At 61.0% G+C, this 51,930-nt stretch carries 46 protein-coding genes; 20 read left to right on the top strand and 26 right to left on the bottom strand.

Translation table 11 applies throughout. From position 1 onward, the window contains the following. From KTN04_RS13125 to gspE, 12 genes are all read right to left on the bottom strand, one after another. The coding region (locus KTN04_RS13125) for a prealbumin-like fold domain-containing protein (protein WP_217335689.1) at nt 1-2,828 on the bottom strand (2,828 nt) is incomplete at its 3' end. Between the two features lie 521 nt (nt 2,829-3,349). Then, entirely contained in the window at nt 3,350-5,530 is a 2,181-nt protein-coding gene (gene gspD, locus KTN04_RS13120; RefSeq protein WP_217335688.1) for a type II secretion system secretin GspD, read from the bottom strand. Then, nucleotides 5,523-6,062, bottom strand: a complete 540-nt coding sequence (locus KTN04_RS13115; protein WP_217335687.1) for a hypothetical protein — start codon at nt 6,060-6,062, stop codon at nt 5,523-5,525. The genes gspD and KTN04_RS13115 overlap by 8 nt, the downstream gene beginning before the upstream one ends. After that, nucleotides 6,059-6,628 (bottom strand): type II secretion system protein GspM, encoded by a 570-nt coding sequence (gspM, locus tag KTN04_RS13110; protein WP_217335686.1) that lies wholly within the window; start codon nt 6,626-6,628, stop codon nt 6,059-6,061. The genes KTN04_RS13115 and gspM overlap by 4 nt, the downstream gene beginning before the upstream one ends. Further along, on the bottom strand, nt 6,625-7,701 hold the full coding sequence (locus KTN04_RS13105) for a PilN domain-containing protein (protein WP_217335685.1): 1,077 nt from the start codon (nt 7,699-7,701) through the stop codon (nt 6,625-6,627). Before KTN04_RS13105 ends, gspM begins: the two co-directional genes overlap by 4 nt. Beyond that, nucleotides 7,698-8,666 (bottom strand): type II secretion system minor pseudopilin, encoded by a 969-nt coding sequence (locus KTN04_RS13100; protein WP_217335684.1) that lies wholly within the window; start codon nt 8,664-8,666, stop codon nt 7,698-7,700. The genes KTN04_RS13105 and KTN04_RS13100 overlap by 4 nt, the downstream gene beginning before the upstream one ends. Then, on the bottom strand, nt 8,641-9,318 hold the full coding sequence (locus KTN04_RS13095) for a prepilin-type N-terminal cleavage/methylation domain-containing protein (protein WP_217335683.1): 678 nt from the start codon (nt 9,316-9,318) through the stop codon (nt 8,641-8,643). Before KTN04_RS13095 ends, KTN04_RS13100 begins: the two co-directional genes overlap by 26 nt. Then, entirely contained in the window at nt 9,315-9,731 is a 417-nt protein-coding gene (locus KTN04_RS13090; protein WP_217335682.1) for a type IV pilus modification PilV family protein, read from the bottom strand. Before KTN04_RS13090 ends, KTN04_RS13095 begins: the two co-directional genes overlap by 4 nt. Then, the gene (locus tag KTN04_RS13085) at nt 9,724-10,188 is read right to left on the bottom strand and encodes a GspH/FimT family protein (protein ID WP_217335681.1); all 465 of its coding nucleotides are present in this window, start codon (nt 10,186-10,188) and stop codon (nt 9,724-9,726) included. The genes KTN04_RS13090 and KTN04_RS13085 overlap by 8 nt, the downstream gene beginning before the upstream one ends. Continuing rightward, a complete protein-coding gene (gene gspG / locus KTN04_RS13080) occupies nt 10,166-10,594 on the bottom strand; it encodes a type II secretion system major pseudopilin GspG (protein WP_217335680.1) in 429 nt (142 codons plus the stop codon). Before gspG ends, KTN04_RS13085 begins: the two co-directional genes overlap by 23 nt. 15 nt (nt 10,595-10,609) lie before the next feature. Further along, nucleotides 10,610-11,806, bottom strand: a complete 1,197-nt coding sequence (locus tag KTN04_RS13075; RefSeq protein ID WP_217335679.1) for a type II secretion system F family protein — start codon at nt 11,804-11,806, stop codon at nt 10,610-10,612. Then, nucleotides 11,807-13,519 carry a type II secretion system ATPase GspE gene (gene gspE / locus KTN04_RS13070; protein ID WP_217335678.1) on the bottom strand — a complete coding sequence of 571 codons (1,713 nt, stop codon included), beginning with the start codon at nt 13,517-13,519 and terminating at the stop codon, nt 11,807-11,809. A 406-nt stretch (nt 13,520-13,925) separates the two neighbouring features. Between gspE and KTN04_RS13065 the strand changes: the two genes are divergently transcribed. Then, nucleotides 13,926-14,915 (top strand): porin, encoded by a 990-nt coding sequence (locus KTN04_RS13065; protein WP_217335677.1) that lies wholly within the window; start codon nt 13,926-13,928, stop codon nt 14,913-14,915. A gap of 104 nt (nt 14,916-15,019) precedes the next feature. On the opposite strand, the gene KTN04_RS13060 is transcribed toward KTN04_RS13065, so the two are convergent. From KTN04_RS13060 to KTN04_RS13000, 13 genes are all read right to left on the bottom strand, one after another. After that, nucleotides 15,020-16,768, bottom strand: coding sequence for a SulP family inorganic anion transporter (locus KTN04_RS13060; protein ID WP_217335676.1), 1,749 nt, complete (start codon nt 16,766-16,768; stop codon nt 15,020-15,022). A 182-nt stretch (nt 16,769-16,950) separates the two neighbouring features. Next, nucleotides 16,951-17,982 carry a TAXI family TRAP transporter solute-binding subunit gene (locus KTN04_RS13055; protein WP_217335675.1) on the bottom strand — a complete coding sequence of 344 codons (1,032 nt, stop codon included), beginning with the start codon at nt 17,980-17,982 and terminating at the stop codon, nt 16,951-16,953. Nucleotides 17,983-18,017: 35 nt separating this feature from the next. Next, the gene (locus KTN04_RS13050; RefSeq protein WP_217335674.1) at nt 18,018-19,907 is read right to left on the bottom strand and encodes a TRAP transporter permease; all 1,890 of its coding nucleotides are present in this window, start codon (nt 19,905-19,907) and stop codon (nt 18,018-18,020) included. Between the two features lie 38 nt (nt 19,908-19,945). After that, complete coding sequence (locus KTN04_RS13045) at nt 19,946-21,520, bottom strand: alkaline phosphatase family protein (protein ID WP_217335673.1); 1,575 nt, start codon at nt 21,518-21,520, stop codon at nt 19,946-19,948. 162 nt (nt 21,521-21,682) lie between these two features. Beyond that, entirely contained in the window at nt 21,683-22,126 is a 444-nt protein-coding gene (locus KTN04_RS13040; protein ID WP_217335672.1) for a helix-turn-helix domain-containing protein, read from the bottom strand. Between the two features lie 63 nt (nt 22,127-22,189). After that, nucleotides 22,190-22,678 (bottom strand): universal stress protein, encoded by a 489-nt coding sequence (locus KTN04_RS13035; protein WP_217335671.1) that lies wholly within the window; start codon nt 22,676-22,678, stop codon nt 22,190-22,192. A 46-nt stretch (nt 22,679-22,724) separates the two neighbouring features. Next, nucleotides 22,725-24,053, bottom strand: coding sequence for a TRAP transporter large permease (locus tag KTN04_RS13030; protein ID WP_217335670.1), 1,329 nt, complete (start codon nt 24,051-24,053; stop codon nt 22,725-22,727). Between the two features lie 27 nt (nt 24,054-24,080). Continuing rightward, nucleotides 24,081-24,596 (bottom strand): TRAP transporter small permease, encoded by a 516-nt coding sequence (locus tag KTN04_RS13025; RefSeq protein ID WP_217335669.1) that lies wholly within the window; start codon nt 24,594-24,596, stop codon nt 24,081-24,083. 3 nt (nt 24,597-24,599) lie between these two features. Continuing rightward, nucleotides 24,600-25,637 (bottom strand): TRAP transporter substrate-binding protein, encoded by a 1,038-nt coding sequence (locus KTN04_RS13020; protein ID WP_217335668.1) that lies wholly within the window; start codon nt 25,635-25,637, stop codon nt 24,600-24,602. Between the two features lie 213 nt (nt 25,638-25,850). Next, nucleotides 25,851-27,179, bottom strand: a complete 1,329-nt coding sequence (locus tag KTN04_RS13015) for a TRAP transporter large permease (RefSeq protein WP_217335667.1) — start codon at nt 27,177-27,179, stop codon at nt 25,851-25,853. A 26-nt stretch (nt 27,180-27,205) separates the two neighbouring features. Continuing rightward, a complete protein-coding gene (locus KTN04_RS13010) occupies nt 27,206-27,721 on the bottom strand; it encodes a TRAP transporter small permease (protein WP_217335666.1) in 516 nt (171 codons plus the stop codon). Nucleotides 27,722-27,724: 3 nt separating this feature from the next. After that, entirely contained in the window at nt 27,725-28,759 is a 1,035-nt protein-coding gene (locus KTN04_RS13005) for a TRAP transporter substrate-binding protein (RefSeq protein ID WP_217335665.1), read from the bottom strand. Nucleotides 28,760-28,888: 129 nt separating this feature from the next. Next, a complete protein-coding gene (locus KTN04_RS13000; RefSeq protein WP_217335664.1) occupies nt 28,889-29,275 on the bottom strand; it encodes a 5-carboxymethyl-2-hydroxymuconate Delta-isomerase in 387 nt (128 codons plus the stop codon). A gap of 320 nt (nt 29,276-29,595) precedes the next feature. On the opposite strand from KTN04_RS13000, the gene hpaH reads away from it, so the two are divergent. The 12 genes from hpaH to hpaD (KTN04_RS12940) all read left to right on the top strand — a co-directional run bounded on the left by hpaH (nt 29,596) and on the right by hpaD (KTN04_RS12940) (nt 41,994). Then, nucleotides 29,596-30,399, top strand: coding sequence for a 2-oxo-hept-4-ene-1,7-dioate hydratase (gene hpaH, locus KTN04_RS12995; RefSeq protein ID WP_217335663.1), 804 nt, complete (start codon nt 29,596-29,598; stop codon nt 30,397-30,399). A gap of 54 nt (nt 30,400-30,453) precedes the next feature. Then, nucleotides 30,454-31,260, top strand: a complete 807-nt coding sequence (gene hpaI, locus KTN04_RS12990) for a 4-hydroxy-2-oxoheptanedioate aldolase (RefSeq protein ID WP_217335662.1) — start codon at nt 30,454-30,456, stop codon at nt 31,258-31,260. A 30-nt stretch (nt 31,261-31,290) separates the two neighbouring features. Then, a complete protein-coding gene (locus tag KTN04_RS12985) occupies nt 31,291-31,959 on the top strand; it encodes a fumarylacetoacetate hydrolase family protein (RefSeq protein ID WP_217335661.1) in 669 nt (222 codons plus the stop codon). Nucleotides 31,960-31,962: 3 nt separating this feature from the next. Further along, nucleotides 31,963-32,745 carry a fumarylacetoacetate hydrolase family protein gene (locus KTN04_RS12980; RefSeq protein ID WP_217335660.1) on the top strand — a complete coding sequence of 261 codons (783 nt, stop codon included), beginning with the start codon at nt 31,963-31,965 and terminating at the stop codon, nt 32,743-32,745. Nucleotides 32,746-32,810: 65 nt separating this feature from the next. After that, nucleotides 32,811-34,346: a 5-carboxymethyl-2-hydroxymuconate semialdehyde dehydrogenase gene (gene hpaE / locus KTN04_RS12975; protein WP_217335659.1), complete on the top strand. Its 1,536-nt coding sequence runs from the start codon at nt 32,811-32,813 to the stop codon at nt 34,344-34,346. A gap of 84 nt (nt 34,347-34,430) precedes the next feature. Continuing rightward, nucleotides 34,431-35,357, top strand: a complete 927-nt coding sequence (hpaA, locus tag KTN04_RS12970; RefSeq protein ID WP_217335658.1) for a 4-hydroxyphenylacetate catabolism regulatory protein HpaA — start codon at nt 34,431-34,433, stop codon at nt 35,355-35,357. 20 nt (nt 35,358-35,377) lie between these two features. Beyond that, a complete protein-coding gene (locus tag KTN04_RS12965) occupies nt 35,378-36,706 on the top strand; it encodes a hypothetical protein (RefSeq protein WP_217335657.1) in 1,329 nt (442 codons plus the stop codon). A gap of 41 nt (nt 36,707-36,747) precedes the next feature. After that, nucleotides 36,748-37,170 carry a homoprotocatechuate degradation operon regulator HpaR gene (gene hpaR / locus KTN04_RS12960; RefSeq protein WP_217335656.1) on the top strand — a complete coding sequence of 141 codons (423 nt, stop codon included), beginning with the start codon at nt 36,748-36,750 and terminating at the stop codon, nt 37,168-37,170. A 204-nt stretch (nt 37,171-37,374) separates the two neighbouring features. Continuing rightward, nucleotides 37,375-38,226: a 3,4-dihydroxyphenylacetate 2,3-dioxygenase gene (hpaD, locus tag KTN04_RS12955; RefSeq protein ID WP_217335655.1), complete on the top strand. Its 852-nt coding sequence runs from the start codon at nt 37,375-37,377 to the stop codon at nt 38,224-38,226. A 91-nt stretch (nt 38,227-38,317) separates the two neighbouring features. Further along, nucleotides 38,318-39,748, top strand: coding sequence for an aldehyde dehydrogenase family protein (locus KTN04_RS12950; protein ID WP_217335654.1), 1,431 nt, complete (start codon nt 38,318-38,320; stop codon nt 39,746-39,748). A gap of 57 nt (nt 39,749-39,805) precedes the next feature. Then, nucleotides 39,806-41,011 (top strand): multidrug effflux MFS transporter, encoded by a 1,206-nt coding sequence (locus KTN04_RS12945; RefSeq protein WP_217335653.1) that lies wholly within the window; start codon nt 39,806-39,808, stop codon nt 41,009-41,011. 56 nt (nt 41,012-41,067) lie between these two features. Further along, a complete protein-coding gene (gene hpaD / locus KTN04_RS12940) occupies nt 41,068-41,994 on the top strand; it encodes a 3,4-dihydroxyphenylacetate 2,3-dioxygenase (RefSeq protein WP_217335652.1) in 927 nt (308 codons plus the stop codon). Between the two features lie 51 nt (nt 41,995-42,045). Here the strand turns inward: hpaD (KTN04_RS12940) and KTN04_RS12935 are convergent, their stop codons facing one another. After that, entirely contained in the window at nt 42,046-42,654 is a 609-nt protein-coding gene (locus KTN04_RS12935) for an alpha-ketoglutarate-dependent dioxygenase AlkB family protein (RefSeq protein ID WP_217335651.1), read from the bottom strand. Between the two features lie 182 nt (nt 42,655-42,836). Here KTN04_RS12935 and KTN04_RS12930 point away from each other — a divergent pair, with 182 nt between their 5' ends. The 7 genes from KTN04_RS12930 to KTN04_RS12900 all read left to right on the top strand — a co-directional run bounded on the left by KTN04_RS12930 (nt 42,837) and on the right by KTN04_RS12900 (nt 51,839). After that, nucleotides 42,837-44,024 carry a Bcr/CflA family multidrug efflux MFS transporter gene (locus tag KTN04_RS12930; protein ID WP_217335650.1) on the top strand — a complete coding sequence of 396 codons (1,188 nt, stop codon included), beginning with the start codon at nt 42,837-42,839 and terminating at the stop codon, nt 44,022-44,024. A 221-nt stretch (nt 44,025-44,245) separates the two neighbouring features. After that, entirely contained in the window at nt 44,246-45,415 is a 1,170-nt protein-coding gene (locus KTN04_RS12925; RefSeq protein ID WP_217335649.1) for a p-hydroxyphenylacetate 3-hydroxylase oxygenase component, read from the top strand. Nucleotides 45,416-45,577: 162 nt separating this feature from the next. Beyond that, a complete protein-coding gene (locus tag KTN04_RS12920; protein ID WP_217335648.1) occupies nt 45,578-46,516 on the top strand; it encodes a p-hydroxyphenylacetate 3-hydroxylase reductase component in 939 nt (312 codons plus the stop codon). A gap of 283 nt (nt 46,517-46,799) precedes the next feature. Then, nucleotides 46,800-47,555: a helix-turn-helix domain-containing protein gene (locus tag KTN04_RS12915; RefSeq protein WP_217335647.1), complete on the top strand. Its 756-nt coding sequence runs from the start codon at nt 46,800-46,802 to the stop codon at nt 47,553-47,555. Between the two features lie 220 nt (nt 47,556-47,775). Further along, nucleotides 47,776-50,064 (top strand): putative bifunctional diguanylate cyclase/phosphodiesterase, encoded by a 2,289-nt coding sequence (locus KTN04_RS12910; protein ID WP_217335646.1) that lies wholly within the window; start codon nt 47,776-47,778, stop codon nt 50,062-50,064. 138 nt (nt 50,065-50,202) lie between these two features. Next, a complete protein-coding gene (locus tag KTN04_RS12905; RefSeq protein WP_217335645.1) occupies nt 50,203-51,093 on the top strand; it encodes a DMT family transporter in 891 nt (296 codons plus the stop codon). Nucleotides 51,094-51,173: 80 nt separating this feature from the next. Beyond that, nucleotides 51,174-51,839 carry an SLC13 family permease gene (locus KTN04_RS12900; protein ID WP_254262547.1) on the top strand — a complete coding sequence of 222 codons (666 nt, stop codon included), beginning with the start codon at nt 51,174-51,176 and terminating at the stop codon, nt 51,837-51,839. The last annotated feature ends 91 nt before the right edge of the window (nt 51,840-51,930 follow it).

The following is a 51,930-nucleotide window of genomic DNA, read 5'->3' as shown; positions in this document are numbered from 1 at the left end:
AACGGACCCGAGAAGTCGGACAGGAAGTCGAACAGCTGCGGATCGCCTGCCGGATCAGTCACCTTGTCGACGATGATGTAACCGCGCTTGGTGTTTTCATAGTAACAAGAGACGGTTTCGCCATCATCGATGCTGACGCTGACTTCAGCCGTGGCCTGGTTCACCTCGGTCAGACTGCCGTCAATGGAGACCGCATCGACACAGTACAGATCGGTCAGATCCCAACCGGCCGGTACCAGCTCATTGGCCTTGTAGATGCCCGCTTCCAGGTTGTTGAACGTCGCCAGCGGACTGGTGGTCGGCGTATTTTCACTCAACGTGGTCAGGCTGAACGGCGGCAGAGTGCCATCGCTGCTGTCGTAGTTGAATGTACCTACATCACCAATGGTGGTTTTGTAGATGATCAGATTACCCGGTGCCGCCAGCTTGGTGTTGGTGAAGATACACTCAACGGTTTCACCGGCTGCCAGCTCGATATTGGCGGTAAAGCCACCGGTCAGGCTGTCACCACTCGGGTCAAGACAGGTAATGTCGGTCAGGCTGAACAGATCCAGGAACGGGTCCGCCTCGGTGACATCGTAACTGCCCGGAGACAGATCAGTGAACTCGCGCGAGACGGAGTCGCCAGACAGTGCAGCAGCACCGAAGCTCCAGGTCTGCGCATCCAGCAGGGCGTCAAATGCCGGTACGCCGCTGTTGAAGTCGAAGTCGCCACTGAGGTTCAGCGCGTTGTTGCCTTCGATCACCTTGGTCACGATGATGGTGGCCAGTTTGGTGTTCTCGAAGGTGCACTGGAACTCGTAATTGGCACTTTCAGGCAGGTTGACGGTAAAGGTACAGTTGGCGTTTTCGACACTGTTGGTTTCACCGCCACTGACATCGGTCAGCTCCCAGCCTTCGCGCGGCAGTTCGGTGATGGTGTATTCACCCTCTTCGAACAGTTCAACCGGGAAGACCGCATTACCGGCGCCGTCGGACACGGCTTGTACGCCGCCGTTCAGGCCCGGGCCGCTCAGCAGGAACTCGAAGCCGGACGGATCATGCCCTGCCGGCACGGTGACCTTGATGGCCTTGGCGGATGCAGGCTCGGCCTCGTTGGCAAAGTAGACATCACCGCCACAGATCGGCAGCAAGATGCTGGTCTGTTTCTCGTCATCGAGCAGGAAGCCGTCACTGCCACCCACCTCCACAACGCGGTAGGTTTCGTTCGGATCAAGGTTGCCGATCACGACAGACTTGTCGGTTTCGCCGGGACCGAAGCTGATTTCGACGCCTTCAGCCACCATTTCATCGATGTCATCGACACGATAGACATCAAAGTAGAAGGTGGCACTTTCGCCTTCATCCAGATCCAGATCGATGGTTTTGTGGATGGTCAGTTCCACCAGCGGATAATCCGCAAAGGTGACACTGGCATTCTTGCTGACAGCGAAGCCATCCGAAGCCTGCAGTGTGGCAATATCCGGCAGCTCGCCGCTGCCGTCGCGCGGCTGGTCAAGATAGATGGTTTTCTCGAACTCGACAAAACCGTTGCCGCTTTGCTCGGTAGACGACCAGTGGACCGGTCCGACTGTCATGCTGCCCAGGCTGTAGCCATCAGTGAAATCACCGCTGCCGTTGACGGAGTCAACCGAGAACAGGTAGCCGTCGCCGCTGATCGGACCCTCCACGTCGCTGATCACTGCAGTAGCATCGATCTCGTTGCCACTGGGCTGTACATCGGCACTGGCGTAGGCCTCGGTCTGCCCCGGCACCTCGATGGTACCCACCTTGTAGGTGGCGGTTGCCTTGTCATTCAGGCCGAAGACACCTTCATCCACATCGGGAATGCTGTGTGTCAGCAGCTTGACGGTTGAACCGGCCGGTACCACCACATCCGTAGCCAAGGCAGTGCCCAAAAGCACTTCACCCGCGCCCAGATTGCCGTAGATCATGTCTTCGACACTGACGGTCACATCCAGGTGTGCCGGGTTGTAGGCATAGATGTTGGTCACCACGGTCACCTTGCCGGGATCGCCGGGCAGACGTTCCCACTCGATGCGGATGGTGGTGGTTTCGGTCATCGGATCGTCACGTTCGCAGCTGTTCTGGAATGACAGGTCAGACGGGTTGGTGGTTTTGGTCAGATTCCACAGGTACACAGTATCTTGCTGTGCATTCATGTCCTTGTTCAGTTCCTGCGGCAGAATATCGGCCACCGGCAGCTGAATACGTTTCTGACCAATGTTGGAGTTCTCGAACACCTCGTTCCAGAGGTTGGACTGCAGAGAAGAACCGCTGAACTCGCTGGCCCCCAGTGACAGCCGCTGTGCATAGTCATAGACACAGGTCTCATCGGCGGCCATGGTGGCTTCGATCTCACGGTAGATGGTCTCGAAGGCACCACCGGCACCGTCCCCGGGCGGGGTGATGCTGACCGGCCCTGATACCACGGCGTTACAGGTGGCATCGGACAGCGCCGTATTCAGCGTCAGTGCGGTGATGTCATCCCAACCGGTGGTACTGTCGCTGTTCGGCGTATAGTCACCGGCCACGATGAAATCAAAGGTTTGAGGCCCATTGCCGTTATGCAGGGTCACCCGGTGCGGAACGTAGTCGAGCTCGTTCCACTGCTTGCCCAGGTTACCGGTGACATAGCCCTCGTCGGTACAGGTAAAGGTTGTCTGGTCATAGGTCGCGCCTGTTTCCAGACGGCAGCCTTCCAGCGTAAAGCCGATCTGCACCGGGAAAGCCGCCTGAGCACCCCATGACATCAGCAGTGCCATCACTGCCAGGGGTAACCAGAGCAACTTGCGCCAGGTGCCGGCTTGGTAATATTGGGACGACATGTCCCACCTCCTTCGGTTCGGGTGTTGTTGTTATGTACCCTTGCCGCATTGGTTCCATCTCCCCTTGTGTCCGGTTGCTGATCACGGCTTCGGCTATCTGCCTTGACTCTTCAGCACCGGTCTACCGCATGCCACGGGGGCTGCTGTATTACTCACAATGGCTTGATGAATGGTTGAGTATCGAGGCCAGGCCTCCCCCTCTTTCCTCTGCTGCGGACACATCCCCATTCGCACCGAAGCAGAAACACGCATACGCCAAAGCCGTATGGTGACCTTTTGGTTACAAATACCGTGCCAAACAAAAAATATATTTATAAACAAAGACTTATTTGTTCTTCATGCAACTATAAGGGCCGGTATTATCAGGTTTGAGCGTGCAGAGTCAGGACAGGACGGGGTAACCGCATGAAAGCAAAGGGTTAAGCAACAGAATGGAGGGGTGTAAGGGAAGCTGAACAGGGTTGCAACAATAGAACAGGCCCGACGATTGCCGGGCCCGGGTCAAACAGGGAGCCGTGTCGTCAGCGCCGATCCAGCGCACGTCCGGGCAGCTCAAGACCGCGCAGCTTATTCTGGTATTCACGCGTGACCTCGCGCGCATCCTCGGTATCGGTCACGGCGGTTGGCGTGATCATCACCACCAGCTCCGTGCGGTTGACACTCTTGCCGCGGCTGCCAAAGGCCCAGCCTACTACCGGCATGTGCCGCAGATAGGGAACACCATCACCGCCATTGGTCTTGTTCTCCTTGATCAGGCCGCCCAGCACCAGGGTTTCACCGCTTTGCACGGCGACACTGGTGTTGATGCGCCGCTGGATGATGGTGGGCGAATCGATCCCCGAACTGGTGGTTTCGTCGGCTACATCGTTCACCTCCTGGGTGATGTCGAGTACGACCATGCCGCCGGCGTTCACTCGGGGGGTCACTTCCAGCAGCACCCCGGTATCCCGATATTGAATGGTGCTGGTGGTATTGAGGGCATCGCTGGCGGTATTGGTGGTGGCCGAGGTCCGAATCGGCACCTGATCCCCGACCCGAATTTCCGCCGTATGGTTATCCAGCACCATCAGCGAGGGCGAGGACACCACATTCAGCCGCGAGTCCGATGCCAGCACATTGAGCAGCGCACGGGTCTGTCCTGACTTGAACACTTCAAAGCTGGCTGTACCCAGCAGCTCCGAGGCACTGGGAAAACTGCTGCTGCCGATGGTGCCCACACCCTTGCTGGAGCCGCCCAGATGGCTTTTGAAAAACCAGTTGAGGCCGTAGCGCAGCTCGTCTTCCAGGCTGACCTCGACAATGGTTGCTTCTACCAGTACCTGCAGCGGCAGCACATCCAGTTTCTGCACCGCACGGTACACCTTGTCGTAATCGGTGGGTGAAGCCATGATCAGCAGGGCGTTGTTTTCGGTATCAGCAATGATGTCCACGTCGCCGACATCCAGATTGGCCGGAGCCGCGCCGGCCTGCGCACGGGTCAGGGCGGCAGTCGTTGCCGTGCCCTCTTCCGTCGTCTCATCGACCGGTGCAGGGCGAGCCTCTCCGCCCGCTTCCCGGCGCTGACGCTGGTTGTCAAAGAGTTCCGACAGCATTTCAGACAACGTTTCGGCACGCCCGTTCTGCACGTAATACACATACATGCCCAGCCCCTGTGCCCCCTCAGTACGGTCCAGACGCCGAATCCAGGTCGCCGCATCACTGAGGTACTTTTTCTGTGGCGTGATCACCAGCAGCGCGTTGAGACGCTCGATCGGCAGGAAGCTCACCACCCCCGCCAGCGGACCCTCGGCCGCATCACCGAAGATCACCTCCAGTTCCGCCATCAGCTGTTCCGGGTCGACCGACTGCAGCCGAAACAGTCCCACCGACATGCCCCGCAGCTGGTCCACATCGAAGGCACGGATGGTGTCCTTGAGGTTGATCAATTCTGCCTGGGTACCGGCCAGAGTCAGCATGTTGCGCCGCACATCCGCTTCCATGAGCCCCTGACGCGGTTTCATCGGCTCCAGAATCTTGACCATTTCCTGCGCACCGATGAACTGCAGCGGCACCACCAGCATCTGATAGCCGCGATCGGCGCTGAGATTCGCCTTGAGGCTGACCGTACCGCCGTTGATGCTGTCGATAGGCAGTACCTCGTAGAAATCGCCCTGATCGATCAGCGCCGCCCCGTTGACCTGCAGCAGTTTCTCCAACGTCGGAATCAGTGCATCCCGATTGATGGGACGTACCGTCTGCATGTTGGCAACACCGCGTACCCGGTCATCCAGAATATAATTGACCTGCAGGATATCTCCCAGGATCGTGCGTACGATCTCGCCGATCTCGGCATCCTGAAAATTGAAGGTGATATCACCGCTGATGGGCTCGCCGGGCACACGACTGCTGACATCGATGAAAGTACCGGTACCGGTGTAATATTCGGCCCGGGGGCGATCACTGCCCGGGGGCTGGGTAGCTTCATCACTGAAACGCCCTTCAGCACGGCCGTCCTGACCGGTGCGACGGCCGCGTAGAGACACGCCGACAGGCACATCCACGGCAGTGTCCCCGGCACGCCAGGGGCTATCGAGCGCATTGGGATTACGGGTGTCCTGCAGGCTACAGGCCCCGAGCCCCAGACTCATGGCCAATACCAGCAGTAGCGGCAGTGGCCGTCCCACCTGAGTGCTGTCACCAGCAGCATGGACACGATTATTCATTGGGCACCTCCTTGGGTTGCGGCGCATCCGGCTGCGATGCGGCAGCGCCGGTGCCATTGTCGGAACGGTTGGCGGGAGCCGTAGCGCGTGGCTCGCGCAACGGAATTTCCACCTGTTGCTCACCGGCCTGCAGCACAACACTGCCGGCCCGAATCTCAGCCAGCACCCAGCCTTCATCCAGGTGCATGCCCGGCTCCAGCACGCGATGAGACGTGCCGTTGCGTTGCCTCAGCAACGCACGCGGCGCCTGCCCGGCCAGCAGAATACCGGTCAGGCGCCAGCGCTCGCGTACGACCGCTGCCGTGGCAGCAGCCGTACTTTCTGCCTGCGCTTCATGTGGCTGACGGTCGGCGACGAACAGCGGTCGCTCCAGGAGGGCGTCAAACTGCTGTAGCGGCGGCAGTACCGGTATTGCCGGCAGGTCCACTTCAGCAACCGCAGACGACGGCGCGGCAAGTCCAAAAGCCATGCTCAGCACCAGCCATGGCGGCAACCGACCGGAGCGACTGAAAATTCTGTGCAGTGCGATCATGGCACAGCCTCCTCCGGGGTATAGCCGGTCAGGTTGAGGCGAACATCCAGATGATCACGGCGTTCGGGCTGACGCTGCGCCCGCGGGTTCGACAGCACCACCAGCGTATCAATGAACAGCAATGGCTGACCGCCTTCCAGCTGATACAGCAACCCTACCAGCTCGGCCAGACTGCCTCTGAGCTGCGCCTGAATGGCTACCGGCTGCAGGGTGCCGGACTCCTCGGTATTGATGATTTGCGTGCTGATGACCTGCATCCCTTCCTGGCCCGCCCGGGCATGCAGCAGCTGCTGTAGACGTGCCGCGGCCAGTGCTGGCGTACTCTCATCCAACGTCAAGGGCTCCAGCGAGGCCTGCGCCTCAAGCTGCTCCAGGCGCTGCTGCTGTTCAGGCAGTGCGCTGATCAGACGCTCGTACACCGCTTGTCGCGTCTCGAGCTGATCCACGTCCGTCGCCAGCGCGGCCCACTGGTGCCATAACGGCAGCAGCAACAGCCGTACCAGCACCAGTATCACGATCAGCAGGAGCGCCAGCGCCAGCCAGCGGCTGCGCGTTGTGCGGTTCATGGCGTCACCTCCAGGCGCACCTGGGCCTGCAGGCTGAAACGCTCCTTGCCGGAGCGCGGATTGACGGTGACCGGCGAGGTAAAACTGACCGCCTGCAGCCAGGGCGAAGCTTCCAGCAACCCGATCAGTTCCGATGCCTGACTCGACTCGCCCTGCAGCTGCAGATCGCTGCCCTCCAGCTCCAGCCGGCTGACCCAGGTATGGTCCGGCAGGCGACGTGTCAGCTCATCCAGCAGCAACAGCCGGGCCGGTTGGGCCTGGCGGCGCTGAGACAGGAAACGCCACCCCTGTTCCAGGCGATCCGCCGCAACCTGCACCGCACGCGCCTGTTCCGCCTGCTGCTGCAGAGGCTGCAGGCGGGCCTGCAGTTGATCACGGTGATGCTGCTGCCACTGAAACAGCGCCAACAGCAGCAGTGCCATAGCACCCAGCACAAGCAGCGGCCAGCGCCAGCGGGCCCGTCGATGCGGTCTTACCCGTTCCGGCAGCAGGTTCAGAGTCTGGCGCAGGTGCAGATCGCGCTCCGGCTCGGCCAGCGCGGTTTCCGGCAGCAGCCACTGCGGCGACAAGCCAGCATCGGCCAGCGCCTTGAGCATGGCATCACGCCGCGCCGCCGGCAGCACAAACAACTCCACATCGATTCGCCGTTCAGCGCGGTCACGGCGCACAACCCTATAGCCAAAACTGGCATCCTCCGCACTAAAGGGCGTATGCCGATCCAGCTCAAACGCCAACACATCCGCCAAACGGGGTTCTGCCGCAGCCGGCAGCTGGATCACCTTGTGCAGCAGTTGCGCACTGGGCAACAACACCAGCAGCCGGATCTGGCCCCGGTCACGGGTCCGCCAGGTGCGCACCACGGGGTCCGTTGCCAGCTGTTCAGGCGCAATGGGCACAGCGCCGGCCTGAACCGGAACAAAGCCGGTGCCCGACCAGATCAGGCGCCGCTCCCGCGCCTGCCACTGCTGGCGCCAGCGTTCGGGAATGGCCGCATCCAGTTCGGTTACCCACCAGTTCCAGAACAGGCGCAGCTGCCCGACCCAGGAGGCGATGCCACCGTTGATCATCTTCATGGCTGGACATCCTCCTCTTTTGGCTGTTCGGTATGGGCTGACATGAGGGCATCCAGCGCATTGAAGCTTGCCAGGGCGGGCAGACTTTCAAGCTGCAGCTGTGCACCCCGACGGGTCAGGGCCACCGCCCGGTAGCTCGTGATGCGGCCCGCTCGTCGGGCCTGAATATCGACGCGGTAGTGCACGCCGCCACGCCGGTCACTGACATAGGGCGAAGCGTCGAACGGCAGTTCGGGTTGCGGCAGGCCCTCCTGCCAGGCCTCACGGCGCTGGCGGATGTAACCGCGGACCACCCCGTCACTGGCGCCGGGCAAGGCCATCAGCACCGCATGGGGCGCCACCTGCGGATTGACCGTGCGGCTCCGCGTGGCCAGCGTCAGGCTGGGCAACAGTGCCTGATACAGCGCCGGTGTCATGCCCAATACCCCCTGCAGCTCGCTGAGCCGCTCGAAGGGCCGGTTGCCCGGGCCGGTGATGCGTCCGGCCTGTTCATAGGCTTCGGCCTCGGCGCCGTTGAGGCGGACCAGGTCATCGCTGTCCCGCCAGTCTTCGATGGCCGCCACCAGCGCCGCACGCTGGCGACTGTCGGCCAGCCAGGGCTGCAGCAAGGCGTCCAGCAGTTCGCTCGGCGCCGCATTCAGGTCCAGCTTGCCGCTTTCATCCTGCAGCCGTACCGTCACGTCGGTGTCATCCAGTTGCATCTGCCGTGCCCCCCCATCGGCCAGCCACCCGGCCTGTCCTGGCTGCTGCAGGCTCCACAGCGCCCAGCTGATGCCCGCGTCCGCCGCCAGTCGGGCCTGTGTCCCCTGTTCGGCGTTGAATACCTGGCGACTGAAACTGCGACTGCCCAGCGACAGGTTGGTCGCCATCAGCCCCAACAGCACCAGCACCCAGAGCACCGTCACCAGAACGATGCCGCGGGACCGGCGCGGCCGGTGCTTACGGCTGACGGCGCCGCAACGCATGGCTGTATTCGTCCAGCGCAACGGCCAACGTCGGCCAGGCCGGTGCTGTCGACTCGCCGCTCAATGCCACTTCAACCCGGCGCGGCAGGCGGGGCTCATTACGCCACTCCGACCGCAGCAGCGCGTCCGCTGCATCATTCGGTGCCTGATACCCCAGCACCGGCTGGCGGGATGCCAATGCCATCAGTTCATGGCGTTCCGACACGACCGGCTCCGCGCCGGATGCGGCCGACTCGGCCTCGAATAGCCGCGTCCAGTCCACCGGTTCACCAGCGCGATAGGCTCTGGCCAGCAACACCAGGCGATGGCCATCCGCCTGCTCATCCTGCTGCAGGCGGTACCAGTACAGCGCCGTCCGAGCATCACCGGCACGCCCTGGCGCCACGAACGTGAGCCGGTCCGGCTCACCCTGAAACGCCAGCAGCACCTCGCCCTCGGTACTGCGTACCCGCAGGTTCTGCGCCTGTGCCAGCAGCCCGCGCAGCACCTGCTGCAGCTGGTATTGCTCGGCCTGCTGTTGCTGATAACGCTCGCCGGCTTCCCAGCCGCGTCCGCCCACGCTCAGTCCGCCCAGCACCAGCAGCATCAGCAGCCCCATCAGTACCAGTGCAATCAGCAGCTCGATCAGGGTAAAGCCGGCCGTCGCTTTCATGGCCGTATCCCCAGTCGCAGAGTCGTCAGCCGTACCTCAGGGCCGGCCTCGCGATAGATCCGCACATCGATACGCCAGGGCTGAATGCGGCTTTCCAGCACGGCGTCCCGCTGCTGTTCGAATTCGAAGGGTGTGACCTCGACTATCCAGCGATAGCCGGTGTCGGATTCCAACCGCCCCTCCTCGCGTCCCGGCTGCAACTCGGGCCGAGCCAGTACGCGATCCAGCTGTGACTGCGCCAGCAGCAGTGCCTGCTGGCGCTCACCAGCCCGTTGACTGATCGACAGCGCCTGCGCATTCAGGCGCATGACCACGCCCAATACAGCCGCCAGCACGACAAAGGCCACCAGCACTTCCAGCAGGGTAAAGCCGGATTGCCGCCGGCCGGATCGGTTACGGTAGCCTTCAGCCATCGATGCTGACCCTCCCGGTAAAGGGGTTCACCTGAACCCGGTAGCCCGGATGGCCCGCGCGCATCAGCTGCAGCTGCCCCCCGTTGCTGCTGCCATCCGGGTAGAACACCAGCTGCGGCTCGGCGGTTGCCGGAGCCCCCGGCAAGGTGCCCGCCTCCAGACCGACCTCCACGTCCTCCGGCCAGGGCAACGCCAGCGGCGCGGCCGCCCGGTAGCGGCGTGCCTGATGGTCCAGACCCAGCGTGCGCACTTCCGCCATGTTCAACGCCTCGCTTCTCAATTCGCGCAGCACCGCCGCACTCTGGCGGGCAAAGGCCTTGAGTTCGCTGCCAGGTATCAGGCGGGCCAGATTGGGACCGGTAAGGGTCAGCATGAGGGCGGCGACCACCAGCACTACCAGCAGCTCCAGCAACGTAAAGCCGGGGGCCGGCGTGTTATTCCCAGCTGACCAGGTCACGGTTTTCACCCTCGCCGCCCGGACGGGCATCCGCCCCCAGCGAGGACAGATCAAAGGCTCCATGCTCGCCGGGGTACACATAGATATAGGGGTTGCCCCAGGGGTCCTGGCGCACCACGTTTTTCTTCAGGTAAGGGCCGTTCCAGTTGTTGACGCCACTGGGACGCTTGACCAGGGCATCCAGTCCTTGCTGCTCACTGGGGTAACGCCCCACTTCCAGCCGGTACAGATCCAGTGCCGCACTGAGTTCGGCGATCTGCAGCGCCGCGGTCTGGCTCTTGGAGCTGCCGACATGACGCAAGACCTGTGGTCCGACCAGGCTGGCCAGCAGGCCCAGGATCACCAGTACCACCAGCAGCTCCAGCAGCGTAAAGCCGCTATCGACTCGCATTGTTCTGTGCTTCATGACGCACCCTTATCATTACAGTGGCAGTTGGTTTATCGACATGATCGCCACCAGAATCGACATGATCATGCCGGCAATCAGCACCCCGAGGCCGACTATCAGAATCGGCTCCAGCAGGGTCAGCAGGCGCTGCAGGCTCACCTCGACCTCACGGTCATAGCGATCGGCCACGTTCAACAGCGCCTGATCGAGCTGACCCGCCTCCTCCCCCACCTGGATCATCTGCACCGCCAGCAGCGGAAATAGGCCGCTGTGCTGCAGCTGCTCGCCCAGCCGACGCCCTTCGCGCACCTGGCGGGTCACATCATCTACCGTGGCCCTGAAGGCTTCGTTGCCCAGGCTGTCCCGCGCCAGCTGCAGTGCCGCCACCAGTGCCACACCGCCCTTGAGCAGCGTCCCCAGGCTGCGGCTGAAACGGGCGGTTTCGATGCGGGCCAGCAGCCCGCCCAGCAGCGGCCAGAGCAACACGCGACGGTGCCAGGCGAGCCGCACGTCGGGCTCGCGCAGCTGACGCTTCGCCAGCAGATAGCCGAGCACCAGCAGCAGCAGTACCCAGGGACCGAAGTTGCGCACCCCGTCGGCAATGGCGATCACCACCCGTGTCGCCAGCGGCAAGGCCTCCCCCATGTCGGCGAACAGCTGCTCGAACTGGGGAATGACGTAGGTCAGAATGATGGCCAGTGACAGCAGCGCGACCACCAGCAGAATGACCGGGTAGATCAGCGCCGACAGCAGCTTCTCGCGCAGCGCCCGGCTGCGCTCCAGATAGATGGCGGCCTCCCGAAGTCCGGCGGTGAGGTTGCCGGCACTCTCGGCGGCACGCATCATGCTCAGGTAGAAGGGTGAAAACAGGCGGCCCTGCTGCTGCAGGGCCGTCGACAGGGGCTGACCGCGCTGAACGCTGTCCTGAATACGCTTGAGCAGCCGCTGTTGCTCGCTGTCGCTGGCGGTTCGGAGCATGATTTGCAGCGCGCGGTCCAGCGCAATGCCGGCCTGCATCAGCTCGGCCAGCTCGCGCGAAAAGTTCTGCACCTGCAGCCCCGGGCGTCCCCGGACGCGCCAGGCGGAGGCCTCGGGCGCCGGGTCCACACTCAACGGAATCAGGCCACTGTCCTGCAGCTGACGAACCACGGCTGCCGGACTGGCCGCCTCCACCTCTCCGCGGCGCTCGTCTCCCTCCGGGGTGATGGCGGTGTACAGATACGTCGCCATTCAATCACCCTCCTGGGTCACGCGCAGGACCTCTTCCACCGTGGTCAGCCCCGCAAGGACCTTGCGACAGCCATCCTCGTACATGCTGGTCATACCCGACTGGCGAGCCGACGCCTGAATCCGCCCGGCATCGGCATGATCCAGAATCAGACGCCGAATCTCGTCGTTGACCGGCAGCAGCTCATGAATCACCAGCCGCCCCCTGAAGCCGCTGTCGGCACACTGCTCACAGCCCCGTGCGCGCCAGAGCTGCACATCCGCCTGCGGTTCCAGCCCCAGTTCACGCAGCAGTTCAGGCAGAGGCGTGAACGGCTCGCGGCAGTGCCGGCACAAGCGCCGAACCAGGCGTTGGGCCAGCACCGCGTGCAGGGTTGAGGTCAGCAGGTAGTCTTCCACGCCCATTTCCAGCAGACGGGTAACACTGCTGGCCGCATCGTTGGTATGCAGCGTCGACAGCACCAGGTGACCGGTCAGGGCAGACTGCACACAGATGCGAGCGGTTTCCAGGTCACGCATCTCCCCCACCATGATCACATCCGGGTCCTGACGCACGATGGCACGCAGGGCGCCGGCAAAGGTCAGCCCGATGCTGCTTTTGACCTGAATCTGGTTGATCCCCTCAAGCTGATACTCAACCGGGTCTTCAACGGTGATCATTTTGCGTTGCGGGGTATTGAGCTGATGCAGCGCCGTGTACAGGGTGGTGGTCTTACCGCTGCCGGTGGGACCGGTGACCAGAATCATGCCGTTGGGCAGCGCCAGCAGACGATCCAACTGCTGACGGGCCTGTTCGGTAAAGCCCAGCCCGGCAAACTCAAAATTGATACTGTCCCGGTTGAGCAGACGCAGCACCACGCTTTCCCCGTGCATGGTGGGCACCGTGGAGACGCGCATGTCCAGATCCTGCCCCTGCACCCGCATCTCGATGCGGCCGTCCTGCGGCAGGCGGCGCTCGGCAATGTTCAGCCGCGCCATGATCTTGATGCGCGAGATCACCGCAGCGGACAGCTGCACCGGCGGCGCTTCCTCTTCCTGCAGCACGCCATCGATGCGATAGCGCACCTTGAGGCGGTTTTCGAACGGTTCGATGTGAATATCCGAGGCCCGCGCCTCGGCAGCGCGCTGGATGATCAGGTTGACCAGGCGGATGACCGGCGCACCGCTGGCCATGTCCATCAGCTCTTCAACGCTTTCCTCGGGCGCATCCGCCGGTGCCACATCCGCCAGAATATCGCCCATCTGGCTCTGCCCTTCACCGTGCAGGCGCTCCAGTGCCTTGAGAATCGCAGCACCGCTGGCCACTTGTGGCGTAACCTCCAGGTTGCGCGCCATGGCAACGGCGTCCAGCAGATAGGTGTTGAACGGATCGGCCATGGCCAGAGGCAGGCGGCCGTTCTCCGGCTGCAGCGGCAGTACCAGTTGCTCGCGCATGAAGCGCTCGGTCAGGCCCGGTTCGCTGTCGCAGCGACTGTACAGCTGCTCAACGGACAACAGCGGTTGTTGCAGATGGTCGGACAGCGCCCGAGCCATGTCCTGATCCGATACCAACCCGAGGCGGACCAGCAGGCCGGGCCAGGAAGCCGGTTCGGACTGCGTCTGGCGCATCTGACCGGCACGTTCCAGGTCAACCGCGCTGACAAGCCCGGCGTTGACCAGGCTCTGGGCGAAAACCTCCTCAGGTTCCAGTGACTGCGAAGGTGATGTATCACTCATTTCATCCCTCCTCGCCTGCCCGTGCAGACTCAGAGCATGAAACCGGTACAACCTGCCTGTTCTGTACCCCCCGAACGAATGCACACTGCGGATCAGGTGATCCGTTCATCTAATACTATAGACACTAATCGAACCGGCGTTTGTGCCGGAAGTGCATATTTCACGCAACAGGCAGTAGAAGCTCGAACGAAGTGACCGGTTCAGGACGCACCCGCACTCCTGGCCGCCTCACACGTGAAACATGACCTGCCCGGCCGTCACCGCGCTGAAACAGACATGCTCCCTGACGCGGAACCTGGCGGACTGTCAGCCCCCGAGCGTTTCACCCAAGGAAACGCCCTGCATCGGAGACAGAGTTCCCCCCTTACCCTTGGAGCCACACTCAACACCTCACAAGGGCATAATAATGACAACGACAACATCAACCGCTGTACTGGCTTCTGCTCTCACGCTCGCCATCTCGGGCGCCGTTCAGGCCGCTCCGGCCATCGAGGCCCCGATGCCCGATTTCACCCTGTTCGCCAGTCTGGGTGCACTGGATATCGACGACAGGGATTTCGACCCTGAAGCCTTCGAGCTGGAATTCGGCGTCAACGGCCTGATCAAGGCCGATGCATTCAAGATGCGTTACCAGTTTGTGGCCGATGTGTCCGATGCGGTCAACAACCGTGATACCGGCGGCACCGAGGGCGAAGACGACATCCACGTCAAGGAAGCCAAGCTGATTTTCCCGACCCACTACGGCGTATTCGTGCTGGCCCCCCGCTCCAGCAGCGGCGTTCAGCGCGACATGTACGCCAATATCAACCTGTTCGAATACAACGAAACTCACCACGGTCGCATCACCCCGACGGGCAATCCGATCTTCAACCAGGCCGATGAAGGCCAGGATGTGCTGGCCTACGCCACGCCTCGGTGGAACAACCTGCGTATGGTGTTCTCAACTCTCTCCCTGAGCGAAGACAACAGCGAAGATCTGGATGTCAAAACCGCTCGCCTGATCTACGACAACACGGCGTTGAACCTGGGCATCAGCCGGGTACTGACCGAGAAAACCGTGGTCGGCGCAGGTGACGATTACGCGCGGACGGCCCTGACCGCCGGCTATGACGTCGGCCAGTTGCACCTGGGTGCCACCTACGAGATCAACGAAGACACCTTCAATAACAACGACTTCGATTCCTACGGCGTGGCCGCGCGCTATCAGTTCCAGGCCGGCCTGTCGGCCGCGCTGGGCTATTACGACAAGGATGCGGATAACGACGACGCCGACAACACCGGCGTGGTCGTCCAGCTGAAAAAGCAGGTGCACCCGAACGTATCCCTCTGGGCCGAGACCGGACAGTACGACAACAGCGCCGACAACATTGCACTGGGCGTCAATCTGACGTTCTGATCCCCAACCCGGTGCCGTCTACCCCTTCGGGCGGCACCGGATCCCCGGCTCCCCTTCTTCACACAACGCCCACTCGGCGGCCAGGCCCTAGTGCACGCATACGACTAGACATCCGCCGGCGGCGGACAATCCCCAAAGATCCGTTTGGTACAGCTGGCACAGCGGTCCTGATCCAGCCTTGGAATCAGCTCGGCAATGGCCGAGCGTGGGGTATCGTGAAAGCGCTGCTCGCCCAGCAGCGTGAGCGCGCCGGTGCGCTTGAGTTCATCCATGACCGTACCCTTGAGCGAGCTGAACAGGATATCGCCGCTCATCATGTGCAACCGGTTGATCTCCTGATGCAGCATCTCCACCCCGGCCACGTCGATAAAGTTGATGCCCTTGCCGATCAGCAGAATATGGTTCACTCCACTGCCGGGGGCCGTCAGGCGACGGATCTCCTGCTGTACATGATCCACGGCACCGAAGAACAGCGAGCCGTCGACACGGATGATCTTCAGCTGCGGACACTCTTGCAGGTCATAGCGCTCGATGTTGCGGATATGGCGGCGTTCGCTCTGCTGCAGCGGGGCTACCTGGGTCACCCGCGGCTGGGAGGTACGGCGCAGGTATAGCGCCAACGACAGCATGACGCCGATGTAGATGGCGAACTCCAGCTCGACCAGCAGAGTCGAGAACAGCGTTACCAGCAGGATCGCCGCTTCCGAGCGGCTGTTGGACAGGATGTGACGGATGCTGCCGAAGTCGATCAGGTTCCAGGCGATCAACAGGATGGAACCGGCCATCACCGCCAGCGGCAGGCGGGCGGTAATCTGCGGTGCCACCAGCACCACCACCGCCAGCATCAGCGCGGCAAACACCGCCGCCAGCGGCGTGCGTGCGCCGGCATCGTAGTTGGCACCGGAGCGAGTGAAGGAGCCGGTACTGGCGTAGCAGGCAAAGAAACTGCCGACCACGTTGGACAACCCCTGTCCCAGAAACTCCTGGTTACCGTCGATCTGTTGGTGCGAGCGCACGGCGATGGCGCGGGCGATGGACACCGCTTCGATCAGGCCCAGCAGCGCCACCGCCAGCGCCCCCGGTGCCAGCGCCTTGAGGGTGGCAAAGGAGAACTCCGGCAGCACCGGCGTCGGCAGTTGACCGGGCAAGGCGCCCACATAGGCCACGGCCTCACCGGTCGGATCGAGAAAGTAACAGGCCAGGCTGCCCGCCGCCATGCCGATCAGCAGATGCGGCAATTTGCGATTCAGCTTGCGCGCCAGCACCGCCACAACCAGGGTCACCAGTCCGGCTTCCAGCGCCACCGCATTGAAGCCGGCACGCTGCCCGAACAGATGCTCCAGCGTGGCCAGCATCGACAAGCCCCCCGGCACCTCCACCCCCAGCAGATGCTTGAACTGACTGACGGCGATCAGAATCGCCGCTCCGGCGGTAAAGCCGATCACCACCGTATGGGAGATGAAGTTGACCAGACTGCCCATGCGGAACAGCCCCAGCGCCAGCTGGATCAGGCCGGTCAGCAACGTCAGACTGATCACCAGACCGACATACTGTTCGACGGAAAAATCCCCCAAACCGCTGATCACGCTCAGCACCACGATGGACAGCGCCGCCGTCGGTCCCGAGATCAGATGCCAGGAGGAGCCGAACAGCGCAGCGATCACCGCCGATACCATAGCGGTATACAGGCCATACACCGGCGGCAGACCGGCAATGAAGGCATAGGCCACCGCCTGGGGCAGCACCAGTACCATGCCGGTCAGGCCGGCCATCAGGTCGGCCTTGAGGTTGTCGCGGGTGACCCGGTCACGCCAGCGCAGAAAGGGAAACAGCTTGTAAGTGCTGATCGACATCAGAGAATATCCGCACAGATCGGTATCAGAAAGGGCCCTATACTGGCAGCTTAGCGGGCCGGAGACAAAAACGAGAGACGACCCGCGAAAGAACCGCGGGCCAAAATGATAATGCGACCGGTACTGACTGGCCGTCTGCCACCAGAAAGGGGGTATGGCGAGCCAGTACCGGAGCGTCGTGCTTACTTCACGTCAGGCACGTCCAGACCGATTTCCTGGAAGTAGCGCGCCGATCCCGGGTGCATCGGCATGTTCATGTCGGCGAATACACCCTCCAGGCTCAGGTTGCGCAACCAGGGTGTGCTGGCTTTCTGTGCTTCCAGACCATCCCAGTAGGCCTTGGTCATCTTGTAGATGGTTTCTTCGTCCAGATCCTTGTGGGTCGCAATGCCCACATTGATGCCGATGGTGTACACCGGATCGGTGTTGACCTGGTTTTCACCGTACACACCCGGCTCCAGCGGCTTGATGCTGTAGCCCGGGGTGCCGAGCAGTTTTTGCAGCTCCGGGTTGGTTTGCAGCGTTTCCATGTCCACACCGATGAAACGCACCCGGTTGGTCAGCGCAATCTGGCTGATCACCGGGCTGGGGGCCACGGTGGCGTTGAAGTAGACATCAATGTTGTGATCCTGAAACGCCTGGGACGCGGACTCATGGCCCAGCTTCACCGAGGTGTAGTCCTTGCCGGGTTCATAACCGGTGGCGGCCCGGATCATGGTTTCGACGGTACGACGCGACACGCCCCCCGGAGGACCGGCAAATACGCGCTTGCCCTTGAGGTCCTTCAGGCTCTGAATGTTGTCCTCGGCATAGGTGACGCCCTGATAGAGGCCCATCGGGAACATGAATACGGCACGCAGGTTCTGCGACAGCTCAGGCGCCTGTTTGATCTTGCCGAACATGCCGCCGCCGGTCTTCATGTAACTGTGAATCGACGGTGACATCATGAAGAACTCGCCGCGCCCCTTGGATGTGTCCAGGGCGTGCTTGGGCGCCACGCCGGTGGCGTTAACGATGATGGAATACTCCGGCAGTTCCTTGTTGACGGTGTTGGCGAAGTGGGTCATCACCATGTAGGGGCTGCTGCCCGGTCCCAGGGTGGACATGCGGAAACTTTCCGCAGCCTGTACCTGGACGGCGCCTGCGCTGAGCAGAGCGCCGACACAGAGGGACGTGGTCAGTTGTTTGAAGGTACGTATCTTGAAAGTGAGCATGATGGATTCCTTGGGTTGATTCTTATAGTTGTGAGTCAGGGTTGTTTGCAGAAAAGACGCTGCCAGGTCGTGCCGGCCTGGCCCTTACGCTCCAGCAGGAGCACCGGCAGCAGTGCCAGCGCCAGCAGCTGAACCCACCACAGCGGCGCGATGACGGCAAAGCCGGCCAGCAGGTACAGGCCCTGCTTGAGTCCGCGGGCGGAAAAAGCAGCCGCCACCAGCAGGATCGCCGCCGTGGTGGTCAGCAGCGCCATCGCCAGACCGCCCCAGCTAAAGCTGTCATTGATCAGCAGCATCGAGGGCTGATAGACGAAGGCAAAGGGGATCAGGAAGCCGATCACCGCCAGGCGCAGGGAGGTAACACTCACCCGCAGCGGGTTGGCCTGGGCGATCGGTGCAGCGGCAAAGGCTGCCAGAGCGACCGGCGGGGTCACGGCGGACAGGACCGCATAGTAGACCACGAACAGGTGCGCCGCGATCAATTCCACGCCCAGCGCCTGTACGGCCGGCCCCATGACCAGAATGATCACCAGGTAGGCCGGGACCGTCGGCATGCCCATGCCCAGCACCAGACAGCCACCGGCCATCAGCAGCAGGGACACAAAGAGGCTGTCACCGGCCACCATCTGGATCGCCTCGGAGAAGCGCAGGCCCAGGCCGGTGGCGTTCATCACCGCGATAATGATGCCCACCGCCGCCACGGCAACCATGATAGTGGCGGCGGACTTGGCCCCGTTGACCACCATCTGCCACAGCTGGGCCGGCTTTTTCAGCAGGCCGGGATCCACCGCCACGCCCAATGCGGCTGCGGCAATCAGCGCCCAGAAACCGGCCTGTGCCGGGCTGCTGCCCTGCACCATCAGCACGATGATCAGGCCCAGCGGTACCACGAAGGCCAGCCCCTTGAGTTTTTCCAGGCGGGTCAGCGGCTCCACCGCGTCCTTGCCCTGGGCCTTCATGCCCAGACGCTTGGCTTCGGTGGAGATGAAGGTAAACAGGCTGGCGTAGTAAAAGATCGCCGGGATCAACGCCGCCAGGGTGATGTTCAAATAGCTGATACCGGTCACATCGGCCATGATGAACGCTACCGCGCCCATGATCGGCGGCATCAGCTGACCGCCACTGGAAGCAGCCGCTTCCACCGCACCGGCAAAACGACCGGAGAAGCCGCTCTTCTTGATCATCGGAATGGTGATCACCCCGGTGCCGACCACGTTGGCCACCGAGCTGCCGGAGATGGTGCCGAACAGGCCACTGGCCAGCACCGCCGCGTGGGCATCGCCGCCGGGCAGATGACGGGTAAGGCGGAAAGACAGCTTGAGCAGCACCACGCCGACCCCCAGCGCATCCAGCAGCGCCCCGAAGAGGATGAAGATCAGGATAGTGGAGGTCACCACGCCCAGGGTACTGCCGAACACGCCGTCAAAGCTGTACCAGACGGTGGTCAGCATCTGCGCCAGATCCATGCCCGCATGGGCCAGACCACCCGGCAGCTCGCGACCGAAGAGTGCGTAACAGGCGGCCAGTCCGCACACCAGCAGCAGGGTCAGGCCGATCATCCGGCGCATCAGCTCGCCCAGCACCGCCAGGCCTGCCAAAGCCATCAGGATATCGGGCATCTCTAGCTCGTAGAGCCCGGTCTCCAACTCTTCAGCAACCCAAAAGTAACGGTAGGCCGCTGCCAGCACGGCCAGCAACAGCCCCAGATCGATCAGCCGTGCCCACCAATGTCGCTCTTGGCGGGTCATGCTGGCATAGAGCAGGATCACGCACGACAGGGTAAAGGTGCCCAACCGCAGGAGGGTGTCATCAAAAATACCCCAGCCGGCGGTATAGAAGATCGATGCCACCATCATCAAAAAGAGGGGGGCGCCGAGCAGCTTGGCCGGGTGAGCCTTGATCCAGGCTAGTGTGTTCGTCAGCATAGTTTTTCGCCTTTCTTATAGTGTGTCCCGTCCGCGCCTTACCAGAGGCCGAACAGATAACCGCGCGCGTGGGCCTTCCCGGTCATGTTGGCCACGGTTGCGTTACTGATGGTGACGCGGGTCTTGCGCTGCCGATACCAGTCATACAGCGCGCGCTGCAGTCGCTGGCGCTGATCAGCATGGGCCTCGTCCTGCCCCAGGTCCTGCTGTTCCTGCGGGTCCTGCTCCAGATCGAACAGCTGCGGACGAAAATGCTCGTAATGCACATACTTCCAGCGGCCGTCGGTGATCATGATGGCGCGGGTCTGATCCGGTGCCAGATCCAGCGCGAAACGGGCCTTGCGCCAGGCATAGTCCGCCTCGCTGATGGCGAATTCGCGCCACTGTGCGACTTCGCCGGAGGTCAACAGCGGCAGCAGTGAGCGTCCTTCAAGAATGTGGTCCGGCACATCGCCGCCCGCCAGCTCGACAAAGGTGGGCACCAGGTCGATCGCTTCGACCAGGCGGTCGTCGCAACGGCCGCGGGTGGCATCGGCCTGGGGACGCGGATCGTGAATGATCATCGGAATGCGGGCACTGGCTTCATGGAAGAGTTCCTTCTCGCCCAGCCAGTGATCGCCCAGGTAATCGCCATGATCGGCGGTGAGCACCACCAGGGTGTTGTCGTACTGGCCGATCTCCTTGAGGAAGGCGAACAGGCGTGCCAGATGGTCATCCAGCTGGGTGATCAGGCCCATGTAGGCGGGAATGACGCGCTGGCGCACCTCCTCGCGGGAGAAGTTCATCGACTCGTCGTGGCCCATGAAGGCTTCGATCACCGGGTGCAGGTTGGCTTTTTCCTGCTCGCTGGCGTTGACCGGCAGCACATCCTCGGGACCGTATATGTCGTGATAAGGCGCCGGGGCAATGTAGGGCCAGTGGGGCTTGATGTAACTCAGATGCAGGCACCAGGGTGTATCGGCGGATTCACGAATGAATTCCATGGCGCGGTTGGTGGTGTAAGCCGTTTCAGAATGGGCTTCCGGAATGCGTGCCGGCAGATGGCAATTGCGCATGTACCAGCCAGACAGCACCTCGCCGTTTTCGCCCTCGCCGGAGTTGGCCCATTCATGCCAGGGATTGTGACCTTCGTAGCCCTGCGCACGCAGGTAGTTGTTGTAGGCCAGATCCGGCGACACCGTCTGGTCCGGGTGCAGACCATCGTCACGCGCGTAAGGCTCGAAGCCGCATTCACTCAGCAACACACCGCGGGAAGACTCGGGGTCTACGCCCAGGCGCTGCATCCCTTCCACATCCTTTTTCATGTGGGTCTTGCCCACCAGCCCCACGCGATAGCCCAGCGGGCGCAGGTAGTCACCGATGGTCTTTTCCGACAGCTTCAGCGGCACGTTGTTGTAGGTCGCGCCGTGGGAAAAGGCATAGCGACCGGTGTAGAAGGACATGCGTGACGGGCCGCAGACCGGCGCCTGAGTGTAGGCCCTGGTGAAGTTGACGCCGTGGGCGGCCAGCGCATCGATGGTTGGGGTCTTGATCGTCGGATGGCCGGTGCAGCCCAGATAATCGGCACGCAGCTGGTCGGCCATGATGAACAGAATGTTGGGTTGTGTTGCCATGTGACTGCCTTTGATCGGGTGTTCGGTCGCCCGGCATCACTGCCGGTCTGGTCGACGGTTATTATTGGTCTGCCGTCAGACTAATCGAGAACGACCCGAGCGAAACAAGACATTTCACCAGATGAAACAGGCGGCATAGTGCAAGCGGCACGACGCTCATGCCTATGCCTGAAGCTGAGCTGCCAGCCGGTCGGCAGCGGCCCTCAGCAACGGGTAGTAATGCTGCTGCAGTTCCGGCCCGGCAATGGCATCCTGGGGCCAGGACAGCGCCAACGTGGCCTGCACTTCATCCCCTTTAAATACAGGAACCGCCGGGGCGGCCAGCTCCGCCAGCTGCTCGCCGGGGGCCTGCTCCGGCATCTGCTGGCTGACCGTGAACGACAGCCGGTAGCGGGAATCGCCCAGCGCGCGATAGACCCAGCCGGCTTCCTGCAGAGTTCTCAGTATGCGCAGCAGGGTCGCCTTACTGATGCCGGTTTGCTGGTGCAGCAGGGACAGCGACACGGGGGCATGATGGCGAATGGCTTCGACAACGCGAAGGCCGCGGGCAAGGGATTCGATGGATTTGACCATGGACAGCTCGATGGATAACAACAACGGCCGCATGTCCCTGGCCTGAAAAAAGCGGGGCTGCCCCCGGTTATCCCGAGGGCAGCGAATAACGGCTACTCAGCCCAGCGGTACGATCAGTACCGGACGCTTGGAATGCGTCAGTGTCTTGGTGGCGGTAGAGCCTATCAAGGCTTGTTCCAGCGCGTTGTGCTTGCGTGTTCCCATGACAATGACATCGGCGTTGATCTCGTCAGCGACTTCCAGAATCTTGCGCCAGGGGGTGCCTTCTTCGACACGGGCGTCAATGTTCTTCAGGCTCAGCACTTCGTGCTCTTCAAGCTCGTCGGCACAAAAGCGTTCGATGCGCTCGCGGATCTTGACGCTGAGGGCTTCAACCCCCTTTTTCAGCATCTCGTCGATCTCTTCCTTCTCCATCATGTTCCCCAGCACGCTGCGGGTCGTGCCGGACAGAGATTCGATGACATGCATGTAAGTGATCTGGGACTCGGCGTAGTGACCGCACAGGCTGACGGCAGCACGGAAAGCGGGACGCGAACCCTTCTCGAGATCGGACACATACAGGATTTTCTTTACATCATGAAACATACAACCACTCCTCTATCCGCGCGGGACAGGCAAGGCCGTACCGCGCTCAGCGGTACAGCAGCTCCGGCAAAAACAATGCAATCTGGGCCACGAAGACGATCATCGCCAGACGCACAATATCGGCGCACCAGAACGGGGTTACACCCTTGAAGATGGTCCCGGTCTTGACGTCTCTCAATACTGCACTGAGAACGAACACGTTCATACCCACCGGCGGCGTAATCAGGCTGATCTCGGTCACGACCACGACAACTATGCCGAACCAGACCAGATCAAAGTCCAGGCTGGCGACCAGCGGGTAGAACACCGGCACGGTCAGCAGCATCATCGACAGGCTCTCGAACACCATGCCCAGCACGATGTAAATGCCCAGAATCGCCAGAATGACCACGATCGGTGCCACGTCCAGCGCTTGCACAAACTCCAACAGCATATCCGGCAGACCGGCACGGTTGATGAAGTCGGAGAAGATCAATGCCCCGATTACCACCGCAAACAGCATCGCCGAGGTACGCGCCGTATCAGTCAGGGTTTCGAACAGATTACGCAACGTCATGCGGACACGGAACAGGGTGATCAGGAAGGCACCACCGGCACCGATGCCAGCCGCTTCAGTCGGGGTAAAGATACCCAAATAAATACCGCCCATCACGATCGTGAACAGCAGCAGCACACCCCATACCCCTTTCAGCGCCTGCAGGCGCTCGGGCCATTCAGTCTTTTCACCGGCCGGTCCCGCACTGGGGTCGCGCCAGACCACGTAGCGCACTGCTACCAGGTACAGCAGGATGCCGAGAATGCCCGGAATGAAACCGGCGGCGAACAGTTCACGGATGGACGACTCGGTCAGCAGACCGTAGATCACCAGAATTACGCTGGGCGGAATCAGGATCCCGAGGGTACCGCCGGCCGCGATGGACGCGGTCGCCAGCGCATCGGAATAGCCGTACTTGCGCATCGGCGGCATCGCCACCTTGGACATGGTGGCCGAAGTCGCCAGACTGGAGCCGCAGATGGCGGAGAAACCACCGCAGGCTACCACGGTCGCCATCGACAGACCGCCCTTGCGATGGCCCAGAAAGGCATTAGAAACCGCATACAACTCATGTGAAAGACCCGAGCGCGTCACCAGGTTACCCATGAGAATGAACAGCGGGATCACCGACAGGCTGTATTCCTGCACAGTATCAATCACGCGATTGGATGCCATCGACAAGGCACCCGTCCAGCGGAAGTTGGCAATATTACTCAGTTCCAGGCCCTGCAGAAACGCAAAGCCGAAAAAGCCGACGATCCCCATGGCGAATGCGATCGGCATCCGGACCACGATGATCAGAAACAGAAGAACGGCAAAGCCGATCAGAATGACAGACATAAGCGAGGTACCTGCATCCGGTTCAAGTTAGTGTTTATCCTGGAACAGGATCCGGTAGACGCCATAGGTGATCATGCCAAAGGCCGTGGCCCAGCTCATGATCGCGATGTACTGTACTACGTAGCCACTGGGCATGCCGAGAAATTCGGTCACAACGCCACGGCGAATGGAACGCTCGCCCAGCTCGAAGATGCGCAGAGCCAGAAAGTACAGCGACGAGGACATCACCAGTGCCGCAAACAGCGACAACGCCTTGACGATTTTGCCGCCCAGAAAGCGATCCAGCAGGTCAACCACGATATGACCACCGCGCCAGGTGATCACCGGCATGGCCGCGAACACCATCACCGCCAGACCGATTTCGGTCATTTCAGTACCGCCATGCAGCGGGCTGTTGAACAGATAGCGACCCACGACATCAACGCAGGTCAGTGCCATCAGGAAGAAAAGGACTGAAGCGGACACCAGTTCGAGAAAAAAGGCCAGCCAACGGACCGGCCCCTTCTCGTCATAGTGCGCTGTGAACCAGGCACTGAATGACATGGATTACTCCTGCGCTTCGTACTCACGAGCGATGGTGCGCAGCTCGTCCAGAGCAGCACGGGCATCGACATCACGATCAGATACGCTCTCGATCCAGGCCTCATCCATGCCGTCGGCCAGCTTCAGAAAGTCCTGGTTGAACGTGGCATCAGCGCCGTGCTCAACAATGTTCACACCGGTTTCACGGGCAAACGCCAGGCCATCTTCATCCGCTTTCTGCCAGGCCTTGCCGGCCAGTGCAGACAGCTTTTCACCGGATACGCGACGGATGGCTTCAGCATCCTTCGGGTCCAAATCTTCCATGAAGTCCGGGTTGATGAACATGGAGAAGCTGCCCAGGTACATACCGCCCGGAATCAGGTTCAGGGTATCAGTGACTTCAGCCAGACGCTGGGCCTTCTGCTCGCCCAGCGGCAACAGTGCACCATCGATAACGCCCTGCTGCATCATCTCGTATACCTTGGTTGCCGGTGCGGATACCGGCGCCATGCCGGTGCGCTCGCCGATTTCAGCCTGAACGCCACCGCCGATGCGGATCTTCATACCCTTGAGGTCAGCAATGCTGTCGACCGGCTTGGTGGTCATCAGCTGACCCGGACCGTGGGTAAACATGCCCAGCAGTTCCAGACCAACGAATTCGTTGGCGTCATTGAAGTATTTCTGCTGGGTCTTCCACAGCGCCACGGATGCGGCTTCGGCACCCACACCCAGGCCTGGCTGCTCAACGGCCAGCGGCAGCTTGAAGCGGCCCGGCACATAGCCGTGATAGCTGAAACCGGCATCGATAACGCCGTCTTCAACCAGCTGGAAATAGGTTTTGGGGTGACCGACATCATATTCGATCTTGACTTCGACACGGCCTTCGGTGGCCTCTTCCACCCACTTGGCCCAGGTCGGCCATACCACGGCGTTCTGTGCCGCGGTCGGCGGCAGCCAGGTGCCGACGATCAGGGTTGTGTCAGCCGCCAGTGCAGTGGTGGAAAGGGACAGGCCTGCCGCGAGGGCAGCCGCGCCAGTGGCAATCTTTATTGTTTTAATCATGGTGTTGCTCCTGCGTTGGTATAATTATTTTTTGCGATACCTAAAAAATTCATCACTGATTAATAGTGTATCACTTTGTCGCGTCAAGCAAGCAGCGCAATGGCTATACCCCACTAATGTATACCATTGCACGAGTTTGGTCTTCATTCTTTTACCGGTGATTCAGGCCGCCCGCATGTGACACAATTCATCATACAGACGGCCTGAAACAGCTTAGCGGTAAAGCAGCTCCGGCAGGAAAAGTGCAATCTGAGAGACAAACACGATCATCGCCAGGCGCACGATATCGGCACACCAGAACGGGGTCACTCCCTTGAAGATAGTGCCGGTTTTCACATCCCTCAATACCGCACTGAGTACGAACACGTTCATACCCACCGGCGGTGTGATTAGACTGATCTCAGTCACGACTACCACCACGATGCCAAACCAGACCAGGTCGAAGTCCAGGCTGGCGACCAGCGGGTAGAACACCGGCACGGTCAGCAGCATCATCGACAGGCTCTCGAACACCATACCCAATACGATGTAGATGCCTAGAATCGCCAGGATGACCACGATCGGCGCCACGTCCAGTGCCGTCACAAACTCCAGCAGCATATCCGGCAGACCGGCACGGTTGATGAAGTCGGAGAAGATCAGCGCACCGATCACCACCGCGAACAGCATTGCCGAGGTGCGTGCCGTGTCGGTCAGGGTTTCGAACAGTGTGCGCAAGGTAATACGGCCACGGAACAGGGTGATCAAGAAAGCACCGCCAGCACCGATACCGGCCGCTTCGGTCGGGGTAAAGATACCCAGATAAATGCCGCCCATCACGATCGTGAACAGCAACAACACGCCCCAAACGCCGCGCAGTGCAACCAGGCGCTCACTCCAGGGCGTCTTTTCTCCGGCCGGACCGGCACTGGGATCACGCCAGACAACGTAGCGCACCGCCACCAGATACAACAGAATGCCAAGGAAGCCCGGAATGAAACCGGCGGCAAACAGTTCACGGATGGACGACTCGGTCAGCAGACCGTAGATCACCAGAATCACGCTCGGCGGAATCAGGATTCCCAGGGTACCACCGGCCGCGATGGACGCAGTCGCCAGCGCATCGGAATAGCCGTACTTGCGCATCGGCGGCATCGCCACCTTGGACATGGTGGCCGAAGTCGCCAGACTGGAGCCACAGATGGCGGAGAAACCGCCGCAGGCTACGACGGTCGCCATCGACAAACCGCCCTTGCGGTGGCCGAGGAAGGCGTGGGAAACCCGATAAAGTTCATGGGACAGCCCGGAGCGCGTCACCAGGTTGCCCATAAGAATGAACAACGGAATCACCGACAGGCTGTATTCCTGCACGGTATCGATGACACGGTTGGACGCCATTGACAGCGCCCCGGTCCAGCGGAAATCCGCCATATTGCTGAATTCCAGCCCTTGCAGGCTCGCAAAGCCAAAGAAGCCGACCAGCCCCATGGCGAATGCAATCGGCATCCGGACCACAATGATCAGGAACAGGAGAACGGCAAAGCCGATCAGTACAACTGACATAACAAGGTACCTGTGTCCGGTTGAGGTTAGGCTTTATCCTGAAACAGGATGCGATAGACGCCGTAGGTAATCATGCCGAACGCGGTGGCCCAGCTCATGATCGCGATGTACTGCACCACGTAGCCACTGGGCATGCCGAGAAACTCGGTCACGACGCCACGGCGAATGGAACGCTCGCCCAGCTCGAAGATGCGCAGTGCCAGGAAGTACAGCGACGAGGACATCACCAGCGCCGCAAACAGCGACAACGCCTTGACGACCTTACCGCCCAGGAAGCGATCCAGCAGGTCAACCACGATATGGCCGCCGCGCCAGGTGATCACCGGCATCGCGGCAAACACCATCACCGCCAGCCCGATTTCGGTCAGCTCAGTACCGCCGTGCAGCGGGCTATTGAACAGGTAACGACCCAGAACATCGACACAGGTCAACGCCATGAGAGTAAACAGAACACTTGCCGACATCACTTCGAGCAGGAAGGCCAGCCAACGGGCCGGCCCCTTCTCGTCATAGTGTTCTTTCAGCCAGACACTGAATGACATGGATTACTCCTGCGCTTCGTACTCGCGAGCGATGGTGCGCAGCTCGTCCAGAGCAGCACGGGCATCGACATCACGGTCGGAAACACTTTCAATCCAGGCGTCATCCATACCCTTGATCAGCTCACGGAACTCAAGCGTAATCGGGTCATTCGCACCCAGCTGCTTGATGGTCACGCCAGCCGCCTTGGCTGCTTCCAGACCTTCCACATCGGCCTGATCCCAGGCACGACCGGCCAGCGCAGACAGTTTTTCACCGGATACGCGACGGATGGCTTCGGCATCCTTCGGATCCAGGTCTTCCATGAAGTACGGGTCGATGAACATGGAAAAGCTGCCCAAGTACATGCCACCCGGGAACAGGGTCAGGTTCGGTGCCACTTCATGCAGGCGCAGGGATTTCTGCTCGGTGACCGGCATCATCACGCCGTCGATAACGCCCTGCTGCATCATTTCGTATACCTTGGAGCCTGGTGCCGCCACACCGGTCAGCTCCATGCGCTCGGCCAGTTCGGTCTGCACGCCGCCACCGATGCGGATCTTCTTGCCCTTGAGATCTTCCAGATCTTCAATCGGCTCGATGGTGTGCAGCTGACCCGGACCGTGCGTCAGCGTTGCCAGCAGCTCCAAACCTTCGTATTCGTTGGCATCCGCAAAGTACTTCTGTTGCACTTTCCACAGGGCAACGGATGCGGCTTCCGCGCTTACGTCAAGGCCCGGCAACTCAACCGCCACCGGCAATTTGAAGCGACCCGGACCGTAGCCATGGTAGCTCCAGCCGGCATTGATGACGCCATCTTCCACCAGCTGAAAATAGGTTTTCGGGTGACCGACATCCTGTTCGATCTTCACTTTGACACGGCCTTCAGTGGCTTCTTCCACCCACTCGGCCCAGGTCGGCCAGACGATGGCATTCATCGGGTTGCCCGGCGGCTGCCAGGTACCCACGATCAGCGTGGTTTCAGCCGATGCAGCTGCAGAAGCGGTCAGGCCTGCGGTCAGTGCCGCAGCCCCGGCCAGGGTCTTGAAAAATGTCTTCACGGTTTGTCTCCCGATCTTGTACGTCTGTTGCTACGGTCGTGTTTTATGCCGTTATGCTCGGCTTAGACGGCCGGCTCCGCATGCTTGGGGGCAGCAGCGCCGGCTCGTTGAACTCCTGTCAGGAGCTTTTTACTTGCCTGCAAACAGGGGATGAATGTTGTTCTTGTTGAACTTGAGTACCGGGTCCAGCTCGGTCATCTCGAACGAGATCTGTACATAGCTTTCATCGGTAATCGGCTTCATCCAGTCACAGAGGATCTTGAATACCTGCTCGGCCACCTCTTGCTTCAACGCCATATCACGGCCATGGCCGATCTTCAGGTTGAGGTTAAGGAAAGCAAACTCCTCTCGACCATCCGCCACGCGAAAGTCATTGCAACGGATGGCGCGGCTGCGCACCCCACCCAGCGGGAAGTGTCCCGTGGATACCACATACTCATGCAGGTCCTTGAAAAGCGCTTGAAAATCAAGACGATCGTGCAAGTTCCCTGAGTATTCGACAATAAAATGAGGCATCTCAGTTCTCCCCTAAACGGTTGGATGGCACCCTTGATCCGGTCGTGCCGGAGGGCTCTGGCCAAAATGCAAACAAACGAAATCTAATTAACATGTTAACTGTTGTCAACAAGATTGCACTTGCAACATTTTCCTGCTTGGGCAACAGGAATGCAGCTATAACTGTAGTGAGTTATTGAGGTATTGACTTAGTTAAGATGTTAACTAAAATGAATTTCAGATGATCTGTGCCCTCGCCCCTGAGGCGCCACCGGCGGCCGATGAGCGTTTTACGCGCACAGTAGAGACCCTCAACGGACAACAAGAAGGTACTGTCGAGCATGTTGAACCAAGAGCAGATCAAGGCCTGTGCCGATCGCCTGTACGAAGCCGAAGTGAACCGCAAGCAGATTCCGGCACTGACACTGGAATTCCCAGACATGGACATGGCGGACGCCTATGCCGTGCAGAAAGCCTGGGTTGACCGCAAGATCGAAGACGGCCGTAAGGTTATCGGCTACAAGATCGGCCTGACCTCTCGCGCCATGCAGATGGCGTCTAACATTGACCAGCCGGACTACGGCGTGCTGCTGGACGACATGCTGTTTGACGACGGCGCCACCATCAAGGCGTCCGACTTTCTGGACCCGCGCATCGAAGTGGAACTGGCCTTCGTGCTGAAAAAGCCGCTGTTCGGTGAAAACGTCACCATCTTCGACGTCATCGACGCCACCGACTACGTGATTCCCTCACTGGAACTGATCGCCGCACGCTGCCTGCGCACCGATCCGGAAACCGGTTACACCCGCAAGGTGTACGACACCATCTCCGACAACGCGGCCAACGCCGGCATCGTTATGGGCGGCCGTCCAATCAAGCCGATGGATATCGACCTGCGCTGGGCCGGCTGCATGCTGTACCTGAACGGCCAGATCGAGGAAACCGGCCTGGCCGGTGGCGTACTGGGCAACCCGCTCAAGGGCATCACTTGGGTGTGCAAGCGCTTCGCACCGCACGGTGTCGGTCTGGAACCGGGCCAGGTGATCCTGTCCGGCTCCTTTACCCGTCCGGTACCGGTCAAGGCCGGTGACACTGTGCACGCCGACTTCGGTTCCCTGGGTGGCGTCACCCTGAACTTCGCATAAGCCCGGCATGCCAAGGGTCGGCGCGTCGGCGCCGGCCATGAACAGGAGATGAGCATGGAATTGCCAAAGAACCGTTTCAAACAGGGCCTGGCCACCGGCGAGACCCAGTATGGCCTCTGGCTCGGCCTGCCGGACAACAGCGCGGCCGAGATTGCCGCGGTGGCCGGCTTTGACTGGCTGCTGATCGATGGCGAACACGCACCTTTTGATCTGCGCACCATCATGAGCCACCTGCAGGCGATCGCCCCCTACGACACCGCGCCCATCGTGCGTTGCGTGGAAGGCAACACCGCGCTGATCAAGCAGCTGCTGGATATCGGCGTGCAGACCCTGCTGGTGCCGATGGTGGAAACCGCCGAACAGGCCGCTCAGCTGGTACAGGCCGTACGCTACCCGCCGCAGGGCATCCGTGGCCTGGGCACCTCCCTGGCCCGTGCCGCGCGCTGGAATCAGGTGCCGGGTTATCTGAAAAAGGCCAACGACGAAATCTGCCTGATCGTGCAGGTGGAAACCGCCAGTGCCATGGAAAACCTGGACGCGATTCTGGAAGTGGACGGCGTTGACGGCGTGTTCATCGGTCCGTCCGACCTGTCCGCCTCCATGGGTTACATCGGCGATGCCGGCAACCCGGTGGTGGTCGAGACCATCAACGCCGGCCTGAACAAGATCCGCGATGCCGGCAAGTATGCCGGTCTGCTCTGCCTGGACCCAGCGCTGGCCGAGAACTATGTCCAGCAGGGTGCCAACTTCGTCGGCGTCGGTGTCGACACCATGATTCTGGCCAACGAAACCCGCAAGCTGGCGCAGCGCTTCAAACAGGGCGCTCCGGTTGAAGACGAAAAACCTCAGGCCGGCTACTGATCGCCGGTCATCAACACGAGAAGGTTAACAATGACTGCAAAGACTCTGGTTAACAGCAAGCTGGTCTGCGTCGCGCTGAACGACAAGGCACAGCTGGCTGCCCTGGAGGGGACGTTCAACGAAGCCCCTTACAAGAAACCGCCGACTCAGCCGGTGCTGTACTACAAGCCGCGCAACACCTGGAGCGTTGACGGCGCTGAAGTCGAGTGGGCCAAAGATTTCGACGGCAACGATGTTGCCGAAATGGTTGTGGGCGCCAGCCTGGGTGTGGTCATCGGCAAGGAAACCTGCCGCGTGTCTGCCGAAGATGCACTGGATTACGTCGGTGGCTACACCATCGTCAGCGACTTTTCCCTGCCGGAAGCGAGCTACTACCGCCCGGACATCAAGGGCAAGTGCCTGGACACCTCCGCACCGGTGGGTCCGGAAATCGTTGCCGCTGACAAGATCACCGACCTGAACGCCCTGACCGTGACCGTCAGCGTCAACGGCGAACAGAAGAGCCGCCTGGCCCTGGCCGACCTGGAGCGCGGCGTTGCCGAACTGATCAGCATCATTTCGCGCATCATGACCCTGCAGGCCGGTGAAATTATCGCCGTCGGCTTCGCCGGTGACCGCGTAGCCGTGGTCAAGGGCGACAAGGTTGAAGCAAGCATCGAGGGTGTCGGCACCCTGACAAACACGCTGGGAGGTGCCTGAGCCATGAGACACGCACGTATCGTATTTGACGGCCGCGAGCTGGACATCGACATCGACGCCAACGACCGCATCACCACCTCCGAAGGTGAAGTGCTGGACGTGGCACTGGATTCCGATCAGATCACCTGGCTGCCGCCGGTGAAAGCGCCGGGCACCATTTTCGCGCTGGGCATCAACTATGCCGATCACGCCACCGAACTGGCGTTCGAGCCGCCGAAAGAGCCGCTGATCTTCATCAAGCACGCCAACACCCTGACCGGCCACAAGCAGGTCAGCTACCGTCCCGACGGTATCGAATACCAGCACTACGAGTGCGAACTGGTCGCCGTGATCGGCAAGACCGGCAAGAACATCAAGCGTGAAGACGCGCTGGATTACGTCGCCGGCTACACCGTCTGCAACGACTTTGCCATCCGCGACTACCTGGAAAACTACTACCGTCCGAATCTGCGCGTGAAGAGCCGCGATTCCCTGCTGCCGATGGGTCCCTGGATCGTCGACACGGCGGACATCCCCAACGCCAACGCGCTGAAACTGACCACCACGGTCAACGGCAAGCTGACTCAGGATGGCTCCACCAAGGACATGATCTTTGACGTGCCCTTCGTGATCGAATACCTGAGCAAGGTCATGACCCTGAACCCGGGCGACATGATCTGCACCGGCACACCGCACGGCATCGTTGACTGCCAGCCGGGTGACACCATCGTGTGCAGCATCGAAGATGTGTGCGCGCTGGAGACCCGCATGGTCAGCGAGCAGGAATACTACGGCGACAAATACTGAGATTGACCCGTCCCGGCAGCCGACACAGGGTCGGCACCGGGATCAAAGGCAACGGGAGACACACCATGAGCGATACTCTGGCAACCAACCTGGAACGCGCACAGCAGTACCTGGAGCGCTTCAAGAACAACACCACCGGCCACTACATCAACGGTGAATTCACCCTGGGCAACGGCGGCCGTGAATACGACAACGTTACCCCGACCGACAACAGCAGCATCGGCAAGGTCATGGCCGGCTCCGTCGCCGACATGGACGCGGCCTGCGAAGCGGCTGAAAACGCCTTCGAAGCCTGGGCCAACACCCCGGGTGCCGAACGCAAGCGCCTGCTGCACAAGTTCGCCGACCGTCTGGTTGAGCGTGCCGACGAAATCGCGCTGGTCGAGTCCATGGACTGCGGTCAGGCGATCCGCTTCATGAAGCAGGCGGCCCTGCGTGGTGCCGCCAACTTCCGCTTCTTCGCCGACAAGGCACCGGAAGCGCAGAACGGTCTGGCCCTGCACCAGGACGAGCACGTCAACTACACCATCCGCAAGGCGATCGGTCCGGTCGGCATCATCACGCCGTGGAACACGCCGTTCATGCTGTCCACCTGGAAGATTGCTCCGGCCCTGGCGGCAGGCTGCACCGTAGTACACAAGCCGGCGGAACTGACCCCGCTGAGCGCTTACATCCTGGCGGAAATCGCCGATGAAGTGCTGCCCAAGGGCGTGTGGAACATGGTCAACGGCTTCGGCGAAGACGCCGGCAAGCGCCTGACCGAACACCCGGCGATCAAGGCCGTAGCCCTGGTCGGCGAGTCCGCCACCGGTTCTCACATCATGCGTCAGGGTGCCGACACCCTGAAGCGCATGCACTTCGAGCTGGGCGGCAAGAACCCGGTTATCGTGTTCGACGATGCCGCCTTCGACCGCGCCCTGGATGCCGTTGTGTTCATGATCTACAGCCTGAATGGTCAGCGCTGCACCTCGTCCAGCCGTCTGCTGATCCAGAGCGGCATCCGCGACAAGTTCATCGCGGCACTGGAACAGCGCGTCAAGAACCTGAAGGTCGGTCACTCGCTGGACCCGAACACCGAAGTGGGCCCGCTGGTACACACCGAGCACTTCAACAAGGTGCTGAGCTACTTCGACATCGCCAAGGAAGACGGTGCCAAGACCGCGGTTGGCGGCCAGCGCATCACTGACGGCAGCGACAACCTGAACCCGGCCGGCAACTACCTGACGCCGACCCTGTTCACCGAAGCCAACAACAAGATGCGCATTGCGCAGGAAGAGATCTTTGGCCCGGTACTGACCGCCATCACCTTCGATACCGAAGAGGAAGCGATCGCCATCGCCAACGATACCCAGTACGGCCTGTCCGGTTACATCTGGACCGAGAGCACCGGTCGCGCCATGCGCATGGCCAAGCACGTCGAAGCCGGCATGCTGTGGGTGAACTCCGAGAACAACCGTAACCTGCCGTCTCCGTTCGGTGGTATCAAGATGTCCGGTATCGGTCGCGACGGTGGCGACTGGAGCTTCGACTTCTACATGGAAACCAAGAACGTGTGCATCGCGCACGGTACCCACAAGGTACCTCAGCTGGGCAAGAACTGATCCCGTTCCCGCCTTCGCAACTGCCGGAGCCCGTGCCCTGCGCACGGGACTCCGGTCCTGCCCGAATTCTGCTATAGTCGCCTGATGAGCGAAACCCGGCACAACGAATGGATCCCCAACATCATCTTGGGACAGGATTACGATCGGCGCTATCTGGATGCCCCGATCCACTATGACGTGCTGGAAAACCTGGCCGCCTTCTACGGCCGCGACATGCCGGTACACCGCCACGCCCAGTACCTGCAGATTCACTATATCGACCGTGGCACCATCAGCTTTCACATCGACGACAAAGTCTATCGCACCACCGGCCCCAGCCTGATCATGACTCCGCCGTCCGTCCCCCACTCCTTTCTCACCGAGCCCGAGGCCTGCGGCCATGTGCTGACCGTACACCAGTCGGTTGCCTGGCAGCTGCTCAAGGACGGCCTGCAACAGGAGATGGATACCGAACTCAACCGCGGCATCTGCATCGTCCGCGACGAACTGGACGACGAACAGCGCCTGCAATGGCCCCTGATCACGCAAACGCTGCGCAACCTCAAGCTGGAATGGTACCGCGAACGTCCAGCCAAGCGCCTGACGCTGCACACGCTGGTGCGACTGCTGCTGATTCAGATCAGCCGACTGTCACCGAAGCAGGCCGAAAGCACCACCGTCAACAGCGATGACCTGCGCGTGTTCCGGCGCTTCTCCGACCTGATCGAGGAGCATTACCGCGAGCACCTGCACCTGCCGGACTACACCGCGGCACTGGGCATTTCCGAAAGCCGCCTGCACCAGATCTGCCAGCGGGTGTCCAACCGCTCGCCGAAGAAACTGATCCACGACCGCATCGTGCAGGAAACCAAACGCCTGCTGGTGTTCACCGACCTGTCCAGCAGCGATATCTGCTACCAGCTCGGTTTCAGTGATCCCGCCTATTTCTCCCGCTTCTTCAAGCGCCACACCGGCGTGACCGCACAGCGCTTTCGCACCGACCACAAGCGCGACAACTGGACTACTACTTAACATATTAATAAAATGACGGCATGACTCTTTCTGCCACTACCGCCAAAGCGGCCCTGCTTGGTCGCCGTGATGCCGTTTCCGGCCTGCTGATCTTTGTGACCCTGCTGCTGGCACTGCTGGATACCTTCGGACTGGCCGACCTGGCCACGCCGGCCACCCTGTGTGCCTGGGCCTTTGTGGCCTTGGAGTTCGGCCGCCTCAGTGCCAAACAGCGCCTGCCCATCTACCTGCTGCTGGGTATCGGTTGCGGCTTCATCGCCTGGGCCTGGAGCAGCGGTGCCCGCATCGATCCACTGGCCATTCTGGGCGAACACCTGAAGCTAGCCATGCTGCTGGCAGCGGTGAACTTCATTCGCCTCAGTACACGCCTGGAGCAGGTTAACGACCGGCCCGGCCCACGCAGCTTTGTCACCACGCTCGGCGGCATGCACCTGCTGTCCTCGGTGGCCAACTTTTCCTCCATGCTGCTGGTGGGCGAGCAGCTCAAGCGCCGGGATACACTGTCGTCGCTGTCGCGCATAATCCTCGGCCGCGGCTTCAGCCTGGCGGTGCTCTGGTCGCCCTTCCTGAGCATTCTGCCCCTGGTGCTGGAACAGGTGCCGGGCACCGAACTGTACAGCATTCTGCCCTTCACCCTGGGCCTGGCCCTGTTTGGCCTGGGGTATACCCTGCTGGAAGTGCGCTACCGCTACCCGCGCGATCTGGCGCGCTATCCCGGTTACCCGATGACCGCCCGTACCCTGATGATGCCACTGTGCCTGATCGCGGCCATTCTGGCGGTATCCGGGGTCTGGCCAACCCTGCCCACCGTGGGCGTGGTGGCACTGCTGTCGCTGCTGACGCCCTTGATGCTGTTGACGCTGCAGCAGGGGCCTGTACAGGCAAGCCGGCGCCTGGTCGAACATACCCTGACCCGCCTGGCTGATACCCGCGGCGAGATCAGTCTGTTCCTGAGCGCCGGTTTTCTGGCGGCCGGAGTCAAGGCCTGTATCGCGGCCGGATTGTTCAGCCTGCCCTTTGCCCATACCGATGCGCAGGTTGCCATCTTCGTCATGTGGAGCATTGTCATTCTGGCCAGCCTGGGCATTCATCAGTTCGCACTGGTGGCGACCTATGCCGGCCTGCTGGCCGATGTGACCACCGCACCGACGCTGATGGCGATCGCTTATATCATCGCCACCTCGGTGTCGATGTCCGGTAGTCTGTTCAGTGGTGTAAACTTTATTCTGCAGGCACGGTTCAATTGTACCGGCCGTGCCATCCTGCGAAACAACCTGGCCTACTCGTTGATCATGCTGGTTGCAGCATCGCTGCTGATCTATATGATGCAGCTCTCGGGTATACATTGATAATAACCAACCAGGCCGGCCCGCCCGGTAACACGACTCCCATGCGCAAATACGAAGACTCCATCCCGCTTAAACTGCTCAAGGCCCGCGAGGTCACCATGGGCTTTTTTCGTCCTGTCCTGCAGGAAATTCCGCTGACCGAGCAGCAGTGGCGCGTGATTCGCGCACTGGACGAATACCAGGAACTGGAGTCCAAGCAGCTGGCCGAGATGTGCTGCATCCTCAGCCCCAGCCTGACCGGGATCATCAGCCGCCTGGAACAGCAGGATTACATCCAGCGCCGTCGCTCACCCGAAGATCAGCGCCGCGTCCTGATCAGCCTGACCGACAAGGCCAAGACAATGTTCGAGACAATCAGCCCGACCCTCGAAGCCCGTTACCAGGACATTACCGAACAGTTCTCCCGCGAGAACATGGAGCAGCTGGACAAACTGCTCAGCCAGCTGTGCCAGATCAAACCCTGACCCCCGTCAAGAATCCCCTGTCTAGTTGAACGGCGCCCTTTTGGGCAGCCGTTGACTTTAGTTACTATGTTAACTAGCATTACTTAACATGTTAACAAATGACCGGGCCAAGTGCCGTGTCTGACCTGTTACCCCTTGAGGGCCGGTCCCTCCAGCCTGCCAGGCCAGATGCCACGTCCCCGCGAAGAACAAGAAGGTGTGACCATGGGCGAAATCGTTTTAGCTGCAAAGATTACTCATGTACCGACCATGCTGCTGTCCGAACAGCCGGGCAAGCTGCAGGGTTGCCGCCAGCAGGCGATCGACGGCCAGCGCAAGATCATGCGCCGGGCGCGTGAAGCCGGAGCCGATACGGTTATCGTTCTGGATACGCACTGGCTGGTCAACGCCGGCTATCACATCAACAGCAACGCCCGCTTCAAGGGCTGCTTCACCAGCCACGAGTTCCCGCATTTCATCCAGAATCTGGAATATGACTATCGCGGCAACCCGGCGCTGGGTGATGCGATCGCGGCCAAGGCAACCGAAAAGGGCGTGTTCACCCTGTCACACCAGGTGGAAACCCTGGATTTGGAATATGGCACCCTGGTCCCCATGCACTTCATGGAGCCGGGCGACATGCCGATCGTGTCCATCGCCGCCTGGTGCACCGTGCACAGCCTGGAAGCGTCGCGCAAGCTAGGCGAAGCCATTGCCGAAGCGGTGCGTGAAAGCGACGCCAAGGTACTGCTGCTGGCCTCTGGCTCCCTGTCGCACAAGATCTGGGAAAACGATCTTTACGAAGCCAACAACGGCACCTTCACCATTTCGCGCGAGTTCAACCGTCAGGTCGATCTGCGGGTGCTGGAGCTGTGGCAGAACGGCGAGATCAGCACCTTCCTGAAGATGCTGCCGGAATACGCCCAGTACTGCTGCGGCGAAGGCGGCATGCATGACACGGCGATGCTGTTCGGCGCCCTGGGCTGGGATGCCTACACCGGCAAGGGCGAGCTGCTGGGCGAATATTTCCCCAGTTCCGGCACCGGTCAGGCCAACGTCATCTTCCCGGTGGTCTAAGTTAACTCCATATCCCGGTTCCTGCGCTGGCGCAGGGACCGATACCAGTAAGTAACGCCAATCCAACTCAAAGCAGGCGGAGACCCTTCTCATGCTGCAAGCATCCTATCCCTACTATCTGGCAAACGAAGCTCAGGCCCCGAACCAGGACCTGGCGGTAACCGACAAGTTCAGCGGCGAAGTCGCGACCCGCGTTGCCATGGCTGACGCCGCGGCCATCGACCAGGCCATCGCGGCCGCAGACGCGGCCGCCGAGCCGATGCGCAAAATGCCGGCGTACAAGCGTCAGGAAATCCTGAACTACTGCGTCAAGCGCTTCGAAGAACGTGCCGAAGAACTGGCCGTTGCCCTGTGCATCGAAGCCGGCAAGCCGATCAAGGATGCACGCGGTGAAGTCGTTCGCCTGATCGATACCTTCCGCATCGCCGCCGAAGAAGCGGTTCGCATCGGCGGTGAAGTGGTACCGATGGACATCACGCCGCGTGCCGAAGGCTACACCGGCATGTGGAAGCGCGTGCCGATCGGCCCCTGCTCCTTCATTTCGCCGTTCAACTTCCCGCTGAACCTGGCAGCGCACAAGGTGGCTCCGGCCATCGCGGCGGGCTGCCCGTTCATTCTCAAGCCGGCCAGCCTGACGCCGATCGGCGCGATCATCATCGGTGAGATCCTGGCCGAGACCGACCTGCCCAAGGGTGCCTTCTCCGTGCTGCCGTGTCACCGCGACGGTGCCGACCTGTTCACCACCGACGACCGCCTGAAGCTGCTGAGCTTCACCGGCTCTCCGGATGTGGGCTGGCAGCTGAAGGCCAAGGCCGGCAAGAAGCCGGTAGTCCTGGAACTGGGCGGCAACGCGGCCTGTATCGTCGATGAAGGTACCGACATTGATGATGCCGTAGCCCGTATCGTATTTGGCGCCTACTACCAGTCCGGCCAGAGCTGCATCAGCGTACAGCGCATCATGGTGCACGAAGCCCATTACGACGAAGTCCGCGAGAAGCTGGCCGCCGCCGTCAACGCACTGGTCTCCGGCGATCCGAAGGACGAGAACACGTTCATCGGTCCGATGATCTCCGAGAAGGAAGCGACCCGTCTGCACAACTGGGTACTGGAAGCGAAAGCAGCCGGCGCCACCGTTCTGGCCGGCGGCGAGCGCGACGGTGCCATGCTGCAGGCAACCCTGCTGGCCGACGTTGCACCGGATCTGAACGTCAACACCCAGGAAGCCTTCGGCCCGGTGGCGATCCTGTCCAAGTTCAGCGACTTCGACGCCGCTCTGGAGGAGGTCAACAACTCCGATTTCGGCCTGCAGGCCGGCATCTTTACCCGCGACATCTACAAGATCCAGAAAGCCTGGGACGAGCTGGAAGTCGGCGGTGTGGTCATCGGTGACGTACCCTCCTGGCGTGTCGATCACATGCCGTACGGCGGCGTGAAGGACAGCGGCCTGGGTCGTGAAGGTGTACGCTATGCCATCGAAGACATGACCGAACTGCGCATGCTGGTGGTTCGCAACCCGAACTGATACCCCTCGGGGTCCGGCAGGGGCCTTGCCCCTGCCCTCTAGCTGAACAGGTGAAGATTGAAGCCACAGCCCTCCCTCAGCCTGCTGATTTTCATCGCCATGGCCAGTCCCCTGGCGCTGAATGCCTTCGTCCCGGCCATGCCGGATGCGGCCCAGGCGCTGCAGACCGATATCGGCACCATCCAGATCACGTTCACGGCCTATCTGCTGACACTGGCATTCGGTCAACTGATCTCGGGGCCGCTGGCGGACTTTTTCGGCCGTCGTCCGGTGCTGCTCACCGGCCTGGGGCTGCATGCCGCCGGCAGTCTGCTGGCGGCACTGTCCGTGGGGGTGGAATGGCTGATTGCCGGGCGTGTACTCCAGGCGCTGGGCGGCAGTGCCGCCATGGTGCTGGCCCGGACCATAATTCTGGATGTACACGGCCGCGAAGGGGCGGCCGGACGCATGGGCTATGTGGTGATGGCGATTGCCATCGCCCAGTCCATTGCGCCGGCACTGGGGGGCTATCTGAACCTGTGGAGCGGTTGGCAGTCAGTATTCTATGTATCGGTACTGATGGGCGCGGCCGTCTGGCTGCTGGCCCTGTGGCGGCTGCCGGAAACCTGTACCGAACGCAGTGACAGCCTGCGCCTGGGCGGCATTTTCCGTCGCTACGGTGACGTGATGCGTTGCCGCCAGTACCTCGGTTACGCCGTCTCGACCACCGCCATTGCCAGCGCCTTTTACCTGTTCGTCGGCAGTGCCCCCTACCTGGTCGTCGACCAGCTGGGCGGCAACTCGGCCGACTTCGGGCTCTGGTTCCTGGCGGTCTCGCTGGCCTTCATGCTGGGCAGCTTCAGCTCGACCCAGCTGGCCCGCTGGTTCAGCATCGACCGCATGGTGCTGCTGGGCAACCTGCTGTCCCTGGGCGGTGCCGCTCTGTTGCTCTATGGCGCGCTGGCCGCCGGCTTGAGCTTTGTCGGCCTGTTTGTGCCTATGGCGCTGGTGACCTTCGGCCGTGGTCTGAGCCAGCCCAACGCCCAGTCCGCCGCCATCAGCTGTGCCTCCGGCTCGGCCGGCACCGCGTCCGGGCTGATGGGCTTCATTCAGCTGCTGACCGGGGCCGCCATTGCCCAGCTGGTGCCCTGGCTGCTGGCCCAGGGCATCACCACCTTGTTCAGCTGTATTTTGCTGGCTCCGATCATCGCGCTACTGGCCCACTGGCAGGCCCGATGCGCCGGTCGACGCCAACCTGATCCGGCGCCAGCGTCACAACGCTGACGTCCCAAGCTTGGCCGGGTGCACGGCGCCCGGATTAACCAGAAGAGGAAAGCCTTATGGGTAAACTCGCATTAGCTGCAAAAATCACACACGTACCGTCCATGTACCTGTCCGAGCTGGACGGCCCGCAGAAAGGTTTCCGCCAGGCTGCCATCGACGGTCACAAGGAGATCAGTCGCCGCTGCCGCGAGCTGGGCGTTGACACCATTATCGTGTTTGACACCCACTGGCTGGTCAATGCCAGCTACCACATCAACTGCGCGGCACACTGGGCCGGCAACTACACCAGCAACGAGCTGCCGCACTTCATCTCCAACATGGCGTTCGAATACGACGGCAACCCGGAGCTGGGCCGCCTGCTGGCGGAAGAGTGCAACGCTCAGGGCGTAGAAACCCTGGCCCACGACTCCACCACGCTGGACCCGGAATACGGTACGCTGGTGCCGATGCGCTACATGAACGAAGACCGCCACTTCAAGGTGATCTCCGTGTCCGCCATGTGCACCGTGCACTACCTGAACGACAGTGCTCGCCTGGGCTGGGCCATGCGCAAGGTCATCGAAGAGCAGTACGACGGCACCGTGGCCATTCTGGCGTCCGGCTCCCTGTCGCACCGTTTCGCGCAAAACGGCCAGGCACCGGGCTTTGCCACCAAGACCTGGTCACCGTTCCTGGAGCGTCTGGACCACGAAGTGGTACGCATGTGGGAAAATGCCGAGTGGGAAGACTTCTGTGAAATGCTGCCCGAGTACGCGGTAAAGGGTCACGGCGAAGGCTTCATGCACGACACCGCCATGCTGCTGGGTGCGCTGGGCTGGTCCGAGTACGACCAGAAAGTGGAAGTGCTGACGCCCTATTTCGGCAGCTCCGGCACCGGTCAGATCAACGCCGTCTTCCCAGTATCTCCGGTCAGCGGCGATCAGGTTCCGGCACCTCAGGCGTCGGTCACCAAGACCTTCGCACCGGGCTCCAGCCGCGTCTGATAACTGCTTCATCTCCCCCCAACAGCCTGCCATGTGCAGGCTGTTTTTGTTTTAGTGCCCGCTCTCTCGCATGCACCTGAACGTCAGGTTGACGCGCACGCCCTCGATCCGCTTGCGCACCGGCAGCGCATGCTGCCAGAAGGTTTGAGTCGCCCCTTTCATCACCAGCAGGCTGCCATGCTCCAGCAGCACCTCGACACGCGCATCGGTTTCCCGGTGACGAAACATGAAAGGCCGCTCGGCGCCCAGACTAAGAGAAGCAATGGCGGCACCGGGCTCAAGGTCGGGTTCGTTGTCACGGTGCCAGGACATCCCCTCGCTGCCGTCGTGATAGAGATTGAGCAGACAGGCATTGAAGCGACAGCCTGCGTGCGCTTCAACCTCGGCCTTGAGCCGCCGCAGTAACGGGGTCCAGGGCCGTGCCCGGCGTGTCACGCCGGCATAGGTATAGGCCAGTGCGACCTCGCCATGCCAGGCGGTCTTGCGCCGGGTCAGCCGACGCCGGCCGAACATGATCACCTCGTCCGCCTGCCAGTCGATCTCCCGCAACAGCTGTGCCAGAGCGGCATCCGCCTGCGGCCGCGACAGTACCGGCCCCAGATACACCGCCTCGCCATCACGGTCCAGCAGATTGTCATCCGGAGTCATAAACAGATCCATGCATGTCCTCCTGCCGTGTCTTTGCCACACTGTACGCACCCGGACACCGGTTCGGATGCTGTCGACGCGTCAGCAACCGGATGCTCAAAAGTATTTAACATGTTAAATATATTCCGGGCGATGGTAAGATTCGAGCCCAACGCCATCACCTGCGCAATCCAACCTCAATCCGGGAGTCACCGATGTCATCCGTTGCCAACCCCAAACGCCTGATCGTGCTGCTGGCCGCGCTCGTCGCCTTTGGCCCGCTGTCGATCGACATGTACCTGCCGAGCCTGCCACTGATTGCCGATGACTTGCAGGCGCCGGAGTCCAGCATTCAGCTCACCATCAGTGCCTTTCTGATCGGCCTGTTCATCGGCATGCTGTTCTATGGCCCGCTGTCGGACAAGTTCGGCCGCCGCGGCCTGCTGCTGGGCGGCATTGGTCTTTACCTGATGGCCAGCATCGGCTGCATTCTGGCCGGCAGTGCCGAGTGGCTCATTGCCGCACGCTTCATGCAGGCCCTGGGCGGGGCCGCTGCCTCGGTGCTGGCCCGCGCCATCGTGCGTGATCTTTTCCCGCTCAACGAGGCCGCTCGGGTGCTGTCGTTGATGCATCTGGTGACCATGATCGCGACTCTGATTGCACCGCTGCTGGGCGGCTATCTGATTCTGGTCTCCGGCTGGCGATCGCTGTTCGTGGTGCTGTTCGCCTTTGCTGCCATCATGCTGGTGTTCAGCGCCTGGAAGATCCCGGAAACCCATCATGGCGACTCCCGTAACGCCAGCATCCTGGCTGTGTTCAAGGCCTACCTGCAGATCGGTATGCAGCCGGTCGCCATCGGCTACATCCTGTGCATGGGCCTGACGTTTGCCGGCATGTTCGCCTACATCACCGCCTCGCCGTTCGTGTATATCGAGTACTTCGGCGTGGCGCCCCAGCACTTTGCCTGGCTGTTCAGCCTCAACATCGGCGGCATCATCGTGCTGGTGAGCCTGAACGCGCGCTATGTCGGCACCCTGGGCACTCAGAAGCTGCTGGTGGCCGGCGCGGCGCTGGCGGCCCTGTCCGGGGGGGTGCTGGTGTTGGCCGGTACCACCGGCTGGGGCGGTTTGCCGCTGATCGTGGCCGGACTGCTGGGCTTTGTCAGCGTCACCGGCGTGCTCGGAGCCAACTGCATGGCCAGCCTGCTGTCGCGCTACCCCCAGCAGGCCGGCGCGGCAGCGGGCCTGGCGGTGGCCTGCCAGTTCGGCCTGGGCGCCCTGGCCAGCTCGACCACCAGTGCCTTGCATGACGGCTCACCACTGCCCATGACTCTGATCATCGGTCTGACCGGCATCGGCTCCCTGCTGGCGCTGACCTTGACTCGCCCGTCAACTCGCGACTGAGCTGACTATAATTCAACCAATTTACCTGCATAGGCCTGTCCTCGGACAGGCTGTTTTGCAGAAAAGTGCAACATTTAACAAGGTTTTTACATTTCCTGTATCGGTGATACTCCGCATAATCGGTGCAATCCTAGCGGATCAATATTTCGCCGCGCCGGTCATCTCAGCTCCCCAAGCGACCGCCCCGGCTGATTCTGAATACTAGAAGAGAGACGATCCTGATGACTATGCATAATCCGATGCTTGAGAAACTCAAAGAGATCCTACCGGCTATCCGCGCCAACGCCAGCAAGGCGGAAGAGCTGCGCAAAGTACCGCAGGAAAACATTGATATGCTGCACGGCATCGGTCTGAACCGCGCCTTCCTGCCGAAGGCCTACGGCGGCCTGGAAATGAGCCTGCCGGAGTTCACCGAATGCATCGCGGCACTGGCCGGTGCCTGCTGCTCCACAGCCTGGGCCTACAGCCTGCTGTGCACGCACAATCATCAGATGTCCATGTTCAGCAAAGAAGCTCAGGACGAGTTCTGGGGCGAAAACCCGGATGTGGTTGCGTCCAGCTCCATCGCACCGTTCGGCAAGCATGAAGAAGTAGAAGGCGGTATCATCTTCACTGGCGACATGAAGTGGAGCTCTGGTGTCGACCACGCCCAGTGGATCATCGTCGGCTTCAACCGCTTCAACGACGAAGGCGAGAAGATCTACAGCTTCGCGGTGATTCCGAAGAAAGACTTCACCATCATCGACGACTGGCACTCTGCTGGCATGTGCGGCAGCGGCACCAAGACTGCCAGCATCAAGGGCGTGTTCGTACCCGAGCACCGCATCCAGGCCGCCAAGGACATGATGGAAGGCCGTCACGTCGGTCGCTCCCTGTATCCAGACAGCAAGATCTACCACACTCCGTATCGTCCGTACTTCGCCTGTGGCTTCGCGGCCATGAGCCTGGGTGTTGCCGAGCGCATGATTGATGTTTACAAGGAAATCACCCAGAACCGTGTACGTGCTTACACCGGTGCCAACGTGAAGGAATCCGTACCGCCGATCCTGCGCATCGCCGAGTCCTACCAGCAGGTGTGCGCAGCACGTGCCTACCTGGAAAAGACCTGGAACGAGCACAAGGAATACGGCGAGCGTCACGAGTACCCGGATCGCTACACCCTGGCGCACTGGCGTACCAACCAGGCTTACGCCATCAAGATGTGCGTGGAAGCCGTTAACCGTCTGTGGTCTGTTATGGGTGCCTCCAACTGGTACAGCGACCGCGAAGGCCAGCGTCTGTGGCGTGAATCCAACATGACCGCGGCACACGCCTACACCGACTATGACGTTTGCGCCCAGATCATCGGCCGCGAACTGCTGGGTCTGGAGCCGGATCCCGCCCTGCTCTGATCCTGCCTGGACACGGCATGTCCCGGGCGTACACCCAAGGTGTGCGCCCGTCCCCGCTTTACGGGGACTGTGACCCGGACCGACAGACGCACTTGCGTCTGTTTTACCCATGTCCCAACGGTCTTGGTACAACCATAAGAACTCAATTTTCCAGGTACTGATATGAGCAATCAAGTCACTGAATTCGACCCCAAAGCCTTCCGTCGTGCACTGGGCAACTTCGCCACCGGTATCACCGTGATCACGGCGACCACGCCGTCCGGTGAAAAGACCGGTGTGACCGCCAACAGCTTCAACTCCGTGTCTCTGGACCCGGCGCTGATTCTGTGGAGCATCGACAAACGCTCCGGCAGCTACCAGATCTTCCAGCAGGCCAGCCACTTCGCCGTCAACATTCTGGCTGCTGACCAGATCGACGTATCCAACCACTTTGCCCGTCCGAGCGACGACAAGTTCGCCGGCGTGGACTACCAGGAAGGCTTCGGCGGCGCCCCGCTGCTGAACGACACCGCGGCCTGCTTCCAGTGTGAAGCTTATGAAACCGTTGACGGTGGCGACCACTGGATTCTGATCGGCAAGGTTGTAGCGTTCGAAGATTCCGGCCGTGCACCGCTGGTCTATCACCAGGGCAGCTACTCCGTGGTCATGCCGCATTCCCGCTTCCCGGCCAAGCGCGACGATCAGCCGGCTGCCGTTGAAAAACTGGAAAGCCGCCTGAACGACAACCTGTACTACCTGATGACCCAGGCGGTTCGCAGCTACCAGGCCGACTACTCACCGCAGCAGCTGTCCACCGGCCTGCGCACCAGCGAAGCACGCATGCTGATGGTACTGCAGCAGACCCCCAACCTGAGCCTGAAAGACCTGCTCAAAGAGGTCAACATGCCTGAGATCGAAGTGGCAGAAGCCGCCGAAATCCTGCAGCGCAAGGGCCTGGTAGCACTGGAAAACGACTGCTACGCGATCACCGAAAAGGGGATCGAGCAGGCGGATGCCCTGTGGCGCATTGCCGAAGAAGAACAGCAGAAGATGTTCAGCGACTTCAGTGAAGACGAGCTGGCTACCTTCAAGAAGGTGCTCGGCACCCTGGCTGCCCGCTGATCAGCCACTCCGCTTCCAACTAGATCGGCCTTCACCGGCCGGTCACCCGGGATACCTCCTGTACCGAAAGAGACGGCGGTGCAGGACCCAAGGTATCCCGGCCCCTACTTGCGTTTCCTTGTCAGTCCACGACTCTGCAGCCTGCAGCCCCCGCCCCGCGACGCCTGCCCGGGTGACCCTCTGATCATGACCAGCGACCGAGAGCACAAAAGCGCGGCATTCCCGGGTTATAATGCTGTTATCCATGCCCTGAGATCACCTGTGGGTAACAACTGGAGATCGCATGCCCGCACTGCATACACATACCGCCCCGATGTCTGACTGGACCCCTTCCGAACAGGTTCTGAACGTGCTGGAGCAACTGGGGACAACCGGCTTCTACGACGGCTTTCTAGACTGGCTGCAGCGCGAGTTCGGTATCGACCAATGCATGGTGTTCTACTGTGACGACGGCCAGCAGGTTTCCACCCTGATCTACAAGGACTTTGTTCGTGCCGCCTCGGGCAAGCGCCTGGCTGAAGCCTACGTCGGCGAACGGCACTACCTGCAGGATCCCAATTTCAAACGGCTCAAGACCATTGCCACAGGTGACGTGGAAGTCGTGCGCTTCAACTCGGTCAGCGACAGCATGGGCCTGCATTACCGTCAGGCGTTCTTCGAAACCCCCGGGTTTACCGACAAGACCGCCATCATTCGCGGCACAGGGCATGGCAACTACTATATCAACCTGTACCATCGCGCCCCCGGATTCGACCGCCGCTTTGACGACCCCGCGTTCAACCGCAGCATCTGTGCACTGATCAGCATTCTGGTCAGCAAGCACTTCGAACTGAACAGCCATCTGCGCCAGGAAGGCCCGCTGGCGTTTTTGTCCGAGCGCGAGCGGGAAGTGTGCCGCGCCGTCCTGCGCGGCAAGAAGAACGAAGTCATTGCCGCCGAGCTGGCAATAGCCGTCAGCAGCGTCATCACCTATCGCAAACGCGCCTATGAAAAGCTTGGTATCTCCAGCCGTGCTCAGCTGTTTGCCCTGTGCTCCTGAGCCTCGTTTAATATAACCCCCAGGGTCAATAGATATTTAGGCTATAACAATTGGCTTTGGCCGCCAGTTGTGGTCATATTAGCTCGTACGGTCATGATACCGACTTTGCTTCACTCCGGTTCCCTCCAAAAAAACGGGAATTGAACCCAAGCGGGCAACGCAGTCGCCTTCATGTCCGCAGATATCGGGTATTCGGCACAAGGATTAACAGGGGGCTTCGGTGGCCGTATTCAGGCGTAACTTGTGGACGCTGTTCTGGCTGATTTTCATCGGCGGCCTGATCCTGCTCAGCGTGATTCTCTATCACCGCTGGCAATCCATTCTGCAATACCAGAGAACGCACCATGAGAACCGGGTCGAACTGGTGGCCCAGGCGGTGGACAGCCTGCTGCGCACCCAAGAGTTGGTACTGGATGTCGTTGGCCGTGAGCTGCTGGACGATAGCCTGAACCTGGAAGCCAGTCGCCAAGTGCCCCTGCTGGACAGCGTGTTGTCGGTTGATCAAGCCCTGGTGGCGTTTGGCCTGGCCAGCCCCGATGGCTCCCTGCTGCGCGTCAGTTCCAACATGGACATGGAACGACTGCCCAACCTGCTCACCCATCCCAGCACCGCCGAGAGCTTTCAGCAGACACTGGACTCGGATGCCATGGTTTTGGGGCGAACCTACCGTGTTCCGGCGCTTGACACCTGGGTCCTGCCCATTCGCAAGGCACTGCGTAACGAACAGGGCGCGGTCGTCGCGGTCATGACAGCAGGCTTGCGTATCGGCTCCGGCGGCACTGTGCTGGATGAGCGCTTGCATGAAGGTTCTCATGACAGTGTCATGCTGTTCCGTGAAGCCGATGGTTACATGCAGTTCATGTCCGCCGAGGGCGTAACCGCGGCCGACTACTCGAAGATCCAGATTCCTCCACTACAGATCGAAAGCAATCGTCGTGACCTGGAAACCCAGCTGGGCATGCCGGTGGAGCAGGTTAAGCTGATTGAATCAGCTGTCAGCGTGCTCAACGAACGGCACGGTGAGTCCTTTCTGACCGCCGCCGTATTCAACCCCCGCTATCAGTTGTGGGTCATATCCGAGACCCGCCTGACACCGGCCTGGCAAACCTTCAGTACTCTGGCAATCCAGTATGCACTGGTCTTCATCAGCATCAGCAGCGTACTTCTGCTGCTATGCCGGGTCATTGACCAGGCTGGGCGACAGCGCAATGAAGAGCTGCTGTATCACTCCACGCATGACGACCTGACCGGTCGTCTCAACCGTTCCGGCCTGCTCAATCATTTGGCTCAGCGGATGCGCAAGCGCCAGTCTTTCGGGCTGGTGGTCATCAATATCAACAACTTTCAGGGCATCAACGACCGTTACGGCCAAGAGACCGGTGATGCCACGCTGGTCGAATTCAGTCGACGCCTGCAAGAACTGCTGGACCCGGATGACACCCTGGCACGCTTGGGTGGTGACGAGTTTGTCATCATTACCCCCAACACCCGTCTGGAGCGCCTCGAGCCCGCTTGCCACAGTCTGGCTGAAGCCCTGACCGACAGCTTTCAGGTGGGACGGTTGCAGCTGCAGATCAGCGCCAGCATAGGCATTGCCACCTACCCTGACCATGGCGATTCCAGCAGCAAGCTGCTGCGCAGCGCACACCTGGCGCTGTACAAGGCCAAACAGAACCGTGCTTGTGTCAGCCTCTATCGTTCCGAGATGGAAATGACCTATCTGCGGCGCTTGACGATCGAAGAACGCCTGCGCCTGGCGCTGGTCAACGGTGGCCTGTACATGATGTATCAGCCGCAGATGGATGAGCAAGGACGCATGATGGGTATGGAAGCACTGGTGCGCTGGGAAGACGACGAACTCGGATTCGTGTCTCCTGCCGAGTTTGTCGCCATTGCCGAGCAAAGCGGTCTGATGAACAGCCTGGGGCAGTTTGTACTGGATACCAGCCTGCGTGAATACAGCGAGCTGCGCCAGGCTTTGGGTATCCGCTTGGATTTGGGCATCAATATTTCCGTGATCCAGTTTGAGCAGCCCGGTTTTGTCGAGGAGGTGTTGAACGTGCTCGAGCGATATCAGGTACCACCTCAGGAGCTGGTGCTGGAGATCACCGAAACGCTGGTGATGCACAACGTAGAGCAGGTCATTGAAACCATCGAGCGCCTGCACCAGCAGGGCATCCGCCTGTCGATGGATGACTTCGGTACCGGCTATTCCTCCCTCAGCCTGCTGCGCCGGCTGCCGCTGGATGAGCTCAAGATCGACAAGAGTTTCGTCGACAGTCTGCTTGAGGACGAACGCGCCGCCAACATGATTCAGAGCATCATCTACATCGCCCGTAGCCACAATATGCACGTGGTGGTGGAAGGGGTCGAACTGAAAGACCAGACCGACCGCCTGATCGCAATGGGCTGCCGCCGTTTCCAGGGCTACTACTTCAGCCGCCCGGAAACCCTGGCTGCCATCCGCGAGCGCCTCAGCGGCGCAGCACCGCAACCGCTGCCGCTGTAAGCCCCCGGCCGCTCCACCGGGTAACCGGCCTCCGCTTCGGGCCTGATTCATGCAGGCCCGGGGACCGTCCGGCGCTGCCATCTGTTAACATGGCCGTTTGTCATGATGCCTGCCAGCACACCGGAAAGGATGCCGCTCTTGTCCACACATCACAAAGCCGATCTGCTTCTGCTGTTGACCACACTGCTGGCGGCCGCCGGCTGGATTTTTTCCCGCGAGGCGGTTCAGGGGCTGGCGCCATTACTGTTCATGGCTCTGCGCTTCATCAGCGCCGGACTGATCCTGGCCCTGATCGGCTGGTCGGCCATGCGCGCCTTTACCCGCCGGCAATGGCTCAGCGCCGGATGGGTGGGTCTGTTGTTCGGAATCGCCATGAGCTTCTGGATCCTGGGCTTGGAAATGGCCACGCATGTGGGGGTTGGCGCCTTTCTCACCAGCCTGGGCGTGGTCATGGTGCCGCTGATCAGCCTGCTGTTCGGCGACCGGCCTGGCCCGTTCGTATTTATGTCGATTCCCTTTGTTATCGCCGGGCTGGCCTGCCTGTCGCTGGACAGCGAGTTCCACCTCGGCCTGGCCGAAATATTCTTCCTGCTGTCGGCGCTGTTCATCGCCCTGATGTTCATCCTCAACAGCCGCGCTGCGGCACGCCTGCCGGTATTGCCGCTGACCGCCGTACAGTTGCTGGTGACCGGTCTGGTCACGGGGCTGTGTTCGCTGGTACTGGAAGAATGGACATTCAGCCAGCCGGCCAATATCTGGGGCTGGGTGATTGCCAGTGCACTGATTGCCACCAGCCTGCGCTTTCTGTTGCAAACCCGTGGCCAGAGCCTGGCTCCACCCAGCCATACCGCCATTATCATGACTTTGGAGCCGGTCTGGACCGCACTCTTTGCCGCCCTCTGGCTGGGTGAATCGATGACAGCCCTTCAGTTCAGCGGCTGCGCTCTGATCTTCATGGCGATGCTGGTCAACCGCTGGCCCGCCGTGCGGGCCTGGCTGCGCCCAAACGTTCACAATGGCGCCTGTTGACCCCCGGAACCGCACGCCCGCTGTGCTAACCTGAGAACATACGTGCCTCATGGCACGTCTTAGCCTGCGAGACACGGATAATGGATTACAACCAGCTGCTGATCATGCTCATTCTGCTCGCCACCTTGGTGCTGTTCATCTGGGGGCGATGGCGTCATGACATGGTGGCCGGTGGTGCACTGCTGGCCTGTGTACTGGGTGGCCTGATTGATGCCGAAGACGCCTTCACCGGTTTTGCCCATCCTGCGGTCGTGACCGTGGCCTGCGTGCTCGTCCTCAGCCGCAGCCTGCAAGTGTCCGGCGCCGTTGATATTCTCGTCCGTCAGGTGCTGCCCAAAGAGGCCGGCACCACACTCAGTCTGGCCGCCTTGACCGGGCTGGGGGCCTTCCTGTCGGGTTTCATGAACAATGTAGGAGCCATGGCGCTGCTGATGCCGGTTGCGGTTCAACTGGCCAGCCGCCTTGGGCTGACACCCGGACAGGTACTGATGCCACTATCCTTCGGCACTATTCTGGGGGGCATGACCACACTGATCGGCACACCGCCCAACCTGATTGTGTCCGGATTTCGCCATGACAGCCTCGGCCAGCACTTCAGCATGTTCGATTTCACCGCCGTGGGCCTGTCGGTTGCCCTGGTCTGTATCCTGTTCATCACCCTGCCCGGCTGGCGCCTGGTCCCGGCGCGCCACCAGCCGGGCAGCGATGGTTTTGACACAGGCGCTTACATCACTGAAGTGCGGTAACCGCCGTTAAAACGACCCACTTGCCCTTAACTGTACTGCGCCACTTTTTTTGAAGTCCGCTCCAGTTCAACATTCCAGGGCAGCAGTCGCT

It is taken from the genome of Marinobacterium weihaiense (assembly GCF_019061305.1).
Classification (GTDB): Bacteria; Pseudomonadota; Gammaproteobacteria; order Pseudomonadales; family Balneatricaceae; genus Marinobacterium; species Marinobacterium weihaiense.
The sequence above is the reverse complement of the archived record's forward strand: the minus strand, read 5'-3'. Positions and strand labels throughout refer to the sequence as shown.

What these genes read in the sequence shown, in the direction of transcription:
- KTN04_RS12920 (WP_217335648.1), top strand. Translation starts at nt 45,578, where the DNA reads ATGAGCAATCAAGTCACTGAATTCGACCCCAAAGCCTTCCGTCGTGCA.
- gspM (WP_217335686.1), bottom strand. Translation starts at nt 6,628, where the DNA reads ATGAACCGCACAACGCGCAGCCGCTGGCTGGCGCTGGCGCTCCTGCTG.
- hpaR (WP_217335656.1), top strand. Translation starts at nt 36,748, where the DNA reads ATGCGCAAATACGAAGACTCCATCCCGCTTAAACTGCTCAAGGCCCGC.
- KTN04_RS13065 (WP_217335677.1), top strand. Translation starts at nt 13,926, where the DNA reads ATGACAACGACAACATCAACCGCTGTACTGGCTTCTGCTCTCACGCTC.
- hpaA (WP_217335658.1), top strand. Translation starts at nt 34,431, where the DNA reads ATGAGCGAAACCCGGCACAACGAATGGATCCCCAACATCATCTTGGGA.
- KTN04_RS13010 (WP_217335666.1), bottom strand. Translation starts at nt 27,721, where the DNA reads ATGTCATTCAGTGTCTGGCTGAAAGAACACTATGACGAGAAGGGGCCG.
- hpaE (WP_217335659.1), top strand. Translation starts at nt 32,811, where the DNA reads ATGAGCGATACTCTGGCAACCAACCTGGAACGCGCACAGCAGTACCTG.
- hpaH (WP_217335663.1), top strand. Translation starts at nt 29,596, where the DNA reads ATGTTGAACCAAGAGCAGATCAAGGCCTGTGCCGATCGCCTGTACGAA.
- gspE (WP_217335678.1), bottom strand. Translation starts at nt 13,519, where the DNA reads ATGAGTGATACATCACCTTCGCAGTCACTGGAACCTGAGGAGGTTTTC.
- KTN04_RS12965 (WP_217335657.1), top strand. Translation starts at nt 35,378, where the DNA reads ATGACTCTTTCTGCCACTACCGCCAAAGCGGCCCTGCTTGGTCGCCGT.
- KTN04_RS13090 (WP_217335682.1), bottom strand. Translation starts at nt 9,731, where the DNA reads ATGGCTGAAGGCTACCGTAACCGATCCGGCCGGCGGCAATCCGGCTTT.
- hpaD (WP_217335652.1), top strand. Translation starts at nt 41,068, where the DNA reads ATGGGTAAACTCGCATTAGCTGCAAAAATCACACACGTACCGTCCATG.
- KTN04_RS13040 (WP_217335672.1), bottom strand. Translation starts at nt 22,126, where the DNA reads ATGCGGCCGTTGTTGTTATCCATCGAGCTGTCCATGGTCAAATCCATC.
- KTN04_RS13015 (WP_217335667.1), bottom strand. Translation starts at nt 27,179, where the DNA reads ATGTCAGTTGTACTGATCGGCTTTGCCGTTCTCCTGTTCCTGATCATT.
- KTN04_RS13000 (WP_217335664.1), bottom strand. Translation starts at nt 29,275, where the DNA reads ATGCCTCATTTTATTGTCGAATACTCAGGGAACTTGCACGATCGTCTT.
- KTN04_RS12935 (WP_217335651.1), bottom strand. Translation starts at nt 42,654, where the DNA reads ATGGATCTGTTTATGACTCCGGATGACAATCTGCTGGACCGTGATGGC.
- KTN04_RS12985 (WP_217335661.1), top strand. Translation starts at nt 31,291, where the DNA reads ATGACTGCAAAGACTCTGGTTAACAGCAAGCTGGTCTGCGTCGCGCTG.
- KTN04_RS12980 (WP_217335660.1), top strand. Translation starts at nt 31,963, where the DNA reads ATGAGACACGCACGTATCGTATTTGACGGCCGCGAGCTGGACATCGAC.
- KTN04_RS12915 (WP_217335647.1), top strand. Translation starts at nt 46,800, where the DNA reads ATGCCCGCACTGCATACACATACCGCCCCGATGTCTGACTGGACCCCT.
- KTN04_RS12925 (WP_217335649.1), top strand. Translation starts at nt 44,246, where the DNA reads ATGACTATGCATAATCCGATGCTTGAGAAACTCAAAGAGATCCTACCG.
- KTN04_RS13095 (WP_217335683.1), bottom strand. Translation starts at nt 9,318, where the DNA reads ATGAAAGCGACGGCCGGCTTTACCCTGATCGAGCTGCTGATTGCACTG.
- hpaI (WP_217335662.1), top strand. Translation starts at nt 30,454, where the DNA reads ATGGAATTGCCAAAGAACCGTTTCAAACAGGGCCTGGCCACCGGCGAG.
- KTN04_RS13115 (WP_217335687.1), bottom strand. Translation starts at nt 6,062, where the DNA reads ATGATCGCACTGCACAGAATTTTCAGTCGCTCCGGTCGGTTGCCGCCA.
- KTN04_RS12900 (WP_254262547.1), top strand. Translation starts at nt 51,174, where the DNA reads ATGGATTACAACCAGCTGCTGATCATGCTCATTCTGCTCGCCACCTTG.
- KTN04_RS13100 (WP_217335684.1), bottom strand. Translation starts at nt 8,666, where the DNA reads ATGCGTTGCGGCGCCGTCAGCCGTAAGCACCGGCCGCGCCGGTCCCGC.
- KTN04_RS13075 (WP_217335679.1), bottom strand. Translation starts at nt 11,806, where the DNA reads ATGGCGACGTATCTGTACACCGCCATCACCCCGGAGGGAGACGAGCGC.
- KTN04_RS13035 (WP_217335671.1), bottom strand. Translation starts at nt 22,678, where the DNA reads ATGTTTCATGATGTAAAGAAAATCCTGTATGTGTCCGATCTCGAGAAG.
- gspG (WP_217335680.1), bottom strand. Translation starts at nt 10,594, where the DNA reads ATGAAGCACAGAACAATGCGAGTCGATAGCGGCTTTACGCTGCTGGAG.
- KTN04_RS13105 (WP_217335685.1), bottom strand. Translation starts at nt 7,701, where the DNA reads ATGAAGATGATCAACGGTGGCATCGCCTCCTGGGTCGGGCAGCTGCGC.
- KTN04_RS13020 (WP_217335668.1), bottom strand. Translation starts at nt 25,637, where the DNA reads ATGATTAAAACAATAAAGATTGCCACTGGCGCGGCTGCCCTCGCGGCA.
- hpaD (WP_217335655.1), top strand. Translation starts at nt 37,375, where the DNA reads ATGGGCGAAATCGTTTTAGCTGCAAAGATTACTCATGTACCGACCATG.
- KTN04_RS13030 (WP_217335670.1), bottom strand. Translation starts at nt 24,053, where the DNA reads ATGTCTGTCATTCTGATCGGCTTTGCCGTTCTTCTGTTTCTGATCATC.
- gspD (WP_217335688.1), bottom strand. Translation starts at nt 5,530, where the DNA reads ATGAATAATCGTGTCCATGCTGCTGGTGACAGCACTCAGGTGGGACGG.
- KTN04_RS13060 (WP_217335676.1), bottom strand. Translation starts at nt 16,768, where the DNA reads ATGTCGATCAGCACTTACAAGCTGTTTCCCTTTCTGCGCTGGCGTGAC.
- KTN04_RS12930 (WP_217335650.1), top strand. Translation starts at nt 42,837, where the DNA reads ATGTCATCCGTTGCCAACCCCAAACGCCTGATCGTGCTGCTGGCCGCG.
- KTN04_RS13050 (WP_217335674.1), bottom strand. Translation starts at nt 19,907, where the DNA reads ATGCTGACGAACACACTAGCCTGGATCAAGGCTCACCCGGCCAAGCTG.
- KTN04_RS13045 (WP_217335673.1), bottom strand. Translation starts at nt 21,520, where the DNA reads ATGGCAACACAACCCAACATTCTGTTCATCATGGCCGACCAGCTGCGT.
- KTN04_RS13055 (WP_217335675.1), bottom strand. Translation starts at nt 17,982, where the DNA reads ATGCTCACTTTCAAGATACGTACCTTCAAACAACTGACCACGTCCCTC.
- KTN04_RS12950 (WP_217335654.1), top strand. Translation starts at nt 38,318, where the DNA reads ATGCTGCAAGCATCCTATCCCTACTATCTGGCAAACGAAGCTCAGGCC.
- KTN04_RS13025 (WP_217335669.1), bottom strand. Translation starts at nt 24,596, where the DNA reads ATGTCATTCAGTGCCTGGTTCACAGCGCACTATGACGAGAAGGGGCCG.